Consider the following 57,671-nt stretch of genomic DNA (forward strand, 5'->3'; position numbering starts at 1 on the left):
TTGGCCACTTGCTGGACGACGTTGAGTTCGCACAGCCGATCGACCTGCTCTTCCTCGGTCGGCAGCTTGGCCAGTTCTTCACGTTTTTCGTAATACAGGTCGCGGATCGAGCGCAGCCAGCCATCGATCAGACCGAACTGGCGATCCTGCATCGAGGCGCGCACACCGCCGCAGCCATAGTGGCCGGTCACGAGGATGTGTTTAACCTTGAGCACATCAACCGCGTACTGAATCACCGACAGGCAATTGAGGTCGGTGTGCAGCACCACGTTGGCGACGTTGCGGTGTACGAACAGATCGCCCGGCAGCATGCCGACGATCTCGTTGGCCGGCACCCGCGCGTCGGAGCAGCCGATCCAGAGATATTCCGGGGTCTGCTGGCGCGCCAGCTTGGCGAAGAAATCCGGGTCTTCCTTGGTGATCGCGTCAGCCCAACGCTCGTTGTTATCAATCAGGTCTTGTAAGTCGTGCATGGTTAAGGCCTCAAGAAAGATGCGCTGGTATGACAGACGACCGCCCGTCGGGGTCACGCAAGAACCGCAGGTGTTTTTCTTTGGAATTCTCGGGTGCCCGGTGAGTCCACTCAGTAAGGCCCACAGTATGAGGATTTGCCATGACTGATTCACGACGTCCGTTCGATGCGGTGCAACCGGAACCCATCGATGACAACGAAGACCGCATGGGCTCGGTGCATGAGCTGGATTTCGATGAAGACGAACCCAGCGCGAAAATCGGTGACGAGATTCCGGAACGTGAACGCGAGCAACTGATGCCCGCTGAACGGGTGCGCGAGGCCGGGCTTACCGGTGCATCGACGGCTGATCACGAACCGACCGACGATGACTTGAGCCCGGAAACACTGATTCACGAGGATGGCGCACGCGATGCCGAAGAGGCTGGCGAGGGCAATCAGGCCGATTGGGATCTGAGCATTGTCGATGAGGATGACATCGGCGGCGGCAATGGTCTGGATGAGGCGGAGCTGGCGCGGCGTGATCCGCTGGATGGCAATCGCTGATCTGTATTGCCTGTAAGGACGCCTTCGCGAGCAAGCCCGCTCCCACAGAGAATTGAGACTCGGCTCAAAACCAATGTGGGAGCGGGCTTGCTCGCGAAGCTTTTAAACAAGATCAGTCGACCAGGGTGCAGGCCATCACTACGGCGTCTTCGCGCCCGCCCACCGCCGGATAATAATCGCGACGCCGGCCAATCTCATTGAAACCATACCGCTCGTACAACCTGAACGCTGCAGTATTGCTGTCGCGCACTTCCAGGAAGCATTCCCGGGCAGAGGCCGCATATGCCCGCGACATCAGATGCTCGAGCAGCGTCAGCCCCAGCCCCCGTCCCTGATTCTCCGGTTTGACCGTGATATTCAGCAGATGCGCCTCGTCGAGAATGATCTGCACCACCCCGTGGCCGACCTGCTGCTGGCCTTCGAACATCAGCCAGATCTGGTATTTGCCCAGCCCGTCGAGAAAAATCCCGCGCGTCCAGGGATGGCTGTACGCCGCGTATTCGATCTTCAATACCGCGTCCAGGTCCGCCTCGGTCATCGGGCGGAACGATACAGCTTCACTCATTCGATGGTTTCCAGCGCGCCATCAGCCGACGCATGGCTTGCCACACAGCGGCCTTGCGCTGTGGCTCTTCCATTAACAATTCCAGACCGGGGATGGCCCATGCCAGGCCCAGGCCTTCGATCTGCAATTCACTATTGAACGCTTCGGCGTCCGCTTCACCGGCAAAGCGCACCGCCGGCAGGCCGATCAGCCACAGGCAGGCGCAGGGTGCCGCTTCCATCTGTACCGAGAGGAAACCCTGAACAAAGTCGCGCGCCGCTTCCGGGCCCTGATCCATGGTGCCGCGGTTCAGCCACGGCCAGCGCACCGGCTCGCCGACGATTTGTGGCGCATCCGGCAGACCGGCGGCGCGCAACATGTCTTTAAGCAGCAGATAGGCCGGATCGCGGCTCTGGAACGCTTCGCCTGTGGGTAACTCGACCAGCAGCAGGCAAGCCCCGGCGCGCAGCAATTGCAGGGCAAAACGCGGTGGCGGCACGGGCGCGGGTCTGGCGACAACTGGCGCCTCCTCGACCTCTTCCACCGGTTTGGCGCCATTGCGGGTACTGGCGAGCGACGGGCGTGGCACTTCGATCTTCGGCCGTTCGACCGGACGGGCGGCAGGCTGCACCGGAGCTTCGGCCTGCACAACCGGCATCACCACGACCTCTGGCTCAGGCTCGGGCATGTCCAGAAGCTCGGGCCGCGACGGGGCGGCGAAAGGCAATTCGGTGCGCGGCAGCCAGTTGACCACCTGCATGGCGTTCAAATAGGCGCGGCGGCGGGACTCGATAAGCAAAGGGTCGGCCACTTGTGGATAACTGAAGTGGGCTGATTCTACAGCCCTTCGTTCAAGATCGCTTGCTGTTGATCGATAGCCTTTACCTGGGCTCGCTCCCTGAGAAAATGCGACAGCCCGTCCCGAGAGTGAATCGCATCCCTCGTGATGCAGTACAATCGCGGCTTTTAATCGCCAACCAGCCGGCCATTCCGATGATCGAACCCAAGCGCGTCTTGCGCGCCCTCGCTGAACACTGGGCACTTCTGGAGCCACTGTGCGAGCACTTCGACCAAGGCACCCTGAGCCTCAACGAACTGCGCACGCAACTGGCCGCCCAACAACTGGACAGCACGCCGCAGGACATCACCAGCCTGCTCGACGTGTGGATTCGCCTGGACATTCTGGTTCCCGTGGCGAAAAGCCCGAACCGTTTCGAGCTCAACGCGCAGATCCACGACTTCCTCGCCTACCTGCGCCGTGAGCACCGTCTGGGCCTGTGCCTGGAAATCGAAGCCTACTTGCGTCACCTCGAACGTCTGGCCGGCTACATTCAGGACGCGTTCGATGTGCGCGACGGCAACGACCTCGCCCGTCAGTTGCGTTTGCTCGACATGCGCGTGCGCGACGTGCTGAAGAAACTCGACAACGACGAGCAGGCACTGGTCGCCGTGGCCGAACGGGCCAAGACCAGCGACCGGCAGATTCCGCTGCGTCAGCGTTACGCCGAAGTCCTGGCGACCTGGGACGAATACGTCGAGCCGATGATCGACCTGGTGAACGCCGACGGCGCCTTCGAACAAGGCGTGCGCAAGGTCGAAACCGTGCTGCTGAAGATGCTCAGCGAACAGCAGCGCCTCGGCCATCTGGTCGATGACGACATGCTGCTGCGCACCCACGCGCGCATCCTCGAAATGCAGACCAGCGCCCAGTTGACCCTGCGCCACGCCCGCGAACTGCTGCTGCCGCTGCGTGAAGAAGCGCGCCGGCACAACGCCGTGACCCGTGGCGCCGCGCTGGCGCTGGCGGCGATTCGCCGCAAAGGCATCGACGCCGTGCCGCAAGCGGCGATGCCGCTGTTCACCCGGCCGCAAAGCACCTTCCTCGGCAGCGCCAGTCAGGTCGAGGCCTACGTCTACGCCCTGGCGCGTTTCGAGCCGAAACCGGCGCGTTTCCCCAAGGCGCACAAGACCCAGAAATCCGGCGATGCGCCACGTGCACCGCGCACCGTGCGCGAGATGGTCGAGCGTTGCGAAGAGTCCCTGCCGATGCCGGATCTGATGACCTGGCTGCTGGAGCAGGAACCGGACGGCGCCACCGACGAATTGCTGTACTGGTTCTCGCGTCTTTCTCGGGAAAAACGCTTCACCCGCGAGCGTCTGGAACGCCGCGAATACCACACTCACGAGCACCAGGTCAGCCTGCGCTCCTTCGCCCTGCTCTCGGCCCGCGACTCCGCCGCCGAGGATTCTGCGAGCATCCCCAATGCATCTTGATCTATCCGAACTGTCCCAACTGGCGCCGATCTTCCGCGAGCTGTTCAAGGGCTATCACGTCAGCCGCCGCGACCCGGAGTTGTACGCGCAACTGTCGAACTTCCAGGATCAATACCGCACGCTGTTCAAGGCGCTGGGGTTCGAGCTGGTCTGCGACACCCGTGGTTTCTACTACTTCGTGCCGGACATGGCCGCTGCGGCGGTGAACAAGACCGCTCAGCGCCTGGCGCTGTTCACCTTCATTCTCGTCGAGCATCTGGCCGATCAGGGCCGCGATCCGATCGCCGTGCTCGACGGCGGCAGCCTCGGCCGTGAAGAACTGCCGTCGTTGCTGGATAAATACCGCGACCTGTTCATCCAGGCCGAAGTGCAGACCGTCGAAGAACTAGAAGAAAAAATCATGCGTCGCATGACCCAGCTCGGTTTCGCCGGCGAAGAAAACGGCGTGTACCGTTTCCTGCCGCCGATGCACCGTTTCCTCGATGTGTGCCTGTCGGTGCAGCAGGACCGCGATCTGGCGGCCAGCGTACACAGCGTGCTGCCGCTGCCGGCACCGGTGCTGATCGACGAAGAGGCCGAAGCCAAATTCCTCGAGACCGACGATCCGCTTGATCTCAGCGAATTTGAGGAAGAGAGCGAAGAAGACGCACTGGCCCGGGCCATTGCCGAAGAACAGGAGTCCGACGCATGAGCCAGGAACGCTACGGCATCCGCCGCTTTGCCCTTTTGAACACCGCCGGTTACAGCCTCGGCCTGTTCCCGCTGGAAGAACCGTTGTCGGTCTACGGCGCGAACAACCTCGGGAAATCGGCGTCGATCAACGCCTTGCAGTTCCCGATTCTGGCGCGCATGTCGGACATGAGTTTCGGCAAGTACAGCCTGGAACAATCGCGGCGCTTCTACTTTGCTTCCGACACCAGTTACATCCTCGTCGAAGTCAATCTACCGCACGGCCCACACGTGATCGGCGTGGTCGGTCGTGGCCCGGGCGGTGGTTTCGGTCACCAGTTCTTCGCCTACGCCGGCAAGCTCGATCTGGCGCATTACCAGAAGAACGACACTTGCCTGCGTCAAAAAGAACTGTTCAGCAACCTTGAGAAAGAAGGCCTGAAAGCCTACGAACTCAAGCCGGACGAACTGCGTCGTTTGCTGGTGGGCGGTCACACGTCGATCCCGCTGGACCTGACCCTGATTCCGCTGCGCTCCACCAGCGAGCAGAGCCTGAAGACCTTCCGCGCGCTGTTCATCAACCTGCTGCACATGCGCGAAATCACCGCGGCCAAGTTGAAGCAGCTGTTCCTCGATGCCTTCGAGCACAGCCTGCGTTCCGGCAGCGTCGACTACATCGCCGCGTGCGAAGAAGCCTTCCGCGATGTACGCCGGATGGAGCAGGACTACAACTCGCTGGTCGCCGCCGGCCCACTGGTCGAAGCCTTGGCCAACGGCGTGAAACAGCGCGATGTGCTGCGCGGCAAACTGCATCGCCTGTCGCCGCTGCTCGATTCGTTGCTCGGCACCTGGTCGGACTACGCCACGGCGCGCAAGGAAGAGCTGACGATTCAGGCCGAACACTACCGTCGCGAGCAGGACGATCTGCAAAACGATCAGCGCGGTGGCACCCAGGAACTGATGCGTCTGGAGCGGGAAATCTCCGGCATCCAGCGCTGGCTCGGTGAGTTGTCGGTGCTGAAGAACCGCTTCGCGCTGGTCGATGACGTCAAGGTGCTGGAGCAGCAACTGCTCGCCGCCAAGGACGCGCACGACGAACTGGCCGGTGCGCTGGCACAGTCCCGGCAGTTCAGCGCCGAGGATCTGGAAGAACGTCTGCGCGATCTGGAAAAACGCCTGAAGTCGGTGAAGCAGCAACTCGATCACGCCGACAACAACAGCTACGCCCGCCTGCGCGAAGAGTTCTCGCAGCAGGACGTCGAGCGCCTGATGCGTCTGTTCAACAGCGCGCTGTTCAGCCTGCCGCTGGGCGAACACGGCATTACCCTCGACGAAGATGGCGAGTGGGTCAAATCGGTCGAGCTGATCCTCGATGGCTTCAAGGGCGAGCGTTTCGAAGTGCCGGGGCTGTCGATCGACATCTCGCACATCGAGCCGCCGGCTCTGCAAGCGCTGGCCGACCGCGCCGCGCTGCGTGACCAAAAAGAGCGTCTGGAAAAAGAACTCAAGCAGCTCAAGACTCAGCAAGCCGTGGCCGCCGACCGCGCCGCGAGCAAGACCCAGACCGAAGCGCTGTACCAGCAAGTGCTGGATGCGCAGAAAGCCCTGGAAGATTTCCGTCGCACCCAGACCCTGAGCGCCGAAGAAGGCGACAAGCTTGAGCAGTTGGCGCAGATGGAAGCGGCGCAGGACGAACTCAAGCGCTCCAGCGATGCGTTCACCGAGCGCGTCCAGCAACTGTCGGCCAAGTTGCAACTGGTCGGTCGGCAGATCGCGGATATGGAAGCCAAGCAGCGCACCCTCGATGACGCCCTGCGCCGCCGTCAGCTGCTGCCGGCGGACCTGCCGTTCGGTACGCCGTTCATGGATCCGGTCGACGATTCGATGGACAACCTGCTGCCGCTGCTCAACGACTATCAGGACAGCTGGCAAGGCTTGCTGCGCGCTGACGGGCAGATCGAAGCGCTGTACGCGCAGGTGCGCCTCAAAGGCGTGGCCAAGTTCGACAGCGAAGACGACATGGAGCGCCGTCTGTCGCTGCTGATCAACGCTTACGCGCACCGTACCGACGAAGCCCTGACGCTGGGCAAGGCCCGGCGTGCGGCGGTCACCGACATCGCCCGGACCCTGCGCAACATCCGCAGCGACTACGACAGCCTCGAGCATCAACTGGCGCTGTTCAACCGCGAGATCAACAAGCGTCAGGTGTCCAACCTGCAGAGCTTCCGCATCGTGCTCGCGCCGAACAAGGAAGCGCTCAAGCACATCGATCAGATCATCCACAGCGCCGGTCAGTACGAAGAAGGCGAAACCCTGTCGGTGTTCGATCTGAGCCAAAGCGCGGAACAGGACAACAAGAACGAAGAGGCCAAGGAGTACCTGGCGCGGCTGGTGGCGGCAAACCACAACCAGCTCGGCCTCAAGGACTTGTTCGAACTGGCGTTCGAGATCACCAAGGTCAATGGCCAGCCAGTGATTCACACCGACATCGACGGCGCGGCCTCCAACGGTACGACCATGACCATCAAGGCGCTGACCAACATGTACTTGTTGCTGCACTTGATGGATCGCGACCTCGCTGGTCGCGTGCGCCTGCCGTACTACCTCGACGAGGCAGCGGACATCGACGAGAAGAACCAGGCCGCGCTGCTGGAAACCAGCCTGCAACTGGGCTTCGTGCCGATTCTGGCGAGTGTGAAGCCGCAGGTCTGCGCCAGTGTCGCCATCGACCTGGAAGGCGGTAGCGGCCCGGCGGGGATCTACATCGATGAAGCGGACTGGAAGTACATCCGCCGGCATGATGTGGTGAAGGCCACCGTCAATGTGCAAGCCGATGAGCCGGAGCTGGATGAGGTTTGATCGACTTTAGCTGAAGGCAAAAAAAAGGGCCGCGATCTGTTGGGATCGCGGCCCTTTTTTATGGCTTTGGGTTTGTGCTGATTAGGAGGACCTCATCGCTGGCAAGCCAGCTCCCACAGGTTTTTGCGTTGAATACACATTCTGTATACGACACAAACCCTGTGGGAGCGGGCTTGCCCGCGAAGGCGTCCTTCCAGACGCCACATCAATGACGGGTTATTTACCGAGCGAAATCTTCGGCGCCCAAGTCAGCCACTCATCCTCGAACTTGTCGAACAACGGGAACGTCTGCTCAGGTCGTGCCGGGTTGCCCATGCGCTCACCGTCCGGCGTGGCGAAGGCGATGCCTCCCTGAATCGCTGTCTCCAGCGACTCCGTGCGCACCGTCAAACCATTGAACAAGCCGATGTCGAAACCGACACCGCTGGTGTTCCAGAATCGGCTGCCGCTGCGCACCAACGGCGCGTATTTTGGCTCGATCAAAATGTGCACCAACACCCGGTCAGCCGTCTGGCCCAGTTCGTAACCGGTGACCTTGCCCACGGTGATTTCGCGGTAGGTCACGGGTACGCCCGGTTTCAGCGAGCCACGACGCGCGGCACTCAACACCAGACTCAAGCCAGCCTCCTGCTTGCTCACTTCCGGCGGACTGGCCAGCGCAACGAAGTTCTTCTGCGGGCCGAGATTTTTCGCCGCCGGCTGCACTTCCACATACTGCCCGGTGACCAGGGTTTCCAGGTTCTGGGTCTTGATCAACCCCAACTCCGGCTTGACCACCCAGAACTGACTGCCGACCCGCGCAATGCGCTCCGGCACTTCGGTGATCCGCGCGGTAATCATCACGGCTTGCAGATCGTCGGTCAGATCGACGTCTTCAATCTTGCCGACATCCAGCCCTTTGAAACGAATCGGTGTGCCCGGGCGCAAACCGTCGGCGCGGTCGACCTTGATCGTCACCAGCGTGCCTTTCTGGTTGGCCTCGTCATGATTGGCGAACAGACGGAAGCGCGGAATACGCTTCTGCAGTGGCGCCTTGGCTTGCGGCGTTTCGAAAGCGATACCGCCGGCCATCAATGTCTGCAACGACTCGCTCTTCACTTGAATACCACCTGTCAGACCACCGGTGAGGGTGATGCCGCTGACATTCCAGAAGCGTGTCGACGCGTTGACCAGGTTTTCGTACTCCTTCTCGATATGCACGCCGATGACGATTTGCTTTTTGGTCTTGGAGAACTGATAGCTCTGTACCGAACCGACCTTGACCTGCTTGTACAGAATCGGACTGCCGACTTCGATCGAACCGAGAACATCGGTAAACAGCACCAGGTGCAGACCCGGCGAACGCAAATCCAGCGGCGGCGCTTTTGGCCGCGCCTCGAATTCGCGTTTCGGCGCGGCACCTTTGTCGCCCGGACGCACGGCGATGTAGTTACCTTTGACCAACGCTTCGAGCCCGGTGATACCGGCCAGGGAAATCGACGGTTTGACCACCCAGAACTGCGTGCCTTCGACCAGATAGTCCTCCGCCAGAGGATCCAGCGTCAGCTCGGCGGTGGCACTGTTCAGATCCGGATCGATTTTCAGCGCCTTCATGTTGCCGACCTGAATGCCCTTGTACATCACCGGCGTACGACCGGCCTGCAGGCCTTCGAAGTCACTGAGTTTGACCTTGACCCGGATGCCGGCAGCGGCGGCGTCGAAGTCTTCATACAGACGGAACGGCAGGCTTGGATCGGTGGGCGGACTGTCCTTGCGATTCTCCGGAGTGGCGAAGGCAATACCGCCGGCGACGATGCTCGCCAGGGATTCGCTGCGTACCTTCACCCCGGACAGGTTGGCGTCGATGCTGATGCCGCTGGCATTCCAAAAACGTGTGTGTTTGCGCACCAGTTTGGCGTAGGTCGGCTCGATGAACACTTTGAGCTCAACGGTGCTCTGGTCTTCAGACAGCACGTAGCTTTTGATCTGGCCGACCTTGATCTGCTTGTAGAACACCGGACTGCCGCGGTTCAGCGAACCGAGGCGATCGGCCTTGATCGTCAGGTGCAGGCCGGGCTTGGAGTCCGATAGCGGCGGCTCTTCGGCCAGCGCCTTGAACTTGCGGGTCGGCTCGCCTTCACCGGGACTGATGGCCACGTAGTTACCTGAAACCAGGGTTTCCAGACCGGTGATGCCGGCCAGGGTCACGCTCGGTTTCACCAGCCAGAAACGCGTGCTGGTCTTGAGGTACTGCTCGACGTCCTTGTTCATCTCGACGGTGGCAATCACCCCTTTGGAGTTGCCCTCGTCATCAAGTTTGAGCGTCTTCACCTTACCCACCGGCATGCCCTTGTAGACCACTTCGGTCTTGTTGGCCTGGATGCCTTCACCGCTTTCGAAACGCACCTGAATCTCGATGCCGGTTTCGTTATAGGCACGCCAGCCGAGCCAGCCGCCGATGATCAGGGCAATCAGAGGCAGTACCCAAATGGCAGACCAGTTCGAGGCCGGTCGGGTTTTCGCTACAGGCAAATCAGTCATGGTCGTCGTCCGACTCCGTGTTATCCCAAATCAGTCGGGGATCGAAAGTTACTGCGGCAAGCATCGTCAGAATCACCACACTGGCGAAGGCGATGGCGCCAAGGTTGGCTTCGACACTGGCAAGCCGGCCGAAGTTGACGACCGCCACCAGAATGGCGATCACAAAGATGTCGAGCATCGACCAACGACCGATGAACTCGATGAAGCGGTACATCCAGATCCGCTGCCGCGCGGACAACGGCTGACGTCGCTGCACCGAAAACAGCAGCAGTGCGATGCCCACCAGTTTGAAGGTCGGCACCAGAATACTGGCGATGAACACCACGGCGGCAATCGGGATCATGCCGTGCTGCACCAACTGGATCACGCCGGACATGATGGTGCTGGGATCGCCCTGCCCCAGCGAACTGACCGTCATGATCGGCAACACATTGGCCGGGATGTAGATAATCGCAGCTGTGATCAGCAGGGCCCAGGTTCGGGCCAGACTGTTCGGACGACGAGCGTGAACCAGCGCACCGCAGCGGGTGCAGGTCTGCTCGTCGGTGTCCGCATCCTGTTTGTTCAATTCATGGCATTCGGTACAGATCAGAATGCCCGCATCAATCGCCCGCATGGGCATCCTCTCCTGATAACGCCTGCCAGATCTGATGCGGTGACATCACCACTTCCAGCCAGACCTGAACCAACAACAAACCGATGAAACACGCCAGACCGAGGCCGACGGTGATGGCCGCCATGTCCGCCAGTTTGACGATCGCCACGAGGACGCCCATGAGGTAGACCTCGAGCATTCCCCAGTCTTTGAGGTGGTGATAAATGCGGTAGAGCAATAAGCCGTAACTGCGTCCGACGTTGAATCGAATCGTCAGCAAAACGAATAACTGGCACAGCAACTTCAGCAACGGAATAGCCATACTGCACAGGAATACAACGATCGAAACGCCCTGCATGTCCGTATTGAACAAGCCGAGCACGCCGCTCCAGACCGTATCCTGCGAAGATTGTCCGAGGATATTGAGTTGCATGATGGGTAAAAAGTTTGCCGGGATGTACAGCAATAATGCTGCGATCACCAAGGCAAGGCTGCGCTGCACCACATTATGGCGATGGGCGTACAACTCGTAACCGCAGCGCGGGCAGAGTGCTTTCTCGCCATGGGCAAGCTTGGGCTTGCGCATCAGCAGGTCGCACTCATGACAGGCCACCAAGTCTTCCAGCGGTAAATCCGACAGCCCTTGGGCGTCAACCGGATTTGACATAAAGGCTCTGGCTCCGAAGAAGATGGGGGTTATTCTAGTGTTCTGATTCGAAAATAACTGTGCAAAATTGTTCGCTGCCTAAGTAAAAATACTTTCCTGCGGGCAAAACAAAACCCCAACTGCTTTCGCAATTGGGGTTTCGGAATTTAATCTTGACGATGACCTACTCTCACATGGGGAAACCCCACACTACCATCGGCGATGCATCGTTTCACTTCTGAGTTCGGGATGGGATCAGGTGGTTCCAACGCTCTATGGTCGTCAAGAAATTCGGGTACTGACTCGTGACCGGTTGGCCTCGCTTCAGCAAATCGGGTATGTGATACAGGTGTTTGTGAGCATCGCGAACTTTCGGTTCATTGCGTCTTCACACACCGCAATCTGGTCTCTTTCGAGCATGCAGATTGCTTGGGTGTTATATGGTCAAGCCTCACGGGCAATTAGTATTGGTTAGCTCAACGCCTCACAGCGCTTACACACCCAACCTATCAACGTCGTAGTCTTCGACGGCCCTTCAGGGAACTCAAGGTTCCAGTGAGATCTCATCTTGAGGCAAGTTTCCCGCTTAGATGCTTTCAGCGGTTATCTTTCCCGAACATAGCTACCCGGCAATGCCACTGGCGTGACAACCGGAACACCAGAGGTTCGTCCACTCCGGTCCTCTCGTACTAGGAGCAGCCCCTCTCAAATCTCAAACGTCCACGGCAGATAGGGACCGAACTGTCTCACGACGTTCTAAACCCAGCTCGCGTACCACTTTAAATGGCGAACAGCCATACCCTTGGGACCGGCTTCAGCCCCAGGATGTGATGAGCCGACATCGAGGTGCCAAACACCGCCGTCGATATGAACTCTTGGGCGGTATCAGCCTGTTATCCCCGGAGTACCTTTTATCCGTTGAGCGATGGCCCTTCCATACAGAACCACCGGATCACTAAGACCTACTTTCGTACCTGCTCGACGTGTCTGTCTCGCAGTCAAGCGCGCTTTTGCCTTTATACTCTACGACCGATTTCCGACCGGTCTGAGCGCACCTTCGTACTCCTCCGTTACTCTTTAGGAGGAGACCGCCCCAGTCAAACTACCCACCATACACTGTCCTCGATCCGGATAACGGACCTGAGTTAGAACCTCAAAGTTGCCAGGGTGGTATTTCAAGGATGGCTCCACGCGAACTGGCGTCCACGCTTCAAAGCCTCCCACCTATCCTACACAAGCAAATTCAAAGTCCAGTGCAAAGCTATAGTAAAGGTTCACGGGGTCTTTCCGTCTAGCCGCGGATACACTGCATCTTCACAGCGATTTCAATTTCACTGAGTCTCGGGTGGAGACAGCGCCGCCATCGTTACGCCATTCGTGCAGGTCGGAACTTACCCGACAAGGAATTTCGCTACCTTAGGACCGTTATAGTTACGGCCGCCGTTTACCGGGGCTTCGATCAAGAGCTTCGCGTTAGCTAACCCCATCAATTAACCTTCCGGCACCGGGCAGGCGTCACACCCTATACGTCCACTTTCGTGTTTGCAGAGTGCTGTGTTTTTAATAAACAGTCGCAGCGGCCTGGTATCTTCGACCGGCATGAGCTTACGGAGCAAGTCCTTCACCCTCACCGGCGCACCTTCTCCCGAAGTTACGGTGCCATTTTGCCTAGTTCCTTCACCCGAGTTCTCTCAAGCGCCTTGGTATTCTCTACCCAACCACCTGTGTCGGTTTGGGGTACGGTTCCTGGTTATCTGAAGCTTAGAAGCTTTTCTTGGAAGCATGGCATCAACCACTTCGTCACCTAAAAGGTAACTCGTCATCAGCTCTCGGCCTTAAGATCCCGGATTTACCTAAGATCTCAGCCTACCACCTTAAACTTGGACAACCAACGCCAAGCTGGCCTAGCCTTCTCCGTCCCTCCATCGCAATAACCAGAAGTACAGGAATATTAACCTGTTTTCCATCGACTACGCTTTTCAGCCTCGCCTTAGGGACCGACTAACCCTGCGTCGATTAACGTTGCGCAGGAAACCTTGGTCTTTCGGCGTGGGTGTTTTTCACACCCATTGTCGTTACTCATGTCAGCATTCGCACTTCTGATACCTCCAGCAAGCTTCTCAACTCACCTTCACAGGCTTACAGAACGCTCCTCTACCGCATCACTTGCGTGATACCCCGTAGCTTCGGTGTATGGTTTGAGCCCCGTTACATCTTCCGCGCAGGCCGACTCGACTAGTGAGCTATTACGCTTTCTTTAAAGGGTGGCTGCTTCTAAGCCAACCTCCTAGCTGTCTAAGCCTTCCCACATCGTTTCCCACTTAACCATAACTTTGGGACCTTAGCTGACGGTCTGGGTTGTTTCCCTTTTCACGACGGACGTTAGCACCCGCCGTGTGTCTCCCATGCTCGGCACTTGTAGGTATTCGGAGTTTGCATCGGTTTGGTAAGTCGGGATGACCCCCTAGCCGAAACAGTGCTCTACCCCCTACAGTGATACATGAGGCGCTACCTAAATAGCTTTCGAGGAGAACCAGCTATCTCCGAGCTTGATTAGCCTTTCACTCCGATCCACAGGTCATCCGCTAACTTTTCAACGGTAGTCGGTTCGGTCCTCCAGTCAGTGTTACCTAACCTTCAACCTGCCCATGGATAGATCGCCCGGTTTCGGGTCTATTCCCAGCGACTAGACGCCCTATTAAGACTCGCTTTCGCTACGCCTCCCCTATTCGGTTAAGCTCGCCACTGAAAATAAGTCGCTGACCCATTATACAAAAGGTACGCAGTCACCCAACAAAGTGGGCTCCCACTGCTTGTACGCATACGGTTTCAGGATCTATTTCACTCCCCTCTCCGGGGTTCTTTTCGCCTTTCCCTCACGGTACTAGTTCACTATCGGTCAGTCAGTAGTATTTAGCCTTGGAGGATGGTCCCCCCATATTCAGACAAAGTTTCTCGTGCTCCGTCCTACTCGATTTCATGACTAAGAGACTTTCGCGTACAGGGCTATCACCCACTATGGCCGCACTTTCCAGAGCGTTCCGCTAATCTCAAAGCCACTTAAGGGCTAGTCCCCGTTCGCTCGCCACTACTAAGGGAATCTCGGTTGATTTCTTTTCCTCAGGGTACTTAGATGTTTCAGTTCCCCTGGTTCGCCTCTTGCACCTATGTATTCAGTACAAGATAACCATCTTATGATGGCTGGGTTCCCCCATTCAGACATCTCCGGATCAAAGTCTGTTTGCCGACTCCCCGAAGCTTTTCGCAGGCTACCACGTCTTTCATCGCCTCTGACTGCCAAGGCATCCACCGTATGCGCTTCTTCACTTGACCATATAACCCCAAGCAATCTGGTTATACTGTGAAGACGACATTCGCCGAAAATTCGCAAAACTCTTAAGAGTCACTCACAAATTTTACCTTAGCCTGATCCGTTACCAGTGAAAGTAACGTTCAGTCTATCTTTCTATCACATACCCAAATTTTTAAAGAACGATCTAATCAAAAGACTAGAAATCAGCATTCACCATCACAGCGATGGAATGCTCATTTCTAAGCTTTCAAACTTCAGAAGCAGTGGTGGTGGAGCCGAAGCGGGATCGAACCGCTGACCTCCTGCGTGCAAGGCAGGCGCTCTCCCAGCTGAGCTATGGCCCCGTATTTCTACAGGTTTCCCACACAAAAATTGGTGGGTCTGGGCAGATTCGAACTGCCGACCTCACCCTTATCAGGGGTGCGCTCTAACCAACTGAGCTACAGACCCAATTTCGGGCTGCTTCTATCGTCTTCTTCAATGAATCAAGCAATTCGTGTGGGAACTTATGGAGCAGCTGATGTCGTCGATTAAGGAGGTGATCCAGCCGGCAGGTTCCCCTACGGCTACCTTGTTACGACTTCACCCCAGTCATGAATCACACCGTGGTAACCGTCCTCCCGAAGGTCTAGACTAGCTACTTCTGGTGCAACCCACTCCCATGGTGTGACGGGCGGTGTGTACAAGGCCCGGGAACGTATTCACCGCGACATTCTGATTCGCGATTACTAGCGATTCCGACTTCACGCAGTCGAGTTGCAGACTGCGATCCGGACTACGATCGGTTTTGTGGGATTAGCTCCACCTCGCGGCTTGGCAACCCTCTGTACCGACCATTGTAGCACGTGTGTAGCCCAGGCCGTAAGGGCCATGATGACTTGACGTCATCCCCACCTTCCTCCGGTTTGTCACCGGCAGTCTCCTTAGAGTGCCCACCATTACGTGCTGGTAACTAAGGACAAGGGTTGCGCTCGTTACGGGACTTAACCCAACATCTCACGACACGAGCTGACGACAGCCATGCAGCACCTGTCTCAATGTTCCCGAAGGCACCAATCCATCTCTGGAAAGTTCATTGGATGTCAAGGCCTGGTAAGGTTCTTCGCGTTGCTTCGAATTAAACCACATGCTCCACCGCTTGTGCGGGCCCCCGTCAATTCATTTGAGTTTTAACCTTGCGGCCGTACTCCCCAGGCGGTCAACTTAATGCGTTAGCTGCGCCACTAAGAGCTCAAGGCTCCCAACGGCTAGTTGACATCGTTTACGGCGTGGACTACCAGGGTATCTAATCCTGTTTGCTCCCCACGCTTTCGCACCTCAGTGTCAGTATCAGTCCAGGTGGTCGCCTTCGCCACTGGTGTTCCTTCCTATATCTACGCATTTCACCGCTACACAGGAAATTCCACCACCCTCTACCATACTCTAGCTTGCCAGTTTTGGATGCAGTTCCCAGGTTGAGCCCGGGGATTTCACATCCAACTTAACAAACCACCTACGCGCGCTTTACGCCCAGTAATTCCGATTAACGCTTGCACCCTCTGTATTACCGCGGCTGCTGGCACAGAGTTAGCCGGTGCTTATTCTGTCGGTAACGTCAAAATTGCAGAGTATTAATCTACAACCCTTCCTCCCAACTTAAAGTGCTTTACAATCCGAAGACCTTCTTCACACACGCGGCATGGCTGGATCAGGCTTTCGCCCATTGTCCAATATTCCCCACTGCTGCCTCCCGTAGGAGTCTGGACCGTGTCTCAGTTCCAGTGTGACTGATCATCCTCTCAGACCAGTTACGGATCGTCGCCTTGGTGAGCCATTACCTCACCAACTAGCTAATCCGACCTAGGCTCATCTGATAGCGCAAGGCCCGAAGGTCCCCTGCTTTCTCCCGTAGGACGTATGCGGTATTAGCGTTCCTTTCGAAACGTTGTCCCCCACTACCAGGCAGATTCCTAGGCATTACTCACCCGTCCGCCGCTGAATCCAGGAGCAAGCTCCTTTCATCCGCTCGACTTGCATGTGTTAGGCCTGCCGCCAGCGTTCAATCTGAGCCATGATCAAACTCTTCAGTTCAAACATCTTTGGGTTTTTAAGAAACCCTAAACTTGGCTCAGCAATCGTTGGTTACATCTTTGATTTCTCGCGGAGTAACTTGTGATGCTGATAATCTTGTTGACTATCAGTCTGACTCCACAAGCACCCACACGAATTGCTTGATTCAGTTGTTAAAGAGCGGTTGGTTAAGATCTTTCGTCTCAACCGAGGCGCGCATTCTACAGCAGCCTCATTTGCTGTCAAGTGATTATTTTCAGAAGTTTTCGAAGATTTCTTCAACAACTTCAACCACTTGCGCTTCCGATCTCTCGTTAGCGGGAGGCGAATTCTACAGCGTTACACGCTGCTGTCAACACCTCTTTTTCTCCGCTTTCGACCGAGAAGATCGAACCGTCAAAAGAGCCAAACATCACCGCCCTTTCAACTCCTTCCAGGCTTCGATGAACTGAAGCAAGTCGCTGTCGAAAACTGCGTAACTCATTGAATATCAAGGAGTTTTCCGTTTCGACTGCGCCGGAAGTGGGGCGAATTATAGACCTCCTGAATCTGCCGTCAACCGTTAATTTCAGTTTTATTGCAAAACCTGCTTTTTAGCCAATAAACGCGGAATTCGACGGGCAACGGCAGGCACACGCAGCAGTAAAAGCACTGCACCTATAAAGGCATAGATCGCCCACTCCTTGAGATCAGCACGCACGATCCACAACATATGAAGCAATCCCAGCCCCAGAATCACGTAGACCAACCGATGCAGTTTCTTCCAGCGCACACCTAAACGACGCTGGCTGTAGCGATTAGAGGTTACTGCCAACGCCAACAACCCGAGAAAACCCAGTGTGCCGACAATAATGTATGGCCGCTTACACAACTCCACGCCCAACTGCGACCAGTCGAAGCCGAGGATAAACGCCATATAGCTGAACAAATGCAGACCCACATAGGCAAAACACCAAAGTCCCAACTGACGGCGCACAGCAATCCAGCCCGCCCACCCCGTCAATTTCTGCAACGGCGTCATGCTCAAAGTGATCAGCAGCAATACCAGCGTCCCCAGCCCCAATCGATCAACCAAGACTTTGCCAGGATCCGGCCCGAGCAAATCGGCGAACGCCTGATAAAACCAAAGCAATGGCCAAATCGCCGCAGCGATAAAAACGCCTACACGCCAGAACGGATATCGCATCAGTAGTTCTTCCGCAGATCGAGCCCTGTATATAAAGAAGCGACTTCATCCGCATAGCCGTTGAACATCTGTGTATCACGCACATTCGGCTTGAACAGACTGTTCGGCAGACGCCGCTCCCGTGCCTGAGTCCAGCGCGGATGATCAACCGTCGGATTCACGTTGGCATAAAACCCGTATTCATCTGCCGCGATGCTCTGCCAAGTGGTCTTGGGCTGCTCGCTGACCAGACTGATCCGCACAATGGACTTCACACTCTTGAAGCCGTACTTCCACGGCACCACCAGACGCAGCGGCGCACCGTTCTGATTCGGCAACTCGCGGCCATACATGCCTACCGCCAGAATCGCCAAGGGATTCATCGCCTCATCCAGGCGCAAGCCTTCTACATAAGGCCAATCGATCAGGGCGAACCCCGAACGCTGGCCTGGCATGCTTTTGGGATCCTGCAGAGTCTCAAAGCGAATGTACTTGGCGTTGGAGGTGGGTTCGACCTGTTTGAGCAGCGCAGAGATCGGAAAGCCGATCCACGGGATGACCATCGACCACGCCTCAACACAGCGAAGGCGATAGATACGCTCCTCCAACTGGTACGGCTTCATGAAGTCCTCCAGCGCGTAACGCCCTGGCTTACCCACCTCCCCATCGACGACAACGCTCCACGGCTCGGTTTTCAGCGAACCGGCATTGGCCGCCGGATCACCCTTGTCGGTACCGAACTCATAGAAGTTGTTGTAATGGGTCGCGTCTTTATAAGGCGTGATCGCCTCGTCCTTGGCGTTGACGGCGCCCCACTTGGTAGAAGGAAGCTTCTCGGCAAACCAGGCAGGCGTCTTGCCCGGCTCGACATCGGCATAACGCGCCGCATCCCCGGCACTGGCCCAACGCGGCAGGCTGCTCACGGCGATACCGGCCGCGGTAGCTCCGAGCAATTGGCGACGAGAAAGATAAATGGATTCAGGCGTGACATCCGACTCATGGCAGTCGGACGCTTTGGGGATTTTGATCAGCATGGCAACTCCGCAGCTTTGGAGGACAGATGCACCCATAGACTGCGGAGTATGCGGGAAATTACATCATTCGGCGTTTTTGTGACGACGAAGACGCAACAGGTATTGCACAGGACCGGAAGCGGCGTAACCGAGGAACACCAGCAGTAGAATTCGCGGTGGATCGCTGAACACCACGGCGAACACCAGCACCACGGCGAGGATCGCCACGAACGGCACGCGCCCCTTCAAGTCCAGCTCCTTGAAGCTGTTGTACTTGATGTTGCTGACCATCAACATGCCGGCAGCCGCCACCATCAAGGCGACCAGGAACGACATCTTCGAACCCTGAATGCCGTAATCGCTGAACGCCCAGACGATGCCTGCGACCACGCCGGCAGCTGCCGGGCTGGCCAGGCCGATGAAGTATCGCTTGTCAGCCGTACCGACCTGGGTATTGAAACGCGCCAGACGCAATGCCGCGCCGGCTACATAGATGAAGGCGACCATCCAGCCGACCTTGCCCATGTCGCCCAATGCCCAGCCAAAGGCCAGCAGCGCCGGCGCTACACCGAACGCGACCATGTCCGACAACGAGTCATACTCGGCGCCGAAGGCACTTTGCGTATTGGTCATGCGCGCTACACGGCCATCAAGACCATCGAGCACCATGGCCACAAAAATCGCGATCGCGGCGAAGGCGAAATACTTGCTCGCATTCGCAGAGTCACCGGCGCTCAAGGCAGCCTGGGCACTCATCGAGTTGATGATGGAATAAAACCCTGCGAACAGGTTCGCAGTGGTGAACAGATTCGGCAGCAGATAGATACCACGATGCCGGACTTTACGACCTTCTGCGTCGTGCCCTTCCTCGACATGTTCATCGATGGGCAGCAGGCTTTCGGCGTCAGAAGCCTGGTTCGGCTCTTCGGGACGTTCGCTCATGGACATTACCTTGCAACGGTTTGGAAAGTTTCGACAGGTGCCTGTGACGACGGTTCGGCCACAAACGATGCAGCTTTATACCAGAACCATCGGTTTCAAACGAAAAAACGCGGCCGAGGCCGCGTTTTTCGTACAAGGATGACGACTTAGTTTTTGGCTTTGTCGACGATCTTGTTGGCACCGATCCACGGCATCATGGAGCGCAGTTGCTCGCCGATGATTTCGATACCGTGAGCGGCGTTGTTACGACGCTTGGCGGTCATCGAAGGGTAGCCGGTCGCGCCTTCGCTGATGAACATTTTGGCGTATTCGCCGTCCTGAATACGTTTCAGGGCGTTGCGCATGGCCTGACGGGATTCGGCGTTGATCACTTCCGGGCCGGTCACGTACTCGCCGTATTCAGCGTTGTTGGAGATCGAGTAGTTCATGTTGGCGATACCGCCTTCGTACATGAGGTCAACGATCAGCTTCAGTTCGTGCAGGCACTCGAAGTAGGCCATTTCCGGCGCGTAGCCAGCTTCAACCAGAGTTTCGAAACCGGCTTTCACCAGCTCAACGGTACCGCCGCACAGTACGGCTTGTTCGCCGAACAGGTCGGTTTCGGTCTCGTCCTTGAAGGTGGTTTCGATGATGCCGGTACGACCGCCACCCACGCCAGCTGCGTAGGACAGTGCAACGTTTTTGGCGTTGCCCGAAGCGTCCTGGTAGATCGCGATCAGGTCAGGGATACCGCCGCCCTTCACGAACTCGGAACGCACGGTGTGACCCGGCGCTTTCGGCGCGATCATGATCACGTCGAGGTCGGCACGCGGAACAACCTGGTTGTAGTGGATCGCGAAACCGTGGGAGAAGGCCAGGGTGGCGCCTTTCTTGATGTTCGGCTCGATTTCGTTCTTGTACAGCTGGGACTGGAATTCGTCCGGGGTCAGGATCATGACCAGGTCGGCGCCGGCAACAGCGGCGGCCACGTCGGTCACTTTCAGGCCGTGAGCTTCGGCTTTGGCAACGGTAGCCGAACCTTTACGCAGACCGACGGTTACGTCGACACCGGAATCTTTCAGGTTGCACGCTTGGGCGTGGCCCTGGGAACCGTAACCGATGATGGCAACTTTCTTGCCCTGGATGATCGACAGGTCGCAGTCTTTATCGTAGAAAACTTTCATGAATTTCCCCTATATATCCAGGCCGTTCAGGCCATTCGCTAATTTGGTTTAGATGCTGAGTACTTTGTCGCCGCGGGCAATGCCGGTCACGCCGCTACGGACGGTTTCCAGAATCGATGCGGTGCCGATGGACTGAATGAAGCTGTCGAGCTTGTCGCTGGTACCGGTCAGTTGAACGGTATACACGCTGGCGCTGACGTCGACGATCTGTCCACGGTAAATATCGGTGGTGCGTTTGATCTCGGCGCGCTGGGCGCCAGTGGCCTTGACCTTGACCAGCATCAGCTCGCGCTCGATGTGAGCGCTTTCCGACAGGTCCACCAGCTTGACCACTTCGATCAGCTTGTTCAGGTTTTTGGTGATCTGCTCGATGATTTCATCGTGGCCAACAGTGGTCAGCGTCAGACGCGACAGAGTCGGGTCTTCGGTTGGCGCCACCGTCAGGCTTTCAATGTTGTAGTTGCGCTGCGAGAACAGGCCGACTACGCGAGACAAAGCGCCGGGTTCGTTTTCCAGAAGCAGGGAAATAATGTGCCGCATGATTAAGTACGCTCCGTCTTGCTCAGCCACATATCGCGCATGGAGCCGTCTTTGATCTGCATCGGATAGACGTGCTCGCTGGTATCGACCGAAATATCGATCACCACCAGACGATCTTTCATGGCGAACGCCTCTTCCATCTTCGACTTCAAGTCTTTCGAATCGGTGATGCGCACGCCGACGTGACCGTAGGCCTCAGCCAGTTTGACGAAGTCAGGCAGCGACTCCATATAAGAGTGCGAGTGGCGGCTGCCATAGCTCATGTCCTGCCACTGACGAACCATCCCCAGAACACCGTTGTTCAGGATGACGATTTTCACCGGCAAGCCATATTGCAGGCAGGTCGACAGCTCCTGGATGTTCATCTGGATGCTGCCTTCACCGGTGACGCAGGCAACGTCGTCATCCGGGAAGCTCAACTTGATGCCCATGGCCGCCGGGAAACCGAAGCCCATGGTGCCCAGACCACCGGAGTTGATCCAGCGGTTCGGCTTGTTGAACGTGTAGTACTGCGCCGCGAACATCTGGTGCTGGCCCACGTCGGAAGTGATGAAGGCATCGCCTTTGGTCACTTCGCACAGGGTCTCGATCACGGTCTGTGGCTTGATCAGGCTGCCGTCGCCCTTTTCATATGGGAACAGGCCGCGATCACCGCGCCACTCATCGACTTGCTTCCACCAACTGGCAACGGACTCCTTGTTCGGGGTCTCGCCGATTTCCTTGAGGATCGCGACCATTTCGGTCAGGACGCTCTCCACCGGGCCAACGATTGGCACGTCGGCCTTGATGGTCTTGGAGATCGAAGCCGGGTCGATGTCGATGTGGATGATCTTGGCGTTCGGGCAGAACTTCGCCGCGCCGTTGATCACACGGTCATCGAAACGCGCGCCGACAGCCAGGATCACGTCGGCATGGTGCATCGCCAGGTTGGCGGTGTAGCTGCCGTGCATGCCGAGCATGCCGATGAACTGCCGGTCGGTGCCAGGGAAACCGCCCAGGCCCATCAAGGTGTTGGTCACTGGCAGGTTGAGCATTTTCGCCAGTTCGGTCAGCGGTGCGGAACCGTTGCCGAGGATCACGCCGCCACCGGAATAGAGCACTGGGCGTTTGGCTGCCAGGAGCATTTCTGCCGCCTTGCGGATTTGCCCGGAGTGACCGCGGACGGCCGGGCTGTAGGAACGCAGCTTGGCTTTTTTCGGGAAGATGTATTCGAACTTCTCGGCCGGGTTGGTCATGTCTTTCGGGATATCGACCACGACCGGGCCCGGACGACCGGACTGCGCCAGGTAGAAGGCCTTCTTCATGACTTCCGGGATTTCCGAGGCGTGCTTGATCATGAAGCTGTGCTTCACGATCGGCCGGGAGATACCGATCATGTCGGTTTCCTGGAACGCGTCGGTGCCGACCATGGTGCTTGGCACCTGACCGGAAATGATCACCATTGGAATCGAATCCATATAGGCGGTGGCGATACCGGTGATGGCGTTTGTGGCGCCAGGACCTGATGTCACCAATACCACGCCGGCTTTACCGGTGGCACGGGCGTAACCGTCAGCCATATGGGTGGCCGCTTGTTCGTGACGAACCAGGATGTGGGTCACTTCCGGTTCTTTGAACAGGGCATCGTAAACATGAAGAAGAGCACCACCCGGGTACCCGTAGATATATTTGACGCCTTCGTCACGCAAGAAGCGGACGAGCATCTCACCGCCAGATAAAAGCTCCACGTTGTTCACCTCTAAAACGCCAGAATACCGTCCACACAAAAGGGGCGGGTCTTAATAGGTTTACTTCTCGGCAGAGCATGAGCGACGGTGGTCGCCGACTACGTCAGCACTGACTGAGCAAGTATTGGGATCGTCCCAAGTGTTGCGGGCCTTTCCCACCCAGCGCGAGGTAACGCGTTGCGGGTGTAACAGGTCGACGCGGATATGCGCCTCATGATCTACCGAGTGGGTCTGCTTCTGGCAGTCCCTCTACAGCGGACTTTGGATTCTTCTGTTTCGCCCTCTCCAAGTCAAGCCGTCAATGTGCTTAATTGTGGGTAAGCACATGAGAACGCAAGAAAAAACCTGAAAACAGCTACTCTGTTAGCGTCAATTGCGCAATTTTGCCAAGGAATCAGCATGCGAACGCTTCTGTTAACTCTGCTGATCGGCCTCAGCCCCTGGTGCTCGGCCGCTCAAATCTACAAATGGGTAGATGCCCAGGGCGTCACGCACTTCGATGCGCAGCCACCGCAAGGGCTGCCGGCGACGACTGTGCAGACGCCCTCCTCGCCCCCAACGAAACCTGCCGCCATGCCTGGCAGTGGTGCGCTGGGCGATCAGAAAGCCATCGACGACAAGGTGAAGAAACAGGTGGCGGAGCAGCAGGCGCAGCTCAAGGCATTTTGCGAACAGGCACGGACGAACCTGGCGCAATTGCAGAACAATCCGCGGTTGAGGGAGGAAGTGGAAGGACAATTACGGCGGCTGGATGATGCGCAGCGGCAGGAGCGCATTGTCGAAGCGCAGAAGCAGATTGCGCAGAACTGCGAATAAAAATCTGTAGGAGCTGCCGCAGGCAGCTCCTACAGGGGATCGGCTCTAGCGGGAAGCGGTGATCAGCAGGTCAAACTCTTTGAGCAGCACCTGCAGCTGTCGATCCTTGCCCTGCAGATTGCGCTGGGCGAAGACCATTTCAGCCATTTCCTGAATACCCGAGGCATTAGGCAGCGGCAGATCCTGTTCGAGGATCATCTTCATTCGCGGCAGGAAGATCCATTGCAGCCATTGCTCGAAATCCAGCGTGTCGACCGAAAACGGTTCGACACTACTCAGGGCTTCGGCCGATGGCTGAACGTCATCCCACCAACCCTGCGCGCGCAGTTCACGCTCGATCAGCAGCAACTGATCGGCGATTTTCGGGAAACGGGAATCCATCACAGCGAAACCTTGGCCTTCTGACGAGCCAGCGCTGCGCCGGCGGAATCGCCTTGTTTCTCACGGGACTGCGCGATGATCTCCCACAGGTTGGCCTGCAAGTCCGGACGACCGTTGGCCATGGTCAGCGCACGACGGGCGAACTGCTCCGCCTGTGGCGCGTCGCCTTGGGCCATGCGCACTTGCGCCAGACGATAGAGCACTTGCGGCTCACGCGGGGCAACGCGTTGAGCGCGCTCCAGGCTGGAAGACGCACCGTTGAGGTCGCCACCGGCCTGCTGCTGTTGCGCAGTGGTCAGCAAGGCGAGAACCGGGCCATCGAGCTGTTCGTCCGCCGACAGACCACCGCCACTGCTGGCCGAAGGAATCCCGCTTGGCGTCGAAGGCATGCTGTAGCTGCCGGAGTTGATCGGTGCCGACTCTACCGGCGACGGGTTGTACGGCCCTGCGGTGATTCCGCCGGAAGCCGGGCCCGGAACGATCGGCGAGGAGCTGATCGGTGCCGATGTTGTGGCGCCGCCACCCGGCACCATCACCACCACGCCGGTATCGCCTTGCGGGATGGCCTGGGATTGCGCCTGACCCTGGACTGGGCGTTTGACCGTCGTCTTGCGGAAACCGCCGTTGGCCGACAGCCGTTCGCTGTTGGATACGGCTGTGCCGGAGTCCACCACCGGGATCGAACCACGCTGCACGGTAGAGCAGCCGCTGAGCAAAGCCACGGCAGTCACCGCTGGAATCAACCACTTGTTCACTTGAAACCCTCTTTGCTTAATTCATCCAGCCCTTGACCCAATCCATCACCGACTCCGGCGAGGCAGGCGTTTCGCTTGCACACGCGGCGCCGGGTGGCGGTTCGCTGCCGCGAATATACGGCATCTGCACCGCCCCCGGACAGTTGGCATCGGAGCCTTGCCCGGTACGCGAATCGACCCACGCCTGCACAATGTTGTCCGGCTGCGGCATGTCTAGCGGCAGCGGATCGGCTTTGCGCATGAAACTGGTCCAGACCTGCAATGCACCGGTCGCCCCGGTGAACGGGGTCTTGCCGTTGTCGTCGCGACCCAGCCAGACCACCGCCAGCAGATCCTGACTGAAACCGGCGAACCAGCTGTCACGCGAATCGTTACTGGTACCGGTCTTGCCGGCCAGCGTCAGGGTCTTTGGCAGCACGTTATAAACCGAGCTGCCGGTACCTTCACGCATCACACGCTGCATGGCGTTCTGGATCAGGTAGATGGACGCCGGATCGAAACGCTGCTCGATCTGGAACGGATAACGCTTGAGTGGTTCGCCATCGGCGGTCAGCACACTGCGAATCCCGCGCATCGGCGTATTGAAACCACCGTTGGCGAGGGTCTGATACATGGTCGCCACTTCGATCGGGGTCATGCCGCCAGCCCCGAGCAGCATCGACGGGAACGCCGGGAATTCCCGGGTCACGCCCAGACGCGCAAGGGTCTTGAGCACATTCGGCACACCGACTTCCAGACCCAGGCGCGAGGTCGACAGGTTGTACGAATGCGCCAGCCCTTGATAGAGGAAGACTGTGCCGTGGGAGCGACGGTCGTAGTTCTGTGGCTTCCACACCTGGCCGTCCGCGCCTTTGATCGACAGCGGATCATCCGACAGCCAACTGGTCAGCGTGTAACGGCTCGGTTTTTCCAGTGCGGTCAGATACACCGCTGGCTTGACCAGGGAACCGATCGGCCGCACGGCGTCCAGCGCCCGGTTGAAACCGGCGTAACTGGCCTGACGACTACCGATCATCGCCTGCACTTCGCCGGTTTCCGGGTTGGTCACGACCATCGCTGCTTCCACGTCATCGGAGCCCTTGCGTCCAGCCAGGCGTTTAAAGGTGTCATTCACCGACGCTTCGGCCTTCATCTGCAGAATCGGGTCGAAACTGGTGAAGATCCGCAGGCCTTCTTCGGTCAAGTCTTCGTCACGGTAGTCTTCACGCAACTGGCGTTTGACCAGATCGATAAAGCCCGGGAACGAGCTGTCGGCAAGCTTGCCGCGCGTGGTCACGCCCAAGGGCATTTTCTTCGCCGCTTCAACCTGTTCGGCAGTCGCCACGCCTTGCTGCTCAAGCACGTCGAGCACCAGGTTACGCCGTTCCAGCGCACGCTCGGGATTGCGGCGCGGGTTGTAGTAGGACGGGCCCTTGACCATGCCGACCAGCAAAGCGACCTGATGCAGCTTCAGCTCGGACAGTGGCTGACCAAAGAAGAACTGACTGGCCAGACCAAAGCCGTGCACGGCACGCTGACCGTCCTGGCCGACAAAGACTTCGTTGAGGTAGGCCTCAAGAATTTCCTTCTTGTCGTAGTGCAGCTCCAGCAGCATCGCCATCATCGCTTCGGTGAGCTTGCGGCTCAGGCTGCGCTCGTTGGTGAGGTAGAAGTTCTTCACCAGTTGCTGGGTCAGCGTACTGCCACCCTGGGTCATCTTGCCGCCAGAGGTGTTGACCCAGATCGCCCGGGCAATCGACTTCGGCGACACGCCCCAGTGACTGTAATAGTCGCGGTCTTCCACCGCTACCAGGGTTTCCAGCAGGTACGGTGGCACCTGATCGAGCTTGATCAGGATGCGGTCTTCGAGGTTTTTCGGGTAGATGCCGCCGATCATCAGCGGCTCGAGCCGCACCACGGACAATTTACCGCCGTTGAGCCCGGAGAGCTCGGCCACATAGTCGCCAGAGAAACGCACGCGTACTGGCTGGGCTTTTTCCAGGCCTTCATAGAACTGGAAGCCGCGGGTATTCAGATCAACGGTATTGCCGTTGACGGCAGCAGCGCCAGGGCCATTGCTCACGGCTTCGCGGCGATAGCCCAAGGCATCGAGCTCGGTGAGGAAATCTTCCTTGCTGAGCTTTTGTCCGACGAACAGCTCAAGCGGACGCGCGTATACCTTGGCCGGGATGGTCCAGCGCTTGCCGGAGAACTTCTCCTGCACCACGGCATCGAGGTAAACGGCGAAGCCGGCCAGCACCACAAGGCCGACCAGACTGAGTTTAATGGCCCAGCTCAACCATGGGCTGAGGCCCTTGGAGACTGGTTTTTTCTTGGTACGGGGGGATCGAGTTCGAGTCATGGCGGCGGATTATACGCACTTTATTCATACTCAACAGGAGCGCTCCGAGGTTTGCGTCAGGCTGGCGAGCGGCCATAATGGCGACCTCGAATTTCCCAGTCTCTGAAGGATCGCCCGTGAGCCAGTCCCTGATCGCTGCCCTGCAAAACCCGGCCCTCTACCCGCACCCCGTCGAAGGGTTCCAGGTCATCGAAACCCATATCTCGTGGGTGATCCTCACCGGCCCGTTTGCTTATAAAGTGAAGAAGCCGGTGAATTTCGGCTTCCTCGACTTCACTGGCCTAGAGTCGCGCGCACATTTCTGCGCTGAAGAACTGCGTCTGAACCAGCGTCTGACCGACGATTTGTATCTGGACGTGTTGCCGGTGACCGGCAGCGTCGAGGCGCCACAACTGGGTGGCGACGGCCCGGTGATCGAATATGTGCTGAAGATGCGTCAATTCCCGCAGACCGGCCTGCTCAGCACCCTGCAGGCCAACGGTGAGCTGACCACTCAGCACATTGATGAAATGGCCGAGCAGATCGCCAAATTCCACCTCAGTGCGCCAAAAGTCCCGGCCGACCACGAGGCCGGTACCCCGGACAGCGTGATGGCCCCGGTGCGCCAGAACTTCGAGCAGATCCTGCCGTTCCTCAGCGACAAAAACGATCTGCTGCAACTCGAGGCCCTGCAAGCCTGGGCTGAGAGCAGCTTCGAACGCCTCAAACCACTGTTCGCCCAGCGCAAGGCCGAGGGTTTCACTCGCGAATGCCACGGTGACATCCACCTGGGCAACGCCACTGTCATCAATGGCAAAGTGGTGATCTTCGACTGCATCGAGTTCAACGAACCGTTCCGCTTCACTGACGTCTGGGCCGACACCGGTTTCCTGGCGATGGACCTGGAAGACCGTGGCCTGAAATCCCTGGCCCGCCGCTTCATCAGCCAGTACCTGGAGCTGACCGGCGACTATCAAGGCCTGGAAGTGCTGAACTTCTATAAAGCCTACCGCGCACTGGTTCGCGCCAAAGTTGCACTGTTCAGCATGCCGGCGGACGCCACCCCGGTGCAGCGCGCCACCACCCTGCGCCAGTACCGCAACTACGCCAACCTGGCGGAAAGCTACAGCACCATTCCTTCGCGCTTCATGGCCATCACCCACGGCGTATCGGCTGTCGGCAAGAGCCACGTGGCGATGCGTCTGGTCGAAGCGCTGGGCGCGATTCGCCTGCGTTCCGACGTCGAGCGCAAGCGCCTGTTCGGTGAGCAGACCGTAGCTAACGACGTGCAGGCGGGGATTTACAGTGCCGACGCCAGCGCCGCCACTTATGCCCGTCTGCATGAGATTGCCGGAGTGATCCTGCACGCCGGTTTCCCGGTAGTGATCGATGCGACCTACCTCAAGCGCGAGCAACGCGACAACGCCGCTCAAGTCGCCGAAGCCACCGGCACGCCGTTCCTGATCCTCGACTGCAACGCACCGCAAGCCGTGATCGAGAGCTGGCTGGCGATTCGTCAGGCTGACAAGAAAGATCCTTCCGACGCCACGCTGGCGGTAATAGAGGCCCAGCAGGCCAGCCGCGAAGCGCTGACGCCAGAAGAAATTCTGCGCAGCAAACGCGTACAGACCAATGAAAGCGGGACCCTCGACACCGTAGTTGCACAGATCCGCCAGCGCCTGCCAGGCCTGTAAGAAACTATTTCGGCCGTGAAGCCCTCGCTTGCTTCACGGCCGTCAAATAGTGGCACTATACTGGCGTCATAAAACCAACAGGTGATGTGACATGAGCCAGCCGAAACTTCTCGACACCCCGCTTTATGCCCTGCTGCACAAAGACGACATCACAGGCTTCAACAAGGAACGCCCGAACGACGGCCCGATCGACATGGTTGGTGGCGACTTTCGTGGTCTCGACTTGCGTGAACTGAACGCCGATGGCGTGGATTTCCGGGACGCCTACTTCCGTTCTGCCGATTTGCGTGGCATCGACTTCCGTAATGCATCACTCGAAGGCGCGAGCCTGGCCCATGCGCAGATTTCCGGCGCGTACTTCCCGCCGGAACTGAGTGCGGACGAGATCCTGATGTCGATGAATTTCGGCACCCGCCTGCGCTATCGCACTCGCTGAGCACCATCGGCAGCCCCTGACACAACACCCTCCCCTTGTAGGAGTGAGCCTGCTCGCGATAGCCGACTGACATTCAAAATGGATGTCGGCTGTTACGCCGCTATCGCGAGCAGGCTCACTCCTACAGTTGTATGCGTCACACTCCTTACTATTGCATTCGCCAGATCTCATCGCCTTTCTTAGAAGCGTTTGCGTCGAATCCGACCAAACAACCACGCTTTTCCTACTGATGGCTACACTCCTGAGAAGATCGCCCACGCACCATTCGGCCGTCGCAAGGAGGCTTGATGAATGATGAACTGCAACACCTGAAGAATCTTGGCAAGACGTCGGCGCAGTGGCTGCATGCCGTGGGCATCCACAGCGCCTCGGACTTGCGTCGCCTGGGGGCGGTGGACGCCTATCGGGCCGTGCGTACCCGCGGGTTTCGCGCATCAAAGGTGTTGTTGTACGCGATCGAAGGGGCGCTGATGGATGTGCACTGGAACGACATCCCGGCCGAACGCAAAGACGCCTTGAACAAGCAGCTCGAAGCCATTTCCTCGCGCCACAAGAACTGAACAGGCACTGACGGCCATGTATCTGCTCGGAGAACAATCGGCACCGGTCGATGCACTGATCAATCGCTTGCAGAGCTTGCCCGCGCGCTGGCTGGAAGGCCTTGCGCCGTGCGGGCCAGCCTTTGAGACAGAAATCTCTGACGACCTGATGGAGCAGCTCCCACACGATCAGCTGTTTCTGCTGACAGAAGGCGTGATCCACGGCTATATCGGCGGTCGTGCGCTCTTTTACTGGCAGGAAGGCGATCTGCTCGGTCTACAGCAAGGTGACGCCTGGGCCGATTGCCGACTGCGCAGCGAAGGGCCATCGCGCTTGTTGCCCTATCGGCGAACCGAACTGTTCCAGCATTTGTATGCCGAACCGGGCCGGGCCGAACAGTGGCTTGAGTATCTGCTGGGGCAGATGGCGCTGCTGGCTCACGCGGTGGCCGAACTGAAGCCACGGGAGTTTCGCAGCACCAATGGCTTCAAACGGGTCGAGAGTGGTGAGGTGTTGATCCGGCAGGGCGATGCCGCTGATCACGTCTTCGTGATCATCGAGGGGCATGCCGAAGCGTTTGTTGATGGGCACAAGGTCGGCGAAGTGCCCAAGGACGAGATTTTCGGCGCCATGGCGGTGTTCACCGGTGAACCGCGCAATGCCACTGTCATCGCTCGCGAGCCAAGCACGGTGATGCTGATTCCAGGCGAGCAGTTTCTGAGCATGACCCGTAACAATCCGAAGATTGCCCACAGCCTGATTGAGAGCATGGCCAGGCGCATCGGCCAGCTTAATCAGCAGATCACGCAACTGAGTGCGATCAAGGCTGCGCGTTAAGCCCCCTGTTTCCGGGACATTCCGGCCATTTGCACGACTAAATCAAGCAAACGGAAAAACAGTGGTTGACTCGCTAATGAGAATCGCTATGATTATCACAACTGGTCGCGAGATCAGTCGATATTCTGAAAAGCCCTTGGTTCGGACTCTCAGATTATCTCCTCATCAGGCTAATCACGGTTATTTGACCCGGTTTTTACCGGGTCTTTTTTTGCCTGTGGAAAAGTCATTGCCCGAACTGTTTGCGCATCTGTGCGCAGTAATCCTGCGCGGGCGTGGCCGGGGTGTACCAGACGTAATCGGCCATCGCCGCAGTCACCTCGGCGCCCTGCTCGGCCAGCATCAGCACCGTTGGCGCTTGGGCTGCGCCCAGATCCAGAACATGCAGCGGCACGCCAGCATCCTTGCGCGCATGCCAGGCACCCGTCAGCAGCAAGGCTGGCATCGGCGCTGCCAGCAAACGTTCGGCCATGCGTCGATCGCGCTGTTGCTGAACCGCGAGCATCGCCGGCATCTGTGATTTGGGCAGCAAGCCGCAATGTGAATCGCTGATCTGTTCGAGCAGCGTGGCTTTCACCAATGCCGCATTGCTGCGAACACCGCTCAGGGCTGGCGACTGGCGGTAGACAGCGCGGATTTCACTGTCATCCAGATTGGCCGCCAACAGCGGATAGGGTTGCGTGAGGGCAAACCGAATGATCGGTCCATAGAAATTCCAGTCCCAGCCATCCTGCCAGGCCAACGCGGCGGGAAGATCAGTAGGGGGCGCTGCTGCATGGCGAACCTGGTCAACGTTCGGCTGTTGCTTCGGCGTGAGCATTTCCAGCAGCAGACTGCCCTGAGGACGCTGCTCCCCAAGTGCCTGCAACAGCCACAACTGCGCGGCGTGGTGATCGGCGTTGTCATGCTGCTCGCCGATGATGAGCAGTTGCGGCCCCGACAGACGCGTCAGCAGTTCCTGTGCCGTCAGTATCTGGCCGCTGTGCAGATCACGAATTTCGCCACTGATTGGCGGGGGCGGGGCAACATGCTGACACCCTGCAAGCAGCAACACCGCTAACAACCACATCCCGCGCATACCAACACCTCGATGAGAAATCAGCGGGCGATGATCAGCGGATGCCCGCGCTCCGGGTGCGGTTGCACCAAAACCTCAAGGCCGAACACGGCCTTGAGCGTATCCGGTCGCAAGACTTGCTGCGGCGTATCCAGCGCCACCGGGCGCCCGCCTTCGAGCAGCAACACCCGATCACAATAGCGCGCCGCGAGATTCAGATCATGCAGGATGACCAGCACCGCCGCGCCACGATCGGCAAACTCGCGCACCGCCTGCAACGTGGTGTGTTGATGCAAGGGATCGAGCATCGAGGTCGGCTCATCCAGCAACAGGGTTTGTCCGGCCTGCCCTGGCCATAGCTGCGCCAGCACCCGCGCCAGATGGACACGCTGGCGCTCGCCACCCGACAACGCCAGATAACTGCGCCCGCTCAGATGCCCGGCATCCGCAGCGGCCAGCGCTGCCGCAACGATCTCGTCGTCGCGCGCCCGACCGCTCTGATAAGGCAGACGGCCCATGCCGACCACTTCTTCCACGCGAAAGGCAAAATCCAGGGTCGACACCTGCGGCAACACCGCCAGGCGCTGAGCGCGCTGCGTACCTGTCCAGTGACTCAGCACCTTGTCGTCGAGCAACACCTCACCTTCACTGGCCGCCAGCTCACCGCACAGGGCACCGAGCAAGGTGCTTTTGCCGGCACCGTTCGGTCCGAGCACACCCAACACCTCACCGGGTTCAAGCTGCAGGGTGACGTCGCTGAGGACGGTCTTGCGTCCGCGACGGATGTGCAGATTGTGCGCACGCAGCATCAGGCACGACCTCGCAGCAACAGGTAGAGGAAGAACGGCGCGCCGATAAACGCCGTGACGATACCGATCGGCAACTCCGCCGGCGCCAGCGCCAGCCGCGCCACCAGATCCGCCAGCAACAACAGGCTCGCACCCGCCAGTACCGACGCTGGCAGCAACACCCGGTGATCGGGCCCCGCCAATAAACGCACCAGATGGGGCACCACCAGCCCGACGAAACCGATCATCCCGGCTGCCGCTACCGCCGCGCCAACACCCAACGCCGTGCAGAACACCAATTCACGTTTGAGCCGTTCGACATCAATCCCCAGGTGCCCGGCTTCGGACTCCCCGAGCAGCAACGCATTCAGCGCCTTGGCACGCCGCGGCAACCACAGCGCGACGCCAGTGCTGATAATCAGCAACGGCCACAAACGCGCGTAACTGGCGCCATTGAGGCTGCCCAGATTCCAGAAAGTCAGCGTACGCAAAGTCGCGTCATCCGCCAGATAGGTGAACAGACCCACCGCCGAGCTTGCCAATGCCGTCAGGGCGATCCCGGCCAGCAGCATGGTCGCGACGTTAGTCTGGCCGTTGCGCCGACCGAGCCGATAGACCAGCGCCGTCACCCCCAGTCCACCGAGAAACGCGCACGCCGACAACAGGTACGGCCCGAACCACTCCGGCAAACCGCCAAAAAATGACCCGCCGACAATCGCCACCGCCGCACCCAGCGCTGCCCCACTGGAAACCCCGACCAACCCGGGATCGGCCAGCGGATTGCGAAACAAGCCCTGCATCGCCACACCGGACAACGCCAGCACACCGCCGACAGCCAATCCAAGCAAGGTGCGCGGCAGACGGATTTGCCCGAGAATCAGCTCAGCCTGCTCCAGCCCATCCGGCGCCAGCGGCACGCCGAGCATGCGCAGAGCCGCGCGTAACGTATCGAACAGCGGCAGACTCACCGGCCCCAACGCCAACGACAGCCAGATGGCCAGCAAACACAGAAGCGCCAGGCCGATAAACAGGCTTCGTGGTTTGACCAATACGGTCATTGGCCGCTCGCGGTCGGGTAGAAGCCGTCAGACAAATCCTTCAGTGCCGCCGGTAAACGCGGCCCGAGCCCGCCGACCAGCAGCGTCGGATCCAGCTCCAGCACCCGCCCGGCCTTGGCCGCACGACTTGAATTGAGAATGGGGTTTTCCTTGAACAGCGCGGCTTTCGCCGCCTCGCCGCTCAACGCGCGATCAGCAAACACCAGCACCTCAGGATCGAGTCCGGCCAGCGACTCCACGGAGAACGGTTTGTAACCGGTATGCGTCGCCAGGTTATGTCCGCCGGCCCGTTGCAGCAGCCAGTCGGCGGCAGTGTCCTTGCCGGCAATCAATGGCTTGCCGCCGGCATGCCCGATCAGCACCAGCACACCGGGCGCTTTATGTTTGGTCTGCAACTCGGCGACTCGGGCTTTCTGCGCGGTTAGCTGCTGTTGATAACTTTCCAGCAACTGCGCCGCCTGGGCTTGCGCGCCGAGCAACTGCCCGAGATGCGTGATGTTTTTTTCCAGTGTCGGCAGATCCGGCTGCGCCGAGAACAGTTCGACATGTACCTTGGCATTTTTCACTTGAGCGATAACCGGTGGCGGGCCCATTTCTTCGGTGCCAATGAGGATGTCCGGGCGCAGACTGAGAATGCCTTCTGCCGAGAGACTGCGTTGATAGCCGATGCTGGGCAGCTTCTTCAGCGATTGCGGATGCTGGCTGGTGGTGTCGACGCCGACCAGTTTAGATTCGCCGCCCAACACGCTCACCCACTCCGATAGCGCGCCACCGGCACTGACCCAACGTTGTGGCAAATCGGCAGCTGTCGCCTGAAGGCTGGCGAGCAGTCCGACACACAGCACGGCAACGCGGGTAATCAGGCGCATACGCAGCTTTCCTTGAAAAGTTTTCCCGGGCAGCGAACCTGCGGGCCAAGTATCCTTGACGGCGGTTGCGCGCAGTGGGCGAAGGCGGCCATTTGATAATTGTTTGCATTTAAACGTCAAGCTCGGACATTTCCTGAAACGAGCAGACATTTGAGGATAGCCATGAAGTTTTTGTGCGCCGGCGCCGATCTCGCTGAGGCCGGCAGCCGCGGTTTCGACATCGACGGCAACAAACTGTTTGCCGTGCGCCGCAATGGTCAGGCCTATGTTTATCTCAACCGTTGCCCGCATCGCGGCGTCGGTCTGGAATGGCACCCCGACCAGTTTCTCGACCCGAGCAACAGCCTGATCCAGTGCGCCACCCACGGCGCACTGTTTCTGATCGAGGACGGCGAATGCGTCGCCGGGCCCTGCGCCGGGCAATCCCTGACCGCCATCCCCTGCCGCGAAGACGCACAGGGGCTGTGGATAGATGTTTAACCGCTGAGCAAAACGTCCAGCCGCCGGTCGATCACCATCTCTTCGTGGTTCAAGCGCACACCGTAGGCCAACACCTCGACCCCGCACGCCACCGCTTCACGCAGGGCATCCGCGTACGCCGAATCGATTTCTTCGGCCGGTCGCACCGCTTCAATCCCGCTGAGATTGACGCAATACAACTGCACCGCACGAATACCGTCACGGGCCAGATGCGCCAGCTCGCGCAGATGCTTGGCGCCGCGCTGGGTAACTGCGTCGGGAAAGGCCGCGACATTCGTCCCGTCGAACCCCAAAGTGACACTCTTCACTTCCACATAAGCCGGCCCGCTCGGGTATTCAAGGCGGAAATCGATACGGCTTTTTTCCTGACCGTATGCCACTTCGCGTTTAAGCGCCGTGAAGCCGTTCAACTCGCTGATGACACCGGCCTGCAGCGCCTCTTCAACGAGGGCGTTGGCGCGGCCGGTGTTCACGCAGAACAGTCGACCCTGCGGCGTTTCCCCGATTTCCCAAGTGCCGGGCAGTTTGCGCTTCGGGTCGTTTGAGCGACTGAACCACACTTGCCCGCCTTCGACCTGACAGTTGAGCATCGAGCCGGTATTCGGGCAGTGCAGGGTCAACAACTCGCCATTGACCGTTTCAACGTCCGCCAGAAAACGTTTGTAGCGACGAATCAGCCGCGCCTCTTCCAGAGCCGGATAAAAGCGCATCAGCCTTGCCAGCTCTTCAAGCCGCGAGCGATACGTTCCACCGCTTCCTGTAAGCGAGGGAGGTTTTGCGTGTAAGCAAAACGCACATGGTGACTGGCCTGATAACGCCCGAAGTCCAGCCCTGGAGTAAAGGCAACATGCTCGGTTTCGAGGAAATGTCGACAGAACGCGAAGGCATCACCGCCGAACTGACTGATATCTGCATACAAGTAGAACGCACCTTCAGGCTCGACGGCGATATTGAAACCCAATTCGCGCAACGCCGGCAGCAGGAAGTCGCGGCGGCGGCCAAATTCGGCGCGGCGCTCTTCGAGGATGCAGATGGTGTCCGGCTCGAAGCAGGCCAAAGCGGCGTACTGCGCCATGCTCGGGGCGCTGATGTAGAGGTTTTGTGCGAGTTTTTCCAGCTCACTGACGGCCGCATCCGGCGCCACCAGCCAGCCGAGCCGCCAACCGGTCATGCCGAAATATTTGGAGAAACTATTGAGGACAAAGGCGCTGTCATCCACTTCCAGCACGCTGGCGGCATCGGTGCCATAAGTCAGGCCGTGGTAGATCTCGTCCACCACCAGATGCCCGTGCCGCGCCTTGATCGCGGTGGATAACCCGGCCAGTTCATCGCGGGTCAGGATGGTACCGGTGGGGTTGGCTGGCGATGCCACCAACGCACCAACGCTGTCGTGATCCCAGTGACGTGTCACCAGATCCGGGGTCAGTTGGTAACGCACCTCCGGCCCGACCGGCACCAGTTGCGCCGCGCCTTCGACCAGTCGCAGAAAGTGCCGGTTGCACGGGTAGCCCGGATCCGCCAGCAGCCAGTGTTTGCCCGGATCGACCAGCAAGGCACTGGCCAGCAACAGCGCACCCGAGCCACCCGGCGTGATCAGGATCCGCCGCGGATCGATGTTCAAACCGTAACGCGATTGATAGAACCCGGAAATCGCCTCGCGCAGTTCAGGAATACCGCGCGCCGCGGTGTAGCGGGTCTTGCCCGCCGTCAGCGCAGCCTGCCCGGCACGGATGATCGGCTCGGCCGTGGTGAAGTCCGGCTCGCCGATTTCCAGGTGGATCACGTCGTGACCTTCGCCCTGCAGTTCGTTGGCCCGCGCCAGCAGCGCCATCACATGGAACGGTTCGATCGCACGACTGCGCGCACTGTAAGGCTGAGCCATTGGTTTTCCTTCGACGGGGAAAAAGAGACGATTCTACCCATCTGCCGGAACGAGCGAGAACCCGTCGCGGTCACAGCCTCAAGAACGCTGGACTGTAACGATATGAGCGTACGCTCCAGGATTGACTAAAATCAGTGATTGAACAGGCTTTCAACAGCGCCAGACACGGCTTGCCAAACATCTGCAAGCGCCACCCGCCGGGGCCTCGACATCCGGGAGTAGCGCAGGCCGAATTGATCTGGTAAGTTCGCCCGCTTGCAGCCGCAGGGCCGGCAGGTGTCGGTGATGGAGCAATCCTGCGCAATGGATTACAAGAGTAGAGGCGGTCCATTTCATGCCCACCCAAGCAAAGCAACAGCAGCAAACGGCGATCAGTGGCTTCGAACCCTATGTTCAGGCCAAAGACGAAGAGTACATGGGCAAGCCCATGCGCGCGCACTTCACCAAGATCCTGACCAAGTGGAAACTGGACTTGATGCAGGAAGTCGACCGCACTGTTGATCACATGAAGGACGAAGCAGCCAACTTCCCCGACCCGGCCGACCGTGCCAGTCAGGAAGAAGAGTTCGCCCTCGAACTGCGCGCCCGTGATCGCGAGCGCAAGCTGATCAAGAAGATCGACAAGACACTGCAGTTGATCGAAGACGGTGAATACGGTTGGTGCGATTCCTGCGGCATCGAGATCGGCGTCAAGCGCCTCGAAGCCCGTCCTACCGCCGACATGTGCGTCGACTGCAAGAACCTCGCTGAAATCAAGGAAAAGCAGGTCGGCAAGTAATCTCGACCTGAACGAAAAACGGAGCGTGCGAACGCTCCGTTTTTGTTTCTGCCTTTTGCCTTTGCCCTTTTGCCTTGCTTTTGTGGGAGGGGGCTTGCTCCCGAATGCGGCCGGCCATTCAACATCCAGGTTGTCTGAACTGACGCTTTCGCGAGCAAGCCCGCTCCCACAGGGGTAATGTTTCTACCTTTTGCCCTGTTTGCGCTTTTGGTGGGAGGGGGCTTGCTCCCGAATTCGGTGTGTCATTCAACATCAAAGATGTCTGAGCCGACGCTTTCGCGAGCAAGCCCGCTCCCACAGGGGTAATCTGCGCGAATCCTGAAAAGTTATATTGTCCAAATGACTGCCAAAACCGCCCCCGCCTACATCGGCCGCTTCGCCCCCACCCCCAGTGGCCACCTGCACTTCGGCTCGCTGGTTGCCGCCCTCGCCTCTTACCTCGACGCGCGCGCGGTCGGCGGGCGCTGGCTGGTGCGCATGGAAGATCTCGATCCGCCCCGGGAAGAGCCCGGCGCGCAGGCGGCGATTCTCAAGGCGCTGGAAAGCTACGGTTTCGAATGGGACGGCGAAATGGTGCGCCAGAGTGACCGGCACGACGCCTACGCCGAAGTCCTCAACAGTCTGTTCAATCACGGCCTGGCCTACGCCTGCACCTGTTCGCGCAAGCAGCTGGAGCCGTATCACGGCATTTACCCGGGCTTGTGCCGCAATGCCGGCCATGAGCAGCAAGACGCGGCGATCCGCCTGCGCGTGCCGGAACTGGAATACCACTTCATCGACCGCGTGCAGGGCGAGTTCCGCCAGCATCTGGGGCGCGACGTCGGCGATTTCGTGATTCGCCGCCGCGACGGCCTCTACGCCTATCAACTGGCCGTGGTGCTGGATGACGCCTGGCAAGGCATCACCGACATCGTACGCGGTGCCGACCTGCTCGATTCCACGCCGCGCCAGCTCTACCTGCAAGAACTGTTGGGCCTGCGTCAGCCGCGCTATCTGCACTTGCCATTGATCACGCAGCCGGACGGCAACAAACTCGGCAAATCCTACCGTTCGCCGCCGCTTGAGGCGGATCAGGCCACTCCTTTGCTGCTGCGGGCCCTGCGAGCGCTGGGACAAAACCCCGGTGCCGAACTGGCCCATGCCACACCCGAGGAATTGCTCAAATGGGGCGCAGCCCACTGGGATGCGACAAAGATCCCGCGCACACTGACCCTGCCCGAAGCGCAACTGCAATGACGACACTTGCAGTGGCGCGCCCATCCGTTACCATCGCCGCACGTTTTCGGGCACGCGCATAAAAAAGAGAGGCCGGGATGTACATCTATCGCTTGGTCCTGCTTCTGGTCGTGGGAATCTATCTGTTTTCGCCAGCCATCATGGATTGGTGGATCGACGCCACGGGCGCCTGGTATCGGCCGTATCTGCTCTGGTTGATCCTGATTGTCGTGACCTTCATCCTGCAGAGCCAAAAAGATGCCGATGAGCTTTAGCCTGACCCAGATGATCCTGGTCAGCGCCGCGTACCTGACGGTGCTGTTCGGCGTCGCCTGGATCAGCGAACGGGGCATGATCCCGCGAGCGATCATTCGCCACCCGCTGACCTACACCCTGTCGCTGGGGGTCTACGCCAGTGCGTGGGCGTTTTACGGCACCGTGGGCCTGGCCTATCAGTACGGCTACGGCTTTCTCTCCAGTTACCTCGGGGTGTCCGGCGCGTTTCTGCTGGCGCCGGTGCTGCTGTATCCGATCCTGAAAATCACCCGCACCTATCAACTGTCGTCGCTGGCGGATCTGTTCGCCTTCCGCTTCCGCAGTACCTGGGCCGGCGCACTGACCACGATCTTCATGCTGATCGGCGTACTGCCGCTGCTGGCGTTGCAGATTCAGGCGGTGGCCGACTCCATCGGCATCCTCACCGGCGAGCCGATCCAGAGCCGCGTCGCGCTGGCGTTCTGTGCGCTGATCATTCTGTTCACGATCTTCTTCGGCTCCCGGCATATCGCCACCCGCGAGAAACACGAAGGGCTGGTGTTCGCGATTGCCTTCGAATCGGTGATCAAACTGATAGCCCTCGGCGGCGTCGGCCTCTATGCGCTGTACGGCGTGTTCGACGGCCCGCAACAGCTTGAACTGTGGCTGCTGCAAAACCAGACCGCCCTCGCCGCGTTGCACACGCCGCTGCAGGAAGGGCCGTGGCGCACGCTGTTGCTGGTGTTTTTCGCCTCGGCGATCGTGATGCCGCACATGTACCACATGACCTTCACCGAAAACCTCAACCCGCGCTCGCTGGTCAGTGCCAGTTGGGGCCTGCCGCTGTTCCTGTTGCTGATGAGTCTGGCGGTGCCGTTGATTCTCTGGGCCGGCCTGAAGCTCGGCGCCACCACCGATCCGGAATACTTCACCCTCGGCATCGGCATTGCCGCCAACAGCAAACCGCTGGCCTTGCTGGCGTACGTCGGCGGATTGTCAGCGGCCAGTGGCTTGATCATTGTCACCACCCTGGCACTGTCGGGCATGGCGCTGAACCATCTGGTGCTGCCGCTCTATCAGCCGCCGGCCGAAGGCAATATCTATCGCTGGCTGAAGTGGACCCGCCGGGCGCTGATCGTTGCGATCATCATGGCCGGTTTCTGCTTTTACCTGATGCTCGGCGCCGGACAGGACCTGGCCAACCTCGGCATCGTCGCCTTCGTTGCAACCTTGCAATTCCTGCCCGGCGTGCTCTCGGTGCTGTACTGGCCGACCGCCAACCGTCGCGGCTTTATCGCCGGCTTGCTGGCGGGGATACTGGTGTGGGTGGTGACCATGCTGTTGCCGCTGGTCGGCAACCTGCAGGGTTTCTACATTCCACTGCTGAACATGATCTACGTGCTGGACGACACCAGCTGGCACATGGCGGCGATCGCCTCGCTGGCGGCCAACGTGCTGATGTTCACCCTGATCTCTCTGTTCACCAACGCCAGCCCTGAAGAAGCCAGCGCCGCCGAAGCCTGCGCGGTGGATAACGTGCGCCGTCCGCAACGTCGTGAACTGCACGCCGCCTCGCCCCAGGAGTTCGCTACGCAACTGGCCAAACCGCTAGGCGCCAAGGCGGCGCAGAAAGAAGTCGAGCAGGCCCTGCGCGACCTCTATCTGCCGTTCGACGAACGCCGTCCTTATGCCTTGCGCCGCTTGCGCGACCGCATCGAAGCCAACCTCTCCGGCCTGATGGGCCCGAGCGTGGCGCAGGACATGGTCGAAACCTTCCTGCCGTACAAGGCTGGCGGCGAGAACTACGTAACCGAAGACATCCACTTCATTGAAAGCCGCCTCGAGGACTACCACTCGCGCCTCACCGGGCTGGCCGCTGAGCTCGACGCCTTGCGCCGCTACCACCGCCAGACCCTGCAGGAACTGCCAATGGGCGTCTGCTCGCTGGCCAAGGATCAAGAGATCCTGATGTGGAACAAGGCCATGGAAGAACTCACCGGCATCGCCGCGCAACGGGTGGTGGGTTCGCGCCTGAGCACCATCGCCAATCCGTGGAAGCAATTGCTGCAAGGCTTCATCAACCTGCCCGATGAACATTTGCACAAGCAGCACCTGGCCCTAGACGGCCAGACCCGCTGGCTCAATCTGCACAAAGCAGCGATCGATGAGCCGTTGGCCCCGGGCAACAGCGGCCTGGTGCTGCTAGTGGAAGACCTGACCGAAACCCAAATGCTTGAAGACAAACTGGTGCACTCCGAGCGTCTGGCGAGCATCGGCCGACTGGCGGCGGGTGTGGCCCATGAAATCGGCAACCCGATCACCGGTATCGCCTGTCTGGCGCAGAACCTGCGCGAAGAGCGTGAAGAAGATGGCGAACTGACGGAAATCAGCGGGCAGATTCTCGAACAGACCAAGCGCGTGTCGCGCATTGTGCAGTCGCTAATGAGCTTCGCCCACGCCGGCAGCCACCAGCACAGCGACGAACCCGTCTGTCTGGCCGAAGTCGCGCAGGATGCAATTGGCCTGCTGGCGCTGAACCGGCGCAACTTCGAAGTGCAGTTCTACAACCTGTGCGACCCCGATCACTGGGTCGAAGGCGATCCGCAGCGCCTCGCCCAGGTGCTGATCAATCTGCTCTCCAATGCCCGCGACGCCTCGCCGCCGCACAGCGCCGTACGGGTCAAGAGTGAAGCCGGCGAACACACGGTCGATCTGATCGTCGAAGACGAAGGCAGTGGTATTCCGCAGAACATCATGGACCGATTGTTCGAACCTTTCTTCACCACCAAGGATCCGGGTGAAGGTACCGGTCTGGGCCTTGCACTGGTCTATTCCATCGTTGAAGAGCATTATGGACAAATCACCATCGACAGCCCGGCTGATGTACAAAGCCAGCGCGGCACCCGTATCCGGGTGACCTTACCGCGTCATGTCGAAGCGACGTCCGCTGTGAACTGAGACCGTCGAGAGTATCGAATCAATGCCGCACATTTTGATCGTCGAAGACGAAACCATTATCCGCTCCGCCTTGCGCCGCCTGCTGGAACGTAACCAGTATCAGGTCAGCGAAGCCGGTTCTGTGCAGGAAGCACAAGAACGCTTCAGTATTCCCACATTCGATCTGATCGTCAGCGACCTGCGCCTGCCTGGCGCCCCCGGCACAGAGCTGATCAAGCTTGGCCAGGGCAAACCGGTGCTGATCATGACCAGCTACGCCAGCCTGCGCTCGGCGGTCGACTCGATGAAGATGGGCGCGGTGGACTACATCGCCAAGCCTTTCGATCACGATGAAATGCTCCAGGCCGTCGCACGGATCCTGCGTGATCACCAGTCGACGCCTGCCGCCGGCGAAGTGCCTGCCGGCAAAGCAGCCAATGGCAGCGGCAAGTCGTCTGTCGACAACAGCAACGGCGAGATCGGCATCATTGGCTCGTGCCCGCCGATGCAGGATCTGTACAGCAAGATCCGCAAGGTCGCACCGACCGATTCCAATGTCCTGATCCAGGGCGAGTCCGGCACCGGTAAAGAGCTGGTGGCCCGCGCCCTGCATAACCTGTCCAAGCGTGCCAAGGCACCGATGATTTCGGTGAACTGCGCAGCCATCCCGGAAAGCCTGATCGAGTCCGAACTGTTCGGCCACGAAAAAGGCGCGTTCACTGGCGCCAGCGCCGGTCGCGCCGGTCTGGTGGAAGCGGCGGACGGCGGCACGCTGTTCCTCGACGAGATCGGCGAACTGCCGCTGGAAGCCCAGGCCCGCCTGCTGCGCGTGCTGCAGGAAGGCGAGATTCGCCGTGTGGGTTCGGTGCAGTCGCAAAAAGTCGATGTGCGCTTGATCGCCGCGACCCACCGCGACCTCAAGAGCCTGGCGAAAATCGGCCAGTTCCGCGAAGACCTGTATTACCGCCTGCACGTGATTGCCCTGAAATTGCCGGCCCTGCGTGAACGTGGCGCCGACGTCAACGAAATCGCCACCGCGTTCCTCGCTCGCCAGAGTGCGCGCATCAACCGTACCGACCTGAAATTTGCCGCCGATGCCGAACAGGCCATCCGGCACTATTCCTGGCCGGGTAACGTGCGCGAGCTGGAAAACGCAGTCGAGCGCGCAGTGATCCTGAGCGAAAGCCCGGAAATCTCTGCCGACCTGCTGGGCATCGACATCGAGTTGAGCGATCTGGAAGACGACGAGTTCATCGGCTTGCCTGCGCAAACCGCAGGTAACACCAGCAACAGCAGCCATGAGCCGACGGAAGACCTGTCGCTGGAAGATTACTTCCAGCACTTCGTTCTTGAGCATCAGGACCACATGACCGAGACCGAACTGGCGCGCAAACTGGGCGTCAGCCGCAAGTGCCTGTGGGAACGCCGTCAGCGCCTGGGCATTCCACGGCGCAAGACCGGGGTCGCCAGCGAGAGCTGAACGTTACCTGTCGAGTGTGCGCGTAACGCTTGAAGATGTGAAAAAACTGTTACCTCAGTCCTTTCACGTAACAGAAGCCGGGGTTATCGGTAACGAAACCCCGGCTTTTTTTCGCCCCGAGAAAACCGTTATATCGACCTAACCCCTTGTTTTATTGGGCTTCGCAAAAGTTGGCACGGCACCTGCTATATGTTTGGTACAAGAACAATAACAAGCAATGCACAAGACAATAAAAATAAGACGAATCGACTCACGCACAATAAAAACAAGACGGCGAGAGGCGCAGCTAACTGATTCTTTTGGAGAGGCGTTGTATTTGGGGCTAGCCCCACGACCAGGCCGAGAACAACAAAAACTGTCCTAAGACAGAGCCTGTACTGGTTGGATCGCAAGATCACTGCAACACAGCGACCAAAGCAATCCGTTTGCTCTTGGCTCCCGATTGGGAGGGTCATGAAGGAAAAGCTTCATGGCGAGGGCACTCAACAAAAACAAGAAGCCCGAATCAATAATAAAAAGAGCACGCAACTACTTCTGGGGGAGCTTCGGCTCCCCTTGTAGTTTCTTCCCCCCCGCAAAAACCCGCCCCCAAAGCCTTTAGCCTGCGACTTACAGCGCAAATCCGCTGCGTCCTACACCATCCCCCGACTAAATGCTAGAATCTGCGCCCATCATGCGGTCATTCTTTGGTATGGCCGAACATTCCTTCAAACAGTGCATCCCATGCTGAAGAAGCTGTTCCAGTCATTCCGAACTCCCGTGCGTCGTACGCAACACATCCGCAGCACCCCTGAAGTGCTCAACAGCGGCCAACATTCGCTGCAGAAGGGGCAATTCAGCCGCTATGCGGTCAATATCGTCGAACGCTTGCAGGGCGCCGGCTACCAGGCCTATCTGGTCGGTGGTTGCGTGCGTGACATGCTGTTGGGCATCACGCCCAAGGACTTCGACGTCGCCACCAGCGCCACCCCCGAGCAAGTCCGTGCCGAATTCCGCAATGCGCGGATCATCGGTCGCCGCTTCAAACTGGTGCATATCCATTTCGGTCGCGAAATCATTGAAGTCGCGACCTTCCGCGCCAATCACCCGGTCAATGAAGACGACGAGGACAGCAACCAGTCTTCGCGCAACGAGAGCGGGCGGATTCTGCGTGACAACGTCTACGGCACCCTGGAAGAAGACGCGCAACGCCGCGACTTCACCATCAACGCCCTGTATTACGATCCGGTCAGCGAGCGCATTCTCGATTACGCCAACGGCGTACACGACATCCGCAATCACCTGATCCGCCTGATCGGCGATCCGAAGCAGCGTTACCAGGAAGACCCGGTGCGCATGCTGCGAGCCGTACGTTTCGCCGCCAAGCTGAATTTCGGCATCGAAAAACACACCGTGCAGCCAATTCGCGAACTGGCGCCGATGCTGCGCGAAATTCCGTCGGCCCGCCTGTTCGAGGAAGTGCTCAAGCTGTTCCTCTCCGGCCATGGCGCGATCACGTTCGAGATGCTGGTCGATCTGCAACTGTTCGCCCCGCTGTTCCCGGCCAGTGCCGACGCACTGGAGCACAACCCGGAATACACCCACACGCTGATCAGCGAAGCGCTGACCAACACCGACCTGCGCATCAAGCAGAACAAACCGGTAACCCCGGCGTTCCTGTTTGCCGCCCTGCTCTGGCCTGCCCTGCCGGCCCGCGTGTTGCGTCTGCAAGAGCGTGGCATGCCGCCGATTCCGGCGATGCAGGAAGGTGCGCACGAGCTGATCGCCGAGCAGTGCCAGCGCATCGCCATTCCAAAGCGCTTCACCATGCCGATCCGCGAAATCTGGGACATGCAGGAACGCTTGCCACGCCGCAGCGGCAAACGCGCCGACCTGCTGCTGGACAATCCACGCTTCCGCGCCGGTTACGACTTCCTGCTGCTGCGTGAAAGCGCTGGCGAGCAGACCGACAGTCTGGGCGAATGGTGGACGGACTATCAGGACGCCAACGACAGCGAACGTCGCGACATGATTCGCGAACTCAGCGGCAAGGGCGATGACGCCAGCGGCGCGCCGCGCAAACGTCGCCGCAGCAGCGGTTCCAAGCGCAAGCGCGCCGGAGCTCCGAGCGCCTCGGGCGAATAAGGCATGGAACGCATCTATATCGGCCTGGGCAGCAACCTCGCTGACCCGGCCGAACAATTGCGCAGCGCGCTCAACGCGCTGGGGCAATTGCCGCAGACGTCCCTTGCTGGTGTTTCGGCGTTCTATCAGAGCGATTCACTGCTGCCGGGACAACCGCGTTACACCAACGCGGTCGCCGCCCTCGACAGTGATCTCGCGCCGCTCGATCTGCTCGATGCGCTGCAAGCGATCGAAAACGATCAGGGTCGCGAGCGCCTGGAACGTTGGGGGCCGCGTACGCTGGATCTGGATATCCTGCTGTTCGGCGATCGGCTTATCGACGAGCCACGCCTGAAAGTCCCGCATTATCAGATTCAGGAAAGGGCGTTCGTTCTGTATCCGCTGGCCGAACTGGCTCCCGCAGACCTGCGCCTGGCCGATGGCCGCGCGCTGTCCGATCTGCTCGCCGCCTGCCCGTTCGTAGGCCTCGAACGCCTCGCGCACGCTTGAAACCACACCTCCTGTGGGAGCGGGCTTGCTCGCGAAAGCGTCGTGTCAGTCACTCAATCAGTCAACAGACCCACCGCTTTCGCGAGCAAGCCCGCTCCCACATCGAGTATTCCAATTCTGATTTTTTGTCGGACAAAAAACCCGCCAATCAGCCCCGCCGCGCCGCTGAATCGCATCAGTAACGCCGGTAACACTCCCCTCGTAACAATGCGGTAACACACGCAATTGACTTCCGCTTGGCTCCTCACGACTATAGGCGTCCCGCTGCCGCCAACCCGGCACATACGGGCGCAATCCAGGCCTTATAAGCACGACAAAAGAGCGTGCGCCTGAGTAGACGAAGAATCACGCGCGTTACTCGCAGTAGTTTCCAGAGCGCCTGAACGAGGATTTTTTACATGCCAGCCATCACCCTGACCACGCTCCAGAGCCTCAAGCAGAAAGGTGAAAAGATCACCATGCTGACCTGCTATGACGCGACCTTCGCCCACGCCTGCAACGAGGCCGGTGTCGAAGTGCTGCTGGTGGGCGACTCCCTCGGCATGGTTCTGCAAGGGCACGACAGCACCTTGCCGGTGACCATCGCAGAAATGGCCTACCACACCGCCTGCGTCAAACGCGGCAACACCGACGCCCTGATCCTGGCTGACCTGCCGTTCATGGCCAACGCCACTATCGAACAAACCCTGACCAACAGCGCCACGCTGATGCAGGCCGGCGCGCACATGATCAAGGTCGAAGGTGCGCTGTGGCTGGCGGAGTCGATCCGCCTGCTGGCCGAGCGCGGTGTGCCGGTCTGCGCGCACATGGGCCTGACCCCACAAGCGGTGAACATTCTTGGCGGCTATAAAGTGCAGGGCCGCAACGAGAACCAGGCGCGGCAGATGCGTGCCGACGCGATCTCGCTGGAACAGGCCGGCGCAGCCATGCTGCTGCTGGAATGCGTGCCGAGCGAACTGGCCGCCGAAATCAGCCAGGCCGTGAAGATTCCGGTCATCGGCATCGGCGCCGGTAGCGATACCGACGGCCAGGTACTGGTGCTGCACGACATGCTCGGCCTGTCGATCACCGGCCGCGTGCCGAAATTCGTCAAGAACTTCATGCAGGGTCAGGACAGCATCCAGTCCGCACTGAAGGCCTACGTCAACGAAGTCAAAGGCGTTACTTTCCCTGGGATCGAACACGGATTCTCTGCATGAACACCGTTAAAACCGTACGCGAACTGCGCGCCGCCGTGGCCCGCGCCCGCAGTGAAGGCAAGCGCATCGGCTTCGTGCCGACCATGGGCAACCTGCACAGCGGCCATGTCGCGCTGATCACCAAAGCCACGCAGCGCGTGGACTTCGTGGTCGCGAGCATTTTCGTCAACCCGCTGCAGTTCGGCGCCGGCGAAGACCTCGACAAGTACCCGCGCACCCTGGCGGCGGATCAGGAGAAGCTGCTGCAAGCCGGCTGCCACTTGCTGTTCGCCCCGACCGTCGAAGAGATGTACCCCGACGGCATGGCCGGGCAGACCCGGGTCAGCGTGCCGCAACTGTCCGAAGGCCTGTGCGGCGCTAGCCGTCCGGGGCACTTCGAAGGCGTGGCGACGGTGGTCAGCAAGCTGTTCAACATGGTTCAGCCGGATCTGGCGATCTTCGGCCAGAAAGACTTCCAGCAACTGGCGGTGATCCGCGCGCTGGTGCATGACCTGAACATGCCAATCCAGATCATAGGCGAACCCACCGTGCGTGCGGCCGATGGCCTGGCGCTGTCGTCGCGCAACGGCTTCCTCAGCGAAGATCAACGTGCCGTGGCCCCGGTGGTCTATCGCACCCTGAGCGCGATTGCCGAGTCGATCAAACAAGGTGAGCGTGATTTTCCGGCGCTGATCGCAGCCCAGGTGCAACAGCTGGAAGCCGCCGGCCTGCGTCCGGATTACCTGGAAATCCGTCATGCCCTGACCTTGCGTCCGGCGACGGCAGAAGACCGCGATCTGGTGATTCTGGTGGCCGCGTTCCTCGGCACCACGCGGTTGATCGACAACCTGCACCTGAACCTCGATAGCCCAGTCTAAAAACACCGCAATACCCCTGTGGGAGCGGGCTTGCTCGCGAATGCGGTGCATCATTCAGCAGATAGGTTGATTGACACACCGCATTCGCGAGCAAGCCCGCTCCCACATTGGTTTCTGGTGTCCACACAGACCATATTGCCGCCCCCAAAGCCTTCGGGCACACTGCCCGCCGTTTGCTTCCAACCCGGGAAATCCCTCATGCACGCCATCATGCTCAAGGCCAAACTGCACCGCGCCGAAGTCACTCATGCGGTACTCGATTACGAAGGTTCCTGCGCCATTGATGGCGAGTGGCTGGACTTGTCCGGCATCCGTGAGTACGAGCAGATCCAGATCTATAACGTCGACAATGGCGAGCGCTTCACCACCTACGCGATTCGTGGCGAAGAGGGTTCGCGGATGATTTCGGTCAATGGCGCAGCCGCGCATAAAGCCAAGGTCGGCGACCGCGTGATCATTTGCGCCTACGCCCATTACAGCGAAGCGGAACTGCTGAATTTCAAGCCGCGCATGCTGTACATGGCGCCGGGCAACGAGCTCAGCCACACCAGCAACGCCATTCCGGTTCAGGTGGCCTGAGCCGCTTCGACGCGCCACTCCCCTTCCGTTGGTCGGCCAGTTCCCGGTATTGATGTTAAAAAAGTACAGGGAACAGGTCAGAAGAAGTCAAGACAGATCGCAGCGCGAGGTTTACTGTATTCGCCCTGCGTTGAAAAATCGTGTCGACGCATTTGACCCTCGCCCAAACATGGCGTATCGGTCTGTTCTGTGTTCAAAAGGCCGTTCAAGTAAAAAGGAAAACCGCAGCGATGGCGTACTACCGCACTCCTCATGACGTTACCGCTCTGCCTGCCTGGCAGGCGTTGAAAGATCACCGCCAAGCCATGCAGGATTTCAGCATGCGCGAAGCCTTCAACGCCGATCCGCAGCGCTTCAATCAATTCACGCTCAGCAGCTGCGGACTGTTTCTCGATTATTCGAAGAACCTGATCAACGCCGAAACCCGCAACCTGCTGGTGGGTCTGGCCAATGAAGTCGATCTGAAAGGCGCGATCAAAGCGCTGTTCGACGGCGAAATCGTCAACGCCTCCGAAGGCCGCCCGGCGCTGCACACCGCCCTGCGCCGTCCGGTCGGCGACAAGCTATCGGTCAACGGCGTCAACGTGATGCCGGAAGTGCACAAGGTGCTGAACCAGATCACGGATCTGGTCGGCCGCATCCACGACGGCCTGTGGCGTGGTTACACCGAGAAGCCGATCACTGACGTGGTCAACATCGGCATCGGTGGTTCGTTCCTCGGCCCGGAGCTGGTCTCCGAAGCGCTGTTGTCCTACGCGCAGAAAGGCGTGCGTTGCCACTACCTGGCGAACATCGACGGCAGTGAGTTCCACGAACTGACGCAAAAGTTGCGCGCCGAAACCACACTGTTCATCGTTTCGTCGAAATCCTTCAACACCCTCGAAACCCTGAAGAACGCTCAGGCCGCACGCGCCTGGTATCTGGCTCAGGGTGGTTCGGAAGCCGAGCTGTATCGCCACTTCATCGCGGTATCGAGCAACAACGCCGCGGCCGTTGCGTTCGGCATCCGTGAAGAAAACATCTTCCCGATGTGGGACTGGGTCGGCGGTCGTTACTCGCTGTGGTCGGCCATCGGTCTGCCGATTGCCCTGGCCATCGGCATGTCCAACTTCAAGGAACTGCTGTCCGGTGCCTACACCATGGACCAGCATTTCCAGAGCGCACCGTTCGAACAGAACATGCCGGTGCTGCTGGCCCTGCTCGGCGTGTGGTACGGCAACTTCTGGGGCGCGCAAAGCCACGCGATCCTGCCGTACGACCACTACCTGCGCAACATCACCAAGCACTTGCAACAGCTGGACATGGAGTCCAACGGCAAGAGCGTGCGTCAGGACGGCACCTCGGTGTCGACCGATACCGGCCCGGTGATCTGGGGTGGCGTCGGCTGCAACGGTCAACACGCGTATCACCAGTTGCTGCACCAGGGCACCCAACTGATCCCGGCCGATTTCATCGTGCCGATCGTCAGCTTCAACCCGGTCTCCGATCACCATCAGTGGCTGTATGCCAACTGCCTGTCGCAGAGCCAGGCGCTGATGCTCGGCAAGACCCTGCCGGAAGCCGAAGCCGAACTGCGCGAAAAAGGCATGAGCGAAGAGCAGGTGCACAAACTCGCACCGCACAAGGTGATCCCGGGCAACCGCCCGAGCAATACCATTGTGGTCGAGCGTATCAGCCCGCGTCGTCTCGGCGCGCTGGTCGCCATGTATGAGCACAAAGTGTTCGTGCAGAGCGTGGTCTGGGGCATCAACGCCTTCGACCAGTGGGGCGTGGAACTGGGCAAGGAATTGGGCAAAGGCGTTTACAACCGTCTGGTCGGCAGCGATGAAACCGTCGCTGACGATGCTTCTACCCAGGGCCTGATCAACTACTTCCGCGGTCGTCACCGCGGGTGATTTGATAGTGCGGCCCACAGGTTTTGGTTCCCCGGATCCTGTGGGCAAAAAATCCCTTGTAGGAGTGAGCCTGCTCGCGATCGCGGGGTGTCAATCAGCATTGATGTTGAATGACACACCGCGATCGCGAGCAGGCTCACTCCTACAGTTGTTTTAGGGTGTATTCAAAATCAGGCTCAAACATCAGATTCCTGATGCGGCTTGAACCCTTGGCCCTCTCGGCGCATCTTTATTCTTCGCACAACAAGAATAAGGAACCGTCATGTTCGATATCAGCACGTTCCCCAAAGCCGATGCCGTCCGCCGGGCTGCGCAGTTGAGTCAGGACGACTATAAGCGTCTGTACCGCGAATCCATTGAACACCCCAGCGCCTTCTGGGCCGAACAGGCCACGCGCTTCCTTGACTGGAGCACACCGTGGCAGACCGTGCAGCGCTACGACCTGAAAACCGGTGAAGCGTCCTGGTTTGCCGGCGGCCAACTGAACGTCAGTTACAACTGCATCGACCGTCACCTCGCCCAGCGCGGCGAGCAGACTGCGATCCTCTGGGAAGGTGACGACCCGGCCGAATCAGCGCAGATCACCTACAAAAAACTCCACCATCATGTCTGCCGCCTGGCCAATGTGCTGAAAAGCCGTGGGGTGAAAAAAGGTGATCGGGTGTGCATCTACATGCCGATGATCCCCGAGGCGGCCTACGCCATGCTCGCCTGCGCGCGGATCGGCGCGATTCACTCGGTGGTGTTCGGCGGCTTCTCCCCGGACTCCTTGCGTGACCGCATTCTCGATGCCGACTGCCGCACCGTGATCACCGCCGATGAAGGCGTACGCGGCGGCAAGTTCGTGCCACTCAAGCACAACGTCGACAAGGCCCTGCAAAGTTGTCCGGACGTCAGCACCGTCGTCGTAGTCGAGCGCAGCCAAGGCAAAGTCGATTGGGTCGAAGGCCGTGACCTCTGGTATCACCAGGCCGTGCGTGACGTCAGCGATGACTGCCCGCCGGAGCCAATGGATGCCGAGGATCCGCTGTTCATCCTTTACACCTCCGGCAGCACCGGCAAACCCAAGGGCGTGCTGCACACCACTGGCGGCTACCTGCTGCAAGCGGCGATGACCTTCAAATACGTGCTCGATTACCGCGATGGCGAGGTGTTCTGGTGCACCGCCGACGTCGGCTGGGTGACCGGCCACAGCTACATCGTCTACGGCCCGCTGGCCAACGGCGCGACCACGCTGATCTTCGAAGGCGTGCCAAGTTATCCGAGCACCTCGCGCTTTTGGCAGGTGATCGACAAACACCACGTCAACATTTTCTACACCGCGCCGACCGCCCTGCGCGCGTTGATGCGCGAAGGCGCCGGGCCGTTGCAGGAAACGTCGCGCGCCAGCCTCAGATTACTCGGCAGTGTCGGTGAGCCAATCAACCCGGAAGCGTGGGAATGGTATTTCAACGTGGTCGGCGAGCAGCGCTGCCCAATTGTCGATACCTGGTGGCAGACCGAAACCGGCGGCATCATGCTCAGCCCGCTGGTCAGTGCGCAACGAATCAAGCCGGGTTGCGCCACGCAGCCGATGTTCGGTGTGCAACCAGTGCTGCTCGACGAGCACGGCAAGGAAATCAAAGGCGCCGGCAGCGGCGTGCTGGCGATCAAATCCAGCTGGCCGGCGCAGATCCGCAGCGTCTACGGCGACCCGCAACGGATGGTCGACACCTATTTCAAACCCTACCCCGGCTATTACTTCACTGGCGACGGCGCACGCCGTGACGAGGACGGCGACTACTGGATCACCGGACGCATCGATGACGTGATCAACGTCTCCGGCCACCGCATCGGCACCGCCGAAGTGGAAAGCGCGCTGGTGCTGCACGACAGCATCGCCGAGGCGGCCGTGGTCGGTTACCCGCACGACGTCAAAGGCCAGGGCATCTACGCCTTCGTCACCCCCATGAACGGCGTCGAACCGAGCGATGAGCTGAAGAAAGAATTGCTGGCCCACGTCAGCAAGGAAATCGGCAGCTTCGCCAAACCGGACCTGATCCAGTGGGCACCGGCCTTGCCGAAAACCCGTTCAGGCAAGATCATGCGGCGGATCCTGCGCAAGATTGCCTGCAACGAACTCGATAGCCTCGGCGACACTTCGACCCTGGCCGATCCGAGCGTAGTACAAGGCTTGATCGACAAACGCCTGAATCAGTAACGTCCCCGGCGCGGTCAACCGGCCGCGCCCGTCCACCCGCAATGAGTTGTCATGGAATTCATCCGCAGCCGTATCGAACAGCAACTCATGAGCCTGACCGGGCTGTCGCTCGGTCAGCTTGACCTGGAAAATCCCAAGGGCGATCCCGGGCTGTTCGGCCCGGACTCGATCAGTTGGCAAGTGCACGGCGATTTCAGCAGCATGCTGATCGGCGGCATCAGCGCGTTGTTGCTGCAAGCCCTGCATCCGCTGGCGCTGGCCGGGGTCTGGGATCATTCGAATTTTCGTCAGGACATGCTCGGACGTTTGCGCCGCACCAGTCAGTTTGTCTCCGGCACCACCTTCGGCTCGCGCCGCGACGCCGAATGGCTGATCGACAAAGTGCGCGCCATTCACCTGCAAGTGGTCGGTACCGCGCCGGATGGCCGGCCGTATGCGGCCAGCGATCCGGACCTGCTGACCTGGGTGCATGTGGCCGAAGTCAGCAACTTCCTCGCCGCGCATTTGCGTTACCGCAATCCGCAATTGTCGGCGGCGGATCAGGATCGTTACTACGCTGAAATCGCCGTGGTCGCCGAGCGCCTGGGTGCGCGGCATGTGCCGAAATCGCGGCAGGCCGTGGCTGACTATCTGCAATGCATGCGCCCGCAACTGCTCTGTGATGAGCGCAGCCGCGAAGTCCTGCGCCTGCTGCTCGATGCCCCGGCACCGAGCGTGCTGGCCCGACCGTTTGGCGACTTGATGATGAAGGCCGGCATCGATCTGTTGCCGGACTGGGCCAGCGCCATGTTCGGCATACGGCAGAACCCGCTGCAACGCCAGTTGATCCGAGCCAGCGTGAAGCGCAGTGCGCCGATGCTGCGCTGGGCGATGCGCAATGGCTCGGTGCAGCGGGCACAGCGGCGGATGGGAATTCTGACCTGAAAAGCATCGCGAGCAGGCTCACTCCTACAGGGACCTTCCTGCGCAACACTGATCCCTTGTAGGAGTGAGCCTGCTCGCGATGGAAGCACCTCGGTTGCCCGCCAAACTGCTAAACTCCCGCGCCTCAATTCTCATCAGCAAGGCGCACGCATGTCTTCCTTGAATCAGGCGCTGCGCGCCGCCCTCGACAAACGCCAGGACCTGCTCGCTGAGCTGCACAGCCAGGGCACCGATTGCTACCGGCTGTTCCACGGCAGCCAGGAAGGCGCCGGTGGCCTGACCGTCGACCGCTACGGTCCGCAATTGCTGGTGCAAAGTTTTCACCAGACGCTGGAGCGTGACGACCTGCTGCAACTGCACGCCATAGTCAATCAGACCCTGGGCTTTGACACCCTGCTGGTCTACAACGACCGCTCCCGGGGCAACTCGCGCATCGACCGCGAAGACAGCGTCTACAAAGCTGACGCCGCCGCGCTGGCGGATCTGGTCGGTCACGAATGGGGCCTGAACTATCGCGTGCGCGGGCGACATGCCGGGCAGGATCCGCTGCTGTTTCTCGACCTGCGCAACACTCGCGGCTGGGTCAAGGATCACGCCAAGGGCAAAAGTGTGCTCAACCTCTTTGCCTACACCTGTGGCGTCGGCCTGAGTGCCGCTGCCGGTGGCGCGCGCGAGGTGTGTAACCTCGACTTCGCCGAAGGCAATCTGGCAGTCGGCCGAGAAAACGGCCTGCTCAACCCGCAATTGCCCGAGATGCAATTCATCCAGTCCGATTACTTCCCGGCGATCCGTCAGCTCGCCGGCCTGCCGATCAGCCAGCGGCGCGGGCAGAAACTGCCGAGCTATCAGCGCCTCGACCAGCGTCAATACGATCTGGTGCTGCTCGATCCACCGGCCTGGGCCAAGAGTGCGTTCGGCACCGTCGACCTGCTGCGCGACTATCAGAGCCTGCTCAAGCCGGCGCTGCTGACCACCGCTGACAACGGCGTGCTGATCTGCTGCAACAATCTGGCGAAGGTCAGCATGGACGACTGGCGCGAACAGGTCCTGCGTTGTGCAGAGAAGGCCGGGCGACCGGTGCGCGAATGGAGCGTGATGACTCCGGGCGCGGATTTCCCGTCGCTGGACCAACAGCCACCGCTGAAAACCCTGATCCTGCAGTTGTAACCCCCCCCTGCGGGACTGGCAACCATCCAATGTGGGAGCGAGCTTGCTCGCGAAGGCGGCGCGTCAGTCAGCATATTTCTCGACTGATCCGCCGCTTTCGCGAGCAAGCTCGCTCCCACAGTGTCTTGGTCCTACAGAACAATCTGAACAATCCTGCCCCCCACGAGGTACTTCGGAACCAGAATCGCGTGCCATACTCCAAGGCACTCCGATTCAGAGATGAAGCCGCACATGCCCAAAGGATTGATTCGCGCGATTGGCGCCTTGTTGACTGCTCTGGCCCTCTACAGCCTGCTGGGGTTTCTGATTTTGCCAGGCATCGCCCTGCGTATCGCCAACCAGCAACTGGCGAACTACGCCACGGTGCCGGCGCATATCCAGCGCATCGAACTCAATCCGTTCAGCCTGGAAGTCACCCTGTGGGGCTTGGTCGTCGGTGAGCCGGGCAAGGAGCAGGTCGGCTTCGAGCGGCTGTATGCCAACCTGCAACTCGACAGCCTGTGGACCAAAGCGCTGCACCTGGCCGATATCGAGCTGGACAAGCCCAAGACCGAAATCCTCTTCGCCAAGGACGGCCAGCTCAATCTGCTGGGCCTGTTCAAAATTCCCGCCAGCGAACCGACCCCGGCCGATCCGAATGCCAAGCCGTTCCCGCTGCGCATCGATCGCATCCAGCTGGCCGGTGGCAATGTACATTTCCAGGACGCCCGTCCGAGTGAACCGATCGAGTTCATCTACGACAAGCTCGACTTCGAGCTGAAAAACCTCAGCACTCTGCCCGACGACAACGCCGACATGACCCTGGTCGCCGCCGGCCCGGCCGGTGGGCAGATCGACTGGAAGGGCAACTTCAGCCTGATCCCGTTCACCTCCGAAGGCACACTGAAAGTCACCGACGGCAAGATGAAGTCATTCTGGCCCTACGTGCGTGACGCGCTGCCGCTGGTACTCGAAGACGGCGTGCTGAATCTCAGCACCGAGTACAAACTGAATCTGTCGAAAGAAACCGAACTGCTGTTGAACAACGTCGCGGTGAGCATTGCGCCGTTCGCGATCAAGGCGCCGGACGGGCGTCCGTTGGCAAAACTCGAACGCCTCGACGTCAGCGAAACCTCGCTGGACCTGGCCAAACAGCAAGTAGTGGTCGGCAAGATCCGCAGCAACAAACTGGAAACCTGGGCTGCGCTCGAAGCCGACGGCCAGCTCGACTGGCAGAAACTGTTCGCCAGCCAGCCATCGAAACCTGCCGCCAAGGCCGCCGCCGAACCCAAGACCACTCCGGCCGCCGCCGACTCGCCGAAAGCGCCGGCCGCGCCGAGCAAGCCCTGGCAAGTGCTGCTCAAAGACGTCCAGCTACGCAACTACACCGTGCATCTCGCCGACCGTTCGGCCAACCCGCCGGTGGCGCTGGATGTGACGCCGCTGAACATTGATCTGCAGGATTTCGACAGCCTCAACGGTTCGCCCTTCAAGGTCAGGCTCGACAGCGGCTTGGGCAAACAAGGCAAGATCAACGCCGATGGCGTGGTCAACCTCGCGCCGGTCACCGCCCAGCTCAATGTGAAAACCCAGGACATCGACCTGCGGGTTGCACAGTCCTACATCAATCCGTTCATTCGCCTTGAGCTGCGCAGCGGCATGCTCGGCAGCGACCTCAAGGTCAACCTCAAGAGCACCGCCCCCCTGGCACTCGGCGTGACCGGGCGCGCGCAGATCGATCAACTGCACACCCTCGACACCCTGAAAACCCGCGACTTCCTCAAGTGGCAGCAAGTGGTGGTGGAAGGCATCAACTATCAACACGGTGACAGCCTGTCGATCGACAAGGTCAACCTGTTCCAGCCCTATGTGCGTTTCATGATCAACGATGACCGCACCACCAACATCGACGACCTGCTGATCCCGCAGCCCGCCGACAATGGTGCGAAAACCGCAGCGGCGAAACCGGCCAGTAAAGACAAACCACTGGGCATTCACATCGGCGCGATTGCGATCAACGACGGCTCGGCCAACTTCGCCGACTTCAGCCTGACGCCGAATTTCGCTACGGCGGTTCAACAGCTCAACGGCCAGATCGGCACCATCGACAGCCGTCAGGCGAAACCGGCCAGCGTCGACATCAAGGGCAAGGTCGACCGCTATGCCCCGGTGACCATCAAAGGCGCGGTCAATCCGTTCGACCCGATGGCCAGCCTCGACATCGCCACCAGTTTCAAACGCGTCGAGCTGACTACCCTGACCCCGTATTCCGGCAAGTTCGCCGGTTACCGCATCCGCAAGGGCCGGCTCAACCTCGACCTGCATTACCTGATCACCAAGGGCCAGTTGAAGGCTGAAAACAAAGTGGTGGTCGAGCAACTGCAACTCGGTGAAAAAGTCGACAGCCCGGATGCCGTGAGCCTGCCGCTGAAACTGGCGATTGCCCTGCTCAAGGACGTAGACGGCAAGATCTCCATCGAACTACCAGTGACCGGCGACCTCAACAACCCGCAGTTCAGCGTGATGCCGATTGTCTGGCAGACCCTGCGCAACCTGATCGTCAAGGCCGCCGCCGCACCGTTCAAGATGATTGGCGGGCTGATCAACGGTGGCGGCTCCGAAGACCTCGGTACCGTGTCCTTT

Annotated in this window: 46 protein-coding genes, 2 tRNA genes and 3 rRNA genes (2 of these 51 only partly in view); 25 read left to right on the forward strand and 26 right to left on the reverse strand. The window is 59.5% G+C overall.

The annotated features are described in order from the left end of the window. On the reverse strand, positions 1-473 hold the 5' portion of the coding sequence (gene can / locus ACOYXI_RS14705; protein WP_003228196.1) for a carbonate dehydratase. The gene continues 172 nt to the left of window position 1, outside the view; only the first 473 of its 645 coding nucleotides appear in the window; the start codon lies at positions 471-473; its stop codon lies off the left edge, out of view. Positions 474-613: 140 nt separating this feature from the next. Between can and ACOYXI_RS14710 the strand changes: the two genes are divergently transcribed. After that, positions 614-1,018, forward strand: a complete 405-nt coding sequence (locus ACOYXI_RS14710) for a hypothetical protein (RefSeq protein ID WP_027612254.1) — start codon at positions 614-616, stop codon at positions 1,016-1,018. 112 nt (positions 1,019-1,130) lie between these two features. On the opposite strand, the gene rimI is transcribed toward ACOYXI_RS14710, so the two are convergent. Both rimI and ACOYXI_RS14720 read right to left on the reverse strand, forming a co-directional pair. Continuing rightward, positions 1,131-1,583: a ribosomal protein S18-alanine N-acetyltransferase gene (rimI, locus tag ACOYXI_RS14715; RefSeq protein WP_064589192.1), complete on the reverse strand. Its 453-nt coding sequence runs from the start codon at positions 1,581-1,583 to the stop codon at positions 1,131-1,133. Further along, entirely contained in the window at positions 1,576-2,322 is a 747-nt protein-coding gene (locus tag ACOYXI_RS14720; protein ID WP_027612256.1) for a hypothetical protein, read from the reverse strand. The genes rimI and ACOYXI_RS14720 overlap by 8 nt, the downstream gene beginning before the upstream one ends. A 233-nt stretch (positions 2,323-2,555) precedes the next feature. Between ACOYXI_RS14720 and mksB the strand changes: the two genes are divergently transcribed. Genes mksB through mksF form a run of 3 tightly spaced genes read left to right on the forward strand, consistent with a single transcriptional unit; the run spans position 2,556 to position 7,364 of the window. Then, positions 2,556-3,836 carry an Mks condensin complex protein MksB gene (mksB, locus tag ACOYXI_RS14725; RefSeq protein ID WP_167734176.1) on the forward strand — a complete coding sequence of 427 codons (1,281 nt, stop codon included), beginning with the start codon at positions 2,556-2,558 and terminating at the stop codon, positions 3,834-3,836. Next, positions 3,826-4,527, forward strand: a complete 702-nt coding sequence (gene mksE, locus ACOYXI_RS14730; RefSeq protein ID WP_016773189.1) for an Mks condensin complex protein MksE — start codon at positions 3,826-3,828, stop codon at positions 4,525-4,527. Before mksB ends, mksE begins: the two co-directional genes overlap by 11 nt. Next, complete coding sequence (mksF, locus tag ACOYXI_RS14735; protein WP_003228206.1) at positions 4,524-7,364, forward strand: Mks condensin complex protein MksF; 2,841 nt, start codon at positions 4,524-4,526, stop codon at positions 7,362-7,364. Before mksE ends, mksF begins: the two co-directional genes overlap by 4 nt. A 216-nt stretch (positions 7,365-7,580) precedes the next feature. Here mksF and ACOYXI_RS14740 read toward each other — a convergent pair whose 3' ends face one another. From ACOYXI_RS14740 to ACOYXI_RS14805, 14 genes are all read right to left on the reverse strand, one after another. After that, entirely contained in the window at positions 7,581-9,884 is a 2,304-nt protein-coding gene (locus ACOYXI_RS14740) for a PqiB family protein (protein ID WP_202371198.1), read from the reverse strand. After that, complete coding sequence (locus tag ACOYXI_RS14745; RefSeq protein ID WP_007961513.1) at positions 9,877-10,500, reverse strand: paraquat-inducible protein A; 624 nt, start codon at positions 10,498-10,500, stop codon at positions 9,877-9,879. Before ACOYXI_RS14745 ends, ACOYXI_RS14740 begins: the two co-directional genes overlap by 8 nt. Next, a complete protein-coding gene (locus tag ACOYXI_RS14750) occupies positions 10,487-11,146 on the reverse strand; it encodes a paraquat-inducible protein A (RefSeq protein ID WP_095136780.1) in 660 nt (219 codons plus the stop codon). Before ACOYXI_RS14750 ends, ACOYXI_RS14745 begins: the two co-directional genes overlap by 14 nt. A 150-nt stretch (positions 11,147-11,296) precedes the next feature. Next, a 5S ribosomal RNA gene (gene rrf, locus ACOYXI_RS14755) occupies positions 11,297-11,412 on the reverse strand. A gap of 153 nt (positions 11,413-11,565) precedes the next feature. Continuing rightward, positions 11,566-14,458, reverse strand: a 23S ribosomal RNA gene (locus tag ACOYXI_RS14760). A gap of 247 nt (positions 14,459-14,705) precedes the next feature. Next, positions 14,706-14,782: transfer RNA gene (locus ACOYXI_RS14765), tRNA-Ala, on the reverse strand. A gap of 29 nt (positions 14,783-14,811) precedes the next feature. Further along, positions 14,812-14,888: transfer RNA gene (locus tag ACOYXI_RS14770), tRNA-Ile, on the reverse strand. A gap of 81 nt (positions 14,889-14,969) precedes the next feature. Continuing rightward, a 16S ribosomal RNA gene (locus ACOYXI_RS14775) occupies positions 14,970-16,508 on the reverse strand. Together the 16S, 23S and 5S rRNA genes with 2 tRNA genes alongside form the textbook arrangement of a ribosomal RNA operon. Positions 16,509-17,061: 553 nt before the next feature. After that, positions 17,062-17,673: a protein-methionine-sulfoxide reductase heme-binding subunit MsrQ gene (msrQ, locus tag ACOYXI_RS14780; RefSeq protein WP_210558655.1), complete on the reverse strand. Its 612-nt coding sequence runs from the start codon at positions 17,671-17,673 to the stop codon at positions 17,062-17,064. Beyond that, positions 17,673-18,686, reverse strand: a complete 1,014-nt coding sequence (msrP, locus tag ACOYXI_RS14785; RefSeq protein ID WP_134787335.1) for a protein-methionine-sulfoxide reductase catalytic subunit MsrP — start codon at positions 18,684-18,686, stop codon at positions 17,673-17,675. The genes msrQ and msrP overlap by 1 nt, the downstream gene beginning before the upstream one ends. A gap of 63 nt (positions 18,687-18,749) precedes the next feature. Beyond that, complete coding sequence (pssA, locus tag ACOYXI_RS14790; RefSeq protein ID WP_027614080.1) at positions 18,750-19,607, reverse strand: CDP-diacylglycerol--serine O-phosphatidyltransferase; 858 nt, start codon at positions 19,605-19,607, stop codon at positions 18,750-18,752. A 146-nt stretch (positions 19,608-19,753) separates the two neighbouring features. Continuing rightward, positions 19,754-20,770 carry a ketol-acid reductoisomerase gene (ilvC, locus tag ACOYXI_RS14795; RefSeq protein WP_007959661.1) on the reverse strand — a complete coding sequence of 339 codons (1,017 nt, stop codon included), beginning with the start codon at positions 20,768-20,770 and terminating at the stop codon, positions 19,754-19,756. 48 nt (positions 20,771-20,818) lie between these two features. Beyond that, entirely contained in the window at positions 20,819-21,310 is a 492-nt protein-coding gene (gene ilvN, locus ACOYXI_RS14800; protein WP_003205610.1) for an acetolactate synthase small subunit, read from the reverse strand. Between the two features lie 2 nt (positions 21,311-21,312). Further along, entirely contained in the window at positions 21,313-23,037 is a 1,725-nt protein-coding gene (locus ACOYXI_RS14805) for an acetolactate synthase 3 large subunit (protein WP_027614081.1), read from the reverse strand. 399 nt (positions 23,038-23,436) lie between these two features. On the opposite strand from ACOYXI_RS14805, the gene ACOYXI_RS14810 reads away from it, so the two are divergent. Beyond that, positions 23,437-23,853 carry a DUF4124 domain-containing protein gene (locus ACOYXI_RS14810; protein ID WP_027614082.1) on the forward strand — a complete coding sequence of 139 codons (417 nt, stop codon included), beginning with the start codon at positions 23,437-23,439 and terminating at the stop codon, positions 23,851-23,853. Positions 23,854-23,898: 45 nt separating this feature from the next. Here ACOYXI_RS14810 and ACOYXI_RS14815 read toward each other — a convergent pair whose 3' ends face one another. Genes ACOYXI_RS14815 through mrcB form a run of 3 tightly spaced genes read right to left on the reverse strand, consistent with a single transcriptional unit; the run spans position 23,899 to position 27,330 of the window. Further along, positions 23,899-24,234, reverse strand: a complete 336-nt coding sequence (locus ACOYXI_RS14815) for a YqcC family protein (RefSeq protein ID WP_097089181.1) — start codon at positions 24,232-24,234, stop codon at positions 23,899-23,901. After that, on the reverse strand, positions 24,234-24,989 hold the full coding sequence (locus tag ACOYXI_RS14820) for a hypothetical protein (RefSeq protein ID WP_098965620.1): 756 nt from the start codon (positions 24,987-24,989) through the stop codon (positions 24,234-24,236). Before ACOYXI_RS14820 ends, ACOYXI_RS14815 begins: the two co-directional genes overlap by 1 nt. A gap of 16 nt (positions 24,990-25,005) precedes the next feature. Then, entirely contained in the window at positions 25,006-27,330 is a 2,325-nt protein-coding gene (gene mrcB / locus ACOYXI_RS14825) for a penicillin-binding protein 1B (protein ID WP_096797539.1), read from the reverse strand. Between the two features lie 116 nt (positions 27,331-27,446). Between mrcB and ACOYXI_RS14830 the strand changes: the two genes are divergently transcribed. The 4 genes from ACOYXI_RS14830 to ACOYXI_RS14845 all read left to right on the forward strand — a co-directional run bounded on the left by ACOYXI_RS14830 (position 27,447) and on the right by ACOYXI_RS14845 (position 30,816). Next, positions 27,447-29,003, forward strand: coding sequence for a bifunctional aminoglycoside phosphotransferase/ATP-binding protein (locus ACOYXI_RS14830; RefSeq protein WP_134787338.1), 1,557 nt, complete (start codon positions 27,447-27,449; stop codon positions 29,001-29,003). Between the two features lie 91 nt (positions 29,004-29,094). Continuing rightward, the gene (locus ACOYXI_RS14835; protein ID WP_098965625.1) at positions 29,095-29,439 is read left to right on the forward strand and encodes a pentapeptide repeat-containing protein; all 345 of its coding nucleotides are present in this window, start codon (positions 29,095-29,097) and stop codon (positions 29,437-29,439) included. A gap of 287 nt (positions 29,440-29,726) precedes the next feature. Further along, a complete protein-coding gene (locus ACOYXI_RS14840; protein ID WP_003228231.1) occupies positions 29,727-29,999 on the forward strand; it encodes a TfoX/Sxy family protein in 273 nt (90 codons plus the stop codon). A gap of 16 nt (positions 30,000-30,015) precedes the next feature. Continuing rightward, positions 30,016-30,816, forward strand: a complete 801-nt coding sequence (locus ACOYXI_RS14845) for a Crp/Fnr family transcriptional regulator (protein ID WP_461674989.1) — start codon at positions 30,016-30,018, stop codon at positions 30,814-30,816. Between the two features lie 226 nt (positions 30,817-31,042). Here ACOYXI_RS14845 and ACOYXI_RS14850 read toward each other — a convergent pair whose 3' ends face one another. From ACOYXI_RS14850 to ACOYXI_RS14865, 4 genes are read right to left on the reverse strand one after another with little or no spacing between them, the layout of a single operon-like run. Further along, on the reverse strand, positions 31,043-31,894 hold the full coding sequence (locus ACOYXI_RS14850) for a ChaN family lipoprotein (protein ID WP_210558652.1): 852 nt from the start codon (positions 31,892-31,894) through the stop codon (positions 31,043-31,045). A 20-nt stretch (positions 31,895-31,914) separates the two neighbouring features. Further along, on the reverse strand, positions 31,915-32,682 hold the full coding sequence (locus tag ACOYXI_RS14855) for a heme ABC transporter ATP-binding protein (RefSeq protein ID WP_098965630.1): 768 nt from the start codon (positions 32,680-32,682) through the stop codon (positions 31,915-31,917). Next, complete coding sequence (locus ACOYXI_RS14860; protein WP_209318241.1) at positions 32,682-33,665, reverse strand: FecCD family ABC transporter permease; 984 nt, start codon at positions 33,663-33,665, stop codon at positions 32,682-32,684. The genes ACOYXI_RS14855 and ACOYXI_RS14860 overlap by 1 nt, the downstream gene beginning before the upstream one ends. Positions 33,666-33,715: 50 nt before the next feature. Further along, positions 33,716-34,588 (reverse strand): heme/hemin ABC transporter substrate-binding protein, encoded by an 873-nt coding sequence (locus ACOYXI_RS14865; RefSeq protein ID WP_461674990.1) that lies wholly within the window; start codon positions 34,586-34,588, stop codon positions 33,716-33,718. 162 nt (positions 34,589-34,750) lie between these two features. Between ACOYXI_RS14865 and ACOYXI_RS14870 the strand changes: the two genes are divergently transcribed. Beyond that, positions 34,751-35,068, forward strand: coding sequence for a Rieske (2Fe-2S) protein (locus tag ACOYXI_RS14870; RefSeq protein WP_027614091.1), 318 nt, complete (start codon positions 34,751-34,753; stop codon positions 35,066-35,068). Here the strand turns inward: ACOYXI_RS14870 and sfsA are convergent. Beyond that, positions 35,065-35,778, reverse strand: coding sequence for a DNA/RNA nuclease SfsA (gene sfsA / locus ACOYXI_RS14875; RefSeq protein WP_135296575.1), 714 nt, complete (start codon positions 35,776-35,778; stop codon positions 35,065-35,067). The two genes, ACOYXI_RS14870 and sfsA, sit on opposite strands and share 4 nt — an antisense overlap. Then, a complete protein-coding gene (locus tag ACOYXI_RS14880; protein ID WP_461674991.1) occupies positions 35,778-36,950 on the reverse strand; it encodes a pyridoxal phosphate-dependent aminotransferase in 1,173 nt (390 codons plus the stop codon). Before ACOYXI_RS14880 ends, sfsA begins: the two co-directional genes overlap by 1 nt. Positions 36,951-37,284: 334 nt before the next feature. On the opposite strand from ACOYXI_RS14880, the gene dksA reads away from it, so the two are divergent. The 15 genes from dksA to ACOYXI_RS14955 all read left to right on the forward strand — a co-directional run. Continuing rightward, a complete protein-coding gene (gene dksA / locus ACOYXI_RS14885) occupies positions 37,285-37,728 on the forward strand; it encodes an RNA polymerase-binding protein DksA (RefSeq protein ID WP_007909922.1) in 444 nt (147 codons plus the stop codon). Between the two features lie 339 nt (positions 37,729-38,067). Next, complete coding sequence (gene gluQRS, locus ACOYXI_RS14890; protein WP_098965640.1) at positions 38,068-38,964, forward strand: tRNA glutamyl-Q(34) synthetase GluQRS; 897 nt, start codon at positions 38,068-38,070, stop codon at positions 38,962-38,964. A gap of 77 nt (positions 38,965-39,041) precedes the next feature. Then, positions 39,042-39,218: a hypothetical protein gene (locus tag ACOYXI_RS14895; RefSeq protein ID WP_003176118.1), complete on the forward strand. Its 177-nt coding sequence runs from the start codon at positions 39,042-39,044 to the stop codon at positions 39,216-39,218. After that, positions 39,202-42,156 carry a sensor histidine kinase gene (locus ACOYXI_RS14900; RefSeq protein WP_027614096.1) on the forward strand — a complete coding sequence of 985 codons (2,955 nt, stop codon included), beginning with the start codon at positions 39,202-39,204 and terminating at the stop codon, positions 42,154-42,156. Before ACOYXI_RS14895 ends, ACOYXI_RS14900 begins: the two co-directional genes overlap by 17 nt. 22 nt (positions 42,157-42,178) lie before the next feature. Further along, complete coding sequence (locus ACOYXI_RS14905; protein ID WP_103367311.1) at positions 42,179-43,615, forward strand: sigma-54-dependent transcriptional regulator; 1,437 nt, start codon at positions 42,179-42,181, stop codon at positions 43,613-43,615. A gap of 723 nt (positions 43,616-44,338) precedes the next feature. Further along, complete coding sequence (locus tag ACOYXI_RS14910; protein WP_461674992.1) at positions 44,339-45,739, forward strand: polynucleotide adenylyltransferase PcnB; 1,401 nt, start codon at positions 44,339-44,341, stop codon at positions 45,737-45,739. A 3-nt stretch (positions 45,740-45,742) separates the two neighbouring features. Continuing rightward, on the forward strand, positions 45,743-46,228 hold the full coding sequence (folK, locus tag ACOYXI_RS14915) for a 2-amino-4-hydroxy-6-hydroxymethyldihydropteridine diphosphokinase (RefSeq protein ID WP_461674993.1): 486 nt from the start codon (positions 45,743-45,745) through the stop codon (positions 46,226-46,228). A 398-nt stretch (positions 46,229-46,626) separates the two neighbouring features. Further along, entirely contained in the window at positions 46,627-47,427 is an 801-nt protein-coding gene (panB, locus tag ACOYXI_RS14920) for a 3-methyl-2-oxobutanoate hydroxymethyltransferase (RefSeq protein ID WP_095668303.1), read from the forward strand. Next, entirely contained in the window at positions 47,424-48,284 is an 861-nt protein-coding gene (gene panC / locus ACOYXI_RS14925; protein WP_135296580.1) for a pantoate--beta-alanine ligase, read from the forward strand. Before panB ends, panC begins: the two co-directional genes overlap by 4 nt. 198 nt (positions 48,285-48,482) lie before the next feature. Beyond that, positions 48,483-48,863: an aspartate 1-decarboxylase gene (gene panD, locus ACOYXI_RS14930; protein ID WP_003228271.1), complete on the forward strand. Its 381-nt coding sequence runs from the start codon at positions 48,483-48,485 to the stop codon at positions 48,861-48,863. A gap of 230 nt (positions 48,864-49,093) precedes the next feature. Then, entirely contained in the window at positions 49,094-50,758 is a 1,665-nt protein-coding gene (gene pgi, locus ACOYXI_RS14935; RefSeq protein ID WP_027614102.1) for a glucose-6-phosphate isomerase, read from the forward strand. A gap of 262 nt (positions 50,759-51,020) precedes the next feature. After that, on the forward strand, positions 51,021-52,958 hold the full coding sequence (gene acs / locus ACOYXI_RS14940) for an acetate--CoA ligase (RefSeq protein ID WP_461674994.1): 1,938 nt from the start codon (positions 51,021-51,023) through the stop codon (positions 52,956-52,958). 51 nt (positions 52,959-53,009) lie between these two features. Further along, positions 53,010-53,882 carry an oxygenase MpaB family protein gene (locus tag ACOYXI_RS14945; RefSeq protein WP_461674995.1) on the forward strand — a complete coding sequence of 291 codons (873 nt, stop codon included), beginning with the start codon at positions 53,010-53,012 and terminating at the stop codon, positions 53,880-53,882. Between the two features lie 150 nt (positions 53,883-54,032). Beyond that, positions 54,033-55,049 carry a class I SAM-dependent rRNA methyltransferase gene (locus ACOYXI_RS14950; RefSeq protein ID WP_461674996.1) on the forward strand — a complete coding sequence of 339 codons (1,017 nt, stop codon included), beginning with the start codon at positions 54,033-54,035 and terminating at the stop codon, positions 55,047-55,049. 219 nt (positions 55,050-55,268) lie between these two features. Continuing rightward, positions 55,269-57,671 carry the 5' portion of a DUF748 domain-containing protein gene (locus tag ACOYXI_RS14955; RefSeq protein ID WP_461674997.1) on the forward strand. It continues 546 nt past the right edge of the window, so 2,403 of the gene's 2,949 nt are visible here — the first part of the coding sequence; the start codon lies at positions 55,269-55,271; its stop codon lies beyond the right edge, outside the window.

It is taken from the genome of Pseudomonas sp. G3-19 (assembly GCF_054855875.1).

Bases quoted from the DNA above. Each gene is read 5' to 3' on its own strand.
- ACOYXI_RS14905 (WP_103367311.1), top strand. From the start codon at position 42,179: ATGCCGCACATTTTGATCGTCGAAGACGAAACCATTATCCGCTCCGCC.
- panC (WP_135296580.1), top strand. From the start codon at position 47,424: ATGAACACCGTTAAAACCGTACGCGAACTGCGCGCCGCCGTGGCCCGC.
- mksB (WP_167734176.1), top strand. From the start codon at position 2,556: ATGATCGAACCCAAGCGCGTCTTGCGCGCCCTCGCTGAACACTGGGCA.
- sfsA (WP_135296575.1), bottom strand. From the start codon at position 35,778: ATGCGCTTTTATCCGGCTCTGGAAGAGGCGCGGCTGATTCGTCGCTAC.
- ACOYXI_RS14745 (WP_007961513.1), bottom strand. From the start codon at position 10,500: ATGCGGGCGATTGATGCGGGCATTCTGATCTGTACCGAATGCCATGAA.
- ACOYXI_RS14835 (WP_098965625.1), top strand. From the start codon at position 29,095: ATGAGCCAGCCGAAACTTCTCGACACCCCGCTTTATGCCCTGCTGCAC.
- dksA (WP_007909922.1), top strand. From the start codon at position 37,285: ATGCCCACCCAAGCAAAGCAACAGCAGCAAACGGCGATCAGTGGCTTC.
- ACOYXI_RS14865 (WP_461674990.1), bottom strand. From the start codon at position 34,588: ATGCGCCTGATTACCCGCGTTGCCGTGCTGTGTGTCGGACTGCTCGCC.
- panB (WP_095668303.1), top strand. From the start codon at position 46,627: ATGCCAGCCATCACCCTGACCACGCTCCAGAGCCTCAAGCAGAAAGGT.
- ACOYXI_RS14850 (WP_210558652.1), bottom strand. From the start codon at position 31,894: ATGCGCGGGATGTGGTTGTTAGCGGTGTTGCTGCTTGCAGGGTGTCAG.
- ACOYXI_RS14895 (WP_003176118.1), top strand. From the start codon at position 39,042: ATGTACATCTATCGCTTGGTCCTGCTTCTGGTCGTGGGAATCTATCTG.
- panD (WP_003228271.1), top strand. From the start codon at position 48,483: ATGCACGCCATCATGCTCAAGGCCAAACTGCACCGCGCCGAAGTCACT.
- gluQRS (WP_098965640.1), top strand. From the start codon at position 38,068: ATGACTGCCAAAACCGCCCCCGCCTACATCGGCCGCTTCGCCCCCACC.
- msrQ (WP_210558655.1), bottom strand. From the start codon at position 17,673: ATGCGATATCCGTTCTGGCGTGTAGGCGTTTTTATCGCTGCGGCGATT.
- ACOYXI_RS14855 (WP_098965630.1), bottom strand. From the start codon at position 32,682: ATGCTGCGTGCGCACAATCTGCACATCCGTCGCGGACGCAAGACCGTC.
- ACOYXI_RS14910 (WP_461674992.1), top strand. From the start codon at position 44,339: ATGCTGAAGAAGCTGTTCCAGTCATTCCGAACTCCCGTGCGTCGTACG.
- ACOYXI_RS14750 (WP_095136780.1), bottom strand. From the start codon at position 11,146: ATGTCAAATCCGGTTGACGCCCAAGGGCTGTCGGATTTACCGCTGGAA.
- msrP (WP_134787335.1), bottom strand. From the start codon at position 18,686: ATGCTGATCAAAATCCCCAAAGCGTCCGACTGCCATGAGTCGGATGTC.
- ACOYXI_RS14950 (WP_461674996.1), top strand. From the start codon at position 54,033: ATGTCTTCCTTGAATCAGGCGCTGCGCGCCGCCCTCGACAAACGCCAG.
- ACOYXI_RS14870 (WP_027614091.1), top strand. From the start codon at position 34,751: ATGAAGTTTTTGTGCGCCGGCGCCGATCTCGCTGAGGCCGGCAGCCGC.
- folK (WP_461674993.1), top strand. From the start codon at position 45,743: ATGGAACGCATCTATATCGGCCTGGGCAGCAACCTCGCTGACCCGGCC.
- ACOYXI_RS14815 (WP_097089181.1), bottom strand. From the start codon at position 24,234: ATGGATTCCCGTTTCCCGAAAATCGCCGATCAGTTGCTGCTGATCGAG.
- ACOYXI_RS14945 (WP_461674995.1), top strand. From the start codon at position 53,010: ATGGAATTCATCCGCAGCCGTATCGAACAGCAACTCATGAGCCTGACC.
- mksE (WP_016773189.1), top strand. From the start codon at position 3,826: ATGCATCTTGATCTATCCGAACTGTCCCAACTGGCGCCGATCTTCCGC.
- ACOYXI_RS14720 (WP_027612256.1), bottom strand. From the start codon at position 2,322: ATGCAGGTGGTCAACTGGCTGCCGCGCACCGAATTGCCTTTCGCCGCC.
- ilvN (WP_003205610.1), bottom strand. From the start codon at position 21,310: ATGCGGCACATTATTTCCCTGCTTCTGGAAAACGAACCCGGCGCTTTG.
- ACOYXI_RS14710 (WP_027612254.1), top strand. From the start codon at position 614: ATGACTGATTCACGACGTCCGTTCGATGCGGTGCAACCGGAACCCATC.
- ACOYXI_RS14845 (WP_461674989.1), top strand. From the start codon at position 30,016: ATGTATCTGCTCGGAGAACAATCGGCACCGGTCGATGCACTGATCAAT.
- rimI (WP_064589192.1), bottom strand. From the start codon at position 1,583: ATGAGTGAAGCTGTATCGTTCCGCCCGATGACCGAGGCGGACCTGGAC.
- ACOYXI_RS14840 (WP_003228231.1), top strand. From the start codon at position 29,727: ATGAATGATGAACTGCAACACCTGAAGAATCTTGGCAAGACGTCGGCG.
- mrcB (WP_096797539.1), bottom strand. From the start codon at position 27,330: ATGACTCGAACTCGATCCCCCCGTACCAAGAAAAAACCAGTCTCCAAG.
- acs (WP_461674994.1), top strand. From the start codon at position 51,021: ATGTTCGATATCAGCACGTTCCCCAAAGCCGATGCCGTCCGCCGGGCT.
- ilvC (WP_007959661.1), bottom strand. From the start codon at position 20,770: ATGAAAGTTTTCTACGATAAAGACTGCGACCTGTCGATCATCCAGGGC.
- ACOYXI_RS14900 (WP_027614096.1), top strand. From the start codon at position 39,202: ATGCCGATGAGCTTTAGCCTGACCCAGATGATCCTGGTCAGCGCCGCG.
- mksF (WP_003228206.1), top strand. From the start codon at position 4,524: ATGAGCCAGGAACGCTACGGCATCCGCCGCTTTGCCCTTTTGAACACC.
- pssA (WP_027614080.1), bottom strand. From the start codon at position 19,607: ATGAGCGAACGTCCCGAAGAGCCGAACCAGGCTTCTGACGCCGAAAGC.
- ACOYXI_RS14810 (WP_027614082.1), top strand. From the start codon at position 23,437: ATGCGAACGCTTCTGTTAACTCTGCTGATCGGCCTCAGCCCCTGGTGC.
- ACOYXI_RS14740 (WP_202371198.1), bottom strand. From the start codon at position 9,884: ATGACTGATTTGCCTGTAGCGAAAACCCGACCGGCCTCGAACTGGTCT.
- pgi (WP_027614102.1), top strand. From the start codon at position 49,094: ATGGCGTACTACCGCACTCCTCATGACGTTACCGCTCTGCCTGCCTGG.
- ACOYXI_RS14880 (WP_461674991.1), bottom strand. From the start codon at position 36,950: ATGGCTCAGCCTTACAGTGCGCGCAGTCGTGCGATCGAACCGTTCCAT.